The organism is Azospirillum brasilense (genome assembly GCF_007827815.1).
Classification (GTDB): domain Bacteria; phylum Pseudomonadota; class Alphaproteobacteria; order Azospirillales; family Azospirillaceae; genus Azospirillum; species Azospirillum brasilense_C.
This window is the reverse complement of sequence record NZ_VITH01000006.1, coordinates 342,522-398,112: the sequence shown is the minus strand read 5'-3', so window position 1 is coordinate 398,112 and position 55,591 is coordinate 342,522. Positions and strand designations below refer to the sequence as shown.

At 69.4% G+C, this 55,591-nt stretch carries 50 protein-coding genes (2 of these 50 only partly in view); 20 read left to right on the top strand and 30 right to left on the bottom strand.

What is annotated here, in order from left to right; all coding sequences use genetic code 11:
* Window positions 1–26 carry the start of a LysR family transcriptional regulator gene (locus FBZ83_RS14920; RefSeq protein WP_145684171.1) on the bottom strand. Its footprint begins 889 nt before the window's first position, so 26 of the gene's 915 nt are visible here — the first part of the coding sequence; its start codon is at window positions 24–26; the stop codon falls past the left edge of the window.
* 84 nt (window positions 27–110) lie between these two features.
* Between FBZ83_RS14920 and FBZ83_RS14915 the strand changes: the two genes are divergently transcribed.
* Window positions 111–713 carry a cysteine hydrolase family protein gene (locus FBZ83_RS14915; protein ID WP_145684169.1) on the top strand — a complete coding sequence of 201 codons (603 nt, stop codon included), beginning with the start codon at window positions 111–113 and terminating at the stop codon, window positions 711–713.
* Between the two features lie 210 nt (window positions 714–923).
* Here the strand turns inward: FBZ83_RS14915 and FBZ83_RS14910 are convergent, their stop codons facing one another.
* From FBZ83_RS14910 to FBZ83_RS14895, 4 genes are all read right to left on the bottom strand, one after another.
* Window positions 924–1,871: a ParB/RepB/Spo0J family partition protein gene (locus FBZ83_RS14910; protein WP_145684167.1), complete on the bottom strand. Its 948-nt coding sequence runs from the start codon at window positions 1,869–1,871 to the stop codon at window positions 924–926.
* Window positions 1,861–2,871 (bottom strand): AAA family ATPase, encoded by a 1,011-nt coding sequence (locus FBZ83_RS14905; RefSeq protein WP_145675626.1) that lies wholly within the window; start codon window positions 2,869–2,871, stop codon window positions 1,861–1,863. The genes FBZ83_RS14910 and FBZ83_RS14905 overlap by 11 nt, the downstream gene beginning before the upstream one ends.
* 142 nt (window positions 2,872–3,013) lie before the next feature.
* On the bottom strand, window positions 3,014–3,559 hold the full coding sequence (locus tag FBZ83_RS14900; protein WP_247888313.1) for a hypothetical protein: 546 nt from the start codon (window positions 3,557–3,559) through the stop codon (window positions 3,014–3,016).
* Between the two features lie 93 nt (window positions 3,560–3,652).
* On the bottom strand, window positions 3,653–4,462 hold the full coding sequence (locus FBZ83_RS14895) for a helix-turn-helix domain-containing protein (protein ID WP_145684164.1): 810 nt from the start codon (window positions 4,460–4,462) through the stop codon (window positions 3,653–3,655).
* Window positions 4,463–5,300: 838 nt separating this feature from the next.
* Here FBZ83_RS14895 and FBZ83_RS14890 point away from each other — a divergent pair.
* Entirely contained in the window at window positions 5,301–6,473 is a 1,173-nt protein-coding gene (locus tag FBZ83_RS14890) for a hypothetical protein (protein ID WP_145684162.1), read from the top strand.
* 193 nt (window positions 6,474–6,666) lie between these two features.
* Here the strand turns inward: FBZ83_RS14890 and FBZ83_RS14885 are convergent, their stop codons facing one another.
* From FBZ83_RS14885 to hypA, 3 genes are read right to left on the bottom strand one after another with little or no spacing between them, the layout of a single operon-like run.
* Window positions 6,667–7,221 (bottom strand): HupE/UreJ family protein, encoded by a 555-nt coding sequence (locus FBZ83_RS14885; RefSeq protein ID WP_145684159.1) that lies wholly within the window; start codon window positions 7,219–7,221, stop codon window positions 6,667–6,669.
* A gap of 43 nt (window positions 7,222–7,264) precedes the next feature.
* Window positions 7,265–7,546 (bottom strand): HypC/HybG/HupF family hydrogenase formation chaperone, encoded by a 282-nt coding sequence (locus FBZ83_RS14880; RefSeq protein ID WP_145684156.1) that lies wholly within the window; start codon window positions 7,544–7,546, stop codon window positions 7,265–7,267.
* Window positions 7,547–7,569: 23 nt separating this feature from the next.
* A complete protein-coding gene (gene hypA, locus FBZ83_RS14875) occupies window positions 7,570–7,911 on the bottom strand; it encodes a hydrogenase maturation nickel metallochaperone HypA (protein ID WP_145675620.1) in 342 nt (113 codons plus the stop codon).
* A 536-nt stretch (window positions 7,912–8,447) separates the two neighbouring features.
* Here hypA and fdhD point away from each other — a divergent pair.
* On the top strand, window positions 8,448–9,233 hold the full coding sequence (gene fdhD / locus FBZ83_RS14870; protein WP_247888312.1) for a formate dehydrogenase accessory sulfurtransferase FdhD: 786 nt from the start codon (window positions 8,448–8,450) through the stop codon (window positions 9,231–9,233).
* A gap of 77 nt (window positions 9,234–9,310) precedes the next feature.
* Here fdhD and FBZ83_RS14865 read toward each other — a convergent pair whose 3' ends face one another.
* From FBZ83_RS14865 to FBZ83_RS14810, 12 genes are read right to left on the bottom strand one after another with little or no spacing between them, the layout of a single operon-like run.
* Window positions 9,311–10,219, bottom strand: coding sequence for a formate/nitrite transporter family protein (locus FBZ83_RS14865; RefSeq protein WP_145684151.1), 909 nt, complete (start codon window positions 10,217–10,219; stop codon window positions 9,311–9,313).
* Window positions 10,220–10,262: 43 nt separating this feature from the next.
* Window positions 10,263–10,721: a hydrogenase maturation peptidase HycI gene (gene hycI, locus FBZ83_RS14860; protein WP_145684149.1), complete on the bottom strand. Its 459-nt coding sequence runs from the start codon at window positions 10,719–10,721 to the stop codon at window positions 10,263–10,265.
* Window positions 10,718–11,185 (bottom strand): formate hydrogenlyase maturation protein HycH, encoded by a 468-nt coding sequence (gene hycH, locus FBZ83_RS14855; RefSeq protein ID WP_145684147.1) that lies wholly within the window; start codon window positions 11,183–11,185, stop codon window positions 10,718–10,720. Before hycH ends, hycI begins: the two co-directional genes overlap by 4 nt.
* Window positions 11,182–11,985, bottom strand: a complete 804-nt coding sequence (locus FBZ83_RS14850; RefSeq protein ID WP_145684145.1) for an NADH-quinone oxidoreductase subunit B family protein — start codon at window positions 11,983–11,985, stop codon at window positions 11,182–11,184. Before FBZ83_RS14850 ends, hycH begins: the two co-directional genes overlap by 4 nt.
* Complete coding sequence (locus tag FBZ83_RS14845) at window positions 11,982–12,572, bottom strand: formate hydrogenlyase complex iron-sulfur subunit (RefSeq protein ID WP_145684143.1); 591 nt, start codon at window positions 12,570–12,572, stop codon at window positions 11,982–11,984. The genes FBZ83_RS14850 and FBZ83_RS14845 overlap by 4 nt, the downstream gene beginning before the upstream one ends.
* Before the next feature lie 12 nt (window positions 12,573–12,584).
* A complete protein-coding gene (locus FBZ83_RS14840; RefSeq protein WP_145684141.1) occupies window positions 12,585–14,300 on the bottom strand; it encodes an NADH-quinone oxidoreductase subunit C in 1,716 nt (571 codons plus the stop codon).
* Window positions 14,297–15,922, bottom strand: a complete 1,626-nt coding sequence (locus FBZ83_RS14835; RefSeq protein WP_247888311.1) for a hydrogenase 4 subunit F — start codon at window positions 15,920–15,922, stop codon at window positions 14,297–14,299. Before FBZ83_RS14835 ends, FBZ83_RS14840 begins: the two co-directional genes overlap by 4 nt.
* A 5-nt stretch (window positions 15,923–15,927) precedes the next feature.
* Window positions 15,928–16,581, bottom strand: a complete 654-nt coding sequence (hyfE, locus tag FBZ83_RS14830) for a hydrogenase 4 membrane subunit (protein WP_114857052.1) — start codon at window positions 16,579–16,581, stop codon at window positions 15,928–15,930.
* A 14-nt stretch (window positions 16,582–16,595) separates the two neighbouring features.
* The gene (locus FBZ83_RS14825; RefSeq protein ID WP_145684137.1) at window positions 16,596–18,059 is read right to left on the bottom strand and encodes a hydrogenase 4 subunit D; all 1,464 of its coding nucleotides are present in this window, start codon (window positions 18,057–18,059) and stop codon (window positions 16,596–16,598) included.
* A 19-nt stretch (window positions 18,060–18,078) separates the two neighbouring features.
* Window positions 18,079–19,017, bottom strand: a complete 939-nt coding sequence (locus tag FBZ83_RS14820) for a respiratory chain complex I subunit 1 family protein (protein ID WP_145684135.1) — start codon at window positions 19,015–19,017, stop codon at window positions 18,079–18,081.
* Between the two features lie 12 nt (window positions 19,018–19,029).
* On the bottom strand, window positions 19,030–21,057 hold the full coding sequence (gene hyfB / locus FBZ83_RS14815; protein WP_145684133.1) for a hydrogenase 4 subunit B: 2,028 nt from the start codon (window positions 21,055–21,057) through the stop codon (window positions 19,030–19,032).
* Window positions 21,054–21,647: a 4Fe-4S dicluster domain-containing protein gene (locus FBZ83_RS14810; protein ID WP_145684130.1), complete on the bottom strand. Its 594-nt coding sequence runs from the start codon at window positions 21,645–21,647 to the stop codon at window positions 21,054–21,056. The genes hyfB and FBZ83_RS14810 overlap by 4 nt, the downstream gene beginning before the upstream one ends.
* Before the next feature lie 550 nt (window positions 21,648–22,197).
* Here FBZ83_RS14810 and FBZ83_RS14805 point away from each other — a divergent pair.
* The 4 genes from FBZ83_RS14805 to FBZ83_RS14790 all read left to right on the top strand — a co-directional run bounded on the left by FBZ83_RS14805 (window position 22,198) and on the right by FBZ83_RS14790 (window position 26,395).
* Window positions 22,198–22,740 carry a 4Fe-4S dicluster domain-containing protein gene (locus FBZ83_RS14805; protein WP_145684128.1) on the top strand — a complete coding sequence of 181 codons (543 nt, stop codon included), beginning with the start codon at window positions 22,198–22,200 and terminating at the stop codon, window positions 22,738–22,740.
* 63 nt (window positions 22,741–22,803) lie between these two features.
* Window positions 22,804–24,975, top strand: a complete 2,172-nt coding sequence (gene fdhF / locus FBZ83_RS14800; protein WP_145684126.1) for a formate dehydrogenase subunit alpha — start codon at window positions 22,804–22,806, stop codon at window positions 24,973–24,975.
* A gap of 77 nt (window positions 24,976–25,052) precedes the next feature.
* Window positions 25,053–25,295 carry a hydrogenase maturation nickel metallochaperone HypA gene (locus FBZ83_RS14795; RefSeq protein ID WP_145684123.1) on the top strand — a complete coding sequence of 81 codons (243 nt, stop codon included), beginning with the start codon at window positions 25,053–25,055 and terminating at the stop codon, window positions 25,293–25,295.
* A 200-nt stretch (window positions 25,296–25,495) separates the two neighbouring features.
* Window positions 25,496–26,395 (top strand): LysR family transcriptional regulator, encoded by a 900-nt coding sequence (locus FBZ83_RS14790; RefSeq protein ID WP_145684121.1) that lies wholly within the window; start codon window positions 25,496–25,498, stop codon window positions 26,393–26,395.
* 69 nt (window positions 26,396–26,464) lie between these two features.
* On the opposite strand, the gene FBZ83_RS14785 is transcribed toward FBZ83_RS14790, so the two are convergent.
* Window positions 26,465–27,151: a hypothetical protein gene (locus FBZ83_RS14785; RefSeq protein ID WP_145684118.1), complete on the bottom strand. Its 687-nt coding sequence runs from the start codon at window positions 27,149–27,151 to the stop codon at window positions 26,465–26,467.
* The gene (locus FBZ83_RS14780; RefSeq protein ID WP_145675602.1) at window positions 27,144–27,788 is read right to left on the bottom strand and encodes a ParA family protein; all 645 of its coding nucleotides are present in this window, start codon (window positions 27,786–27,788) and stop codon (window positions 27,144–27,146) included. Before FBZ83_RS14780 ends, FBZ83_RS14785 begins: the two co-directional genes overlap by 8 nt.
* 262 nt (window positions 27,789–28,050) lie before the next feature.
* On the opposite strand from FBZ83_RS14780, the gene FBZ83_RS14775 reads away from it, so the two are divergent.
* From FBZ83_RS14775 to FBZ83_RS31450, 6 genes are all read left to right on the top strand, one after another.
* A complete protein-coding gene (locus FBZ83_RS14775; RefSeq protein WP_247888310.1) occupies window positions 28,051–31,077 on the top strand; it encodes a xanthine dehydrogenase family protein molybdopterin-binding subunit in 3,027 nt (1,008 codons plus the stop codon).
* Window positions 31,074–31,910 (top strand): FAD binding domain-containing protein, encoded by an 837-nt coding sequence (locus FBZ83_RS14770; protein WP_145684116.1) that lies wholly within the window; start codon window positions 31,074–31,076, stop codon window positions 31,908–31,910. Before FBZ83_RS14775 ends, FBZ83_RS14770 begins: the two co-directional genes overlap by 4 nt.
* Window positions 31,898–32,473 carry a (2Fe-2S)-binding protein gene (locus tag FBZ83_RS14765; RefSeq protein ID WP_145684114.1) on the top strand — a complete coding sequence of 192 codons (576 nt, stop codon included), beginning with the start codon at window positions 31,898–31,900 and terminating at the stop codon, window positions 32,471–32,473. The genes FBZ83_RS14770 and FBZ83_RS14765 overlap by 13 nt, the downstream gene beginning before the upstream one ends.
* Entirely contained in the window at window positions 32,466–34,007 is a 1,542-nt protein-coding gene (locus tag FBZ83_RS14760) for an AMP-binding protein (RefSeq protein WP_145684111.1), read from the top strand. The genes FBZ83_RS14765 and FBZ83_RS14760 overlap by 8 nt, the downstream gene beginning before the upstream one ends.
* A gap of 27 nt (window positions 34,008–34,034) precedes the next feature.
* Complete coding sequence (locus FBZ83_RS14755) at window positions 34,035–34,844, top strand: enoyl-CoA hydratase/isomerase family protein (RefSeq protein ID WP_145684109.1); 810 nt, start codon at window positions 34,035–34,037, stop codon at window positions 34,842–34,844.
* Window positions 34,845–35,004: 160 nt separating this feature from the next.
* The gene (locus FBZ83_RS31450; RefSeq protein ID WP_186466084.1) at window positions 35,005–36,156 is read left to right on the top strand and encodes a hypothetical protein; all 1,152 of its coding nucleotides are present in this window, start codon (window positions 35,005–35,007) and stop codon (window positions 36,154–36,156) included.
* Here the strand turns inward: FBZ83_RS31450 and FBZ83_RS14745 are convergent.
* The 5 genes from FBZ83_RS14745 to FBZ83_RS14725 all read right to left on the bottom strand — a co-directional run bounded on the left by FBZ83_RS14745 (window position 36,122) and on the right by FBZ83_RS14725 (window position 43,200).
* Window positions 36,122–36,982, bottom strand: coding sequence for an AraC family transcriptional regulator (locus FBZ83_RS14745; RefSeq protein ID WP_145684107.1), 861 nt, complete (start codon window positions 36,980–36,982; stop codon window positions 36,122–36,124). The two genes, FBZ83_RS31450 and FBZ83_RS14745, sit on opposite strands and share 35 nt — an antisense overlap.
* Before the next feature lie 171 nt (window positions 36,983–37,153).
* Entirely contained in the window at window positions 37,154–38,572 is a 1,419-nt protein-coding gene (locus tag FBZ83_RS14740) for a UbiD family decarboxylase (RefSeq protein ID WP_145684105.1), read from the bottom strand.
* Window positions 38,573–38,665: 93 nt separating this feature from the next.
* Window positions 38,666–40,060 carry a sodium:solute symporter family protein gene (locus FBZ83_RS14735; RefSeq protein ID WP_145684103.1) on the bottom strand — a complete coding sequence of 465 codons (1,395 nt, stop codon included), beginning with the start codon at window positions 40,058–40,060 and terminating at the stop codon, window positions 38,666–38,668.
* A 69-nt stretch (window positions 40,061–40,129) separates the two neighbouring features.
* Entirely contained in the window at window positions 40,130–41,461 is a 1,332-nt protein-coding gene (locus FBZ83_RS14730) for an alpha-hydroxy acid oxidase (protein WP_247888309.1), read from the bottom strand.
* A complete protein-coding gene (locus tag FBZ83_RS14725) occupies window positions 41,461–43,200 on the bottom strand; it encodes a thiamine pyrophosphate-requiring protein (protein ID WP_145684101.1) in 1,740 nt (579 codons plus the stop codon). Before FBZ83_RS14725 ends, FBZ83_RS14730 begins: the two co-directional genes overlap by 1 nt.
* Before the next feature lie 331 nt (window positions 43,201–43,531).
* Here FBZ83_RS14725 and FBZ83_RS14720 point away from each other — a divergent pair, with 331 nt between their 5' ends.
* The 7 genes from FBZ83_RS14720 to FBZ83_RS14690 all read left to right on the top strand — a co-directional run bounded on the left by FBZ83_RS14720 (window position 43,532) and on the right by FBZ83_RS14690 (window position 51,790).
* Complete coding sequence (locus FBZ83_RS14720) at window positions 43,532–44,245, top strand: UbiX family flavin prenyltransferase (protein WP_282186902.1); 714 nt, start codon at window positions 43,532–43,534, stop codon at window positions 44,243–44,245.
* Window positions 44,246–44,297: 52 nt separating this feature from the next.
* Window positions 44,298–45,230: a LysR family transcriptional regulator gene (locus tag FBZ83_RS14715; RefSeq protein ID WP_145684099.1), complete on the top strand. Its 933-nt coding sequence runs from the start codon at window positions 44,298–44,300 to the stop codon at window positions 45,228–45,230.
* Window positions 45,231–45,379: 149 nt separating this feature from the next.
* Window positions 45,380–46,858, top strand: a complete 1,479-nt coding sequence (locus FBZ83_RS14710; protein WP_247888307.1) for an aldehyde dehydrogenase family protein — start codon at window positions 45,380–45,382, stop codon at window positions 46,856–46,858.
* A 280-nt stretch (window positions 46,859–47,138) separates the two neighbouring features.
* Window positions 47,139–47,591, top strand: coding sequence for a c-type cytochrome (locus FBZ83_RS14705; RefSeq protein WP_014199532.1), 453 nt, complete (start codon window positions 47,139–47,141; stop codon window positions 47,589–47,591).
* 16 nt (window positions 47,592–47,607) lie between these two features.
* Window positions 47,608–48,960, top strand: coding sequence for a cbb3-type cytochrome c oxidase subunit I (locus FBZ83_RS14700; protein WP_145684097.1), 1,353 nt, complete (start codon window positions 47,608–47,610; stop codon window positions 48,958–48,960).
* A gap of 88 nt (window positions 48,961–49,048) precedes the next feature.
* A complete protein-coding gene (locus FBZ83_RS14695) occupies window positions 49,049–49,861 on the top strand; it encodes a CbbQ/NirQ/NorQ/GpvN family protein (protein ID WP_145684095.1) in 813 nt (270 codons plus the stop codon).
* Window positions 49,862–49,882: 21 nt separating this feature from the next.
* On the top strand, window positions 49,883–51,790 hold the full coding sequence (locus FBZ83_RS14690; RefSeq protein ID WP_145684093.1) for a nitric oxide reductase activation protein NorD: 1,908 nt from the start codon (window positions 49,883–49,885) through the stop codon (window positions 51,788–51,790).
* Between the two features lie 32 nt (window positions 51,791–51,822).
* On the opposite strand, the gene FBZ83_RS14685 is transcribed toward FBZ83_RS14690, so the two are convergent.
* The 3 genes in view from FBZ83_RS14685 to FBZ83_RS14675 are tightly spaced (each overlapping or abutting the next) and all read right to left on the bottom strand, a layout consistent with a single transcriptional unit that may run on beyond the window.
* Complete coding sequence (locus FBZ83_RS14685) at window positions 51,823–53,424, bottom strand: PepSY-associated TM helix domain-containing protein (protein WP_247888306.1); 1,602 nt, start codon at window positions 53,422–53,424, stop codon at window positions 51,823–51,825.
* Window positions 53,421–53,711, bottom strand: coding sequence for a hypothetical protein (locus FBZ83_RS14680; RefSeq protein WP_145684091.1), 291 nt, complete (start codon window positions 53,709–53,711; stop codon window positions 53,421–53,423). The genes FBZ83_RS14685 and FBZ83_RS14680 overlap by 4 nt, the downstream gene beginning before the upstream one ends.
* Window positions 53,708–55,591, bottom strand: partial view of a TonB-dependent siderophore receptor gene (locus tag FBZ83_RS14675; protein ID WP_247888305.1) — the 3' portion only. The gene runs 609 nt beyond the window's last position; the window shows 1,884 of its 2,493 coding nt (coding positions 610–2,493); its start codon lies beyond the right edge, outside the window — the gene reads right to left on this strand; the stop codon is at window positions 53,708–53,710. Before FBZ83_RS14675 ends, FBZ83_RS14680 begins: the two co-directional genes overlap by 4 nt.

Sequence of the window (55,591 nt, the reverse complement as noted above, 5' to 3'; positions counted from 1 at the left end):
GAGGCTGTCTGTTTATGAACAGTCATTGCGCAAACCTAGCGGATATCCGGGCAAAAGCACACGGGGCACACTGCCCCCCGACCTTTCCCCGTTCCGGAGCCCCAACCACCATGAGCGCCACCCCGAAGACCCTGCTCGCCCTCGCCGGCGCCCCCGCCACGCCGAGCCCGCTCGACTCCGCGGCGCTGCTGCTGATCGACGCCCAGCGCGAATACACCGAAGGCGCCCTTCCCCTGGTCGGGGTGGAGGCCGCGGTGGCCGAAGCCGCGCGCCTGCTGGAGCGGGCGCGCAGGGCCGGCGTTCCGGTCTTCCACATCGTCCACCACGGCAAGCCCGGCGGCGCCCTGTTCGACCCGGACGGGCCGTTGGCCGCCATCGTCGCCCCGCTGACTCCGCAGGACGGCGAGAGGGTGGTGGTGAAGCGTCTGCCCAACGCCTTCGCCGGAACGGAGCTGGACGCCCTGATCCGCGCCACCGGGCGCACGGAGCTGATCGTCGCCGGCTTCCAGACCCACATGTGTGTCAGCAGCACGGTGCGCGCCGCCCTCGACCTCGGCTGGCGGACCACCGTGGTGGACGCGGCCGGCGCCACCCGCGACCTTCCGGACGGGAACGGTGGCGTGATTCCGGCCGCGGCGCTGCACCGCGCCAATCTCGCGGCCTTGGCCGACCGCTTCGCGGTGGTCGTCAAGGACAGCCGGGCCTGGGATTGAGGGCATCGGGCGACCGCGTCCCCGTGGCAGACGCCTAAAAAGGGGTGCCGTCTTAAGGTGTGAGCGAAAAACGCGCGTGGAAATTTCCACGCCTCATCGCCAGAGTAGGAACGACGGATGGCAAGCGATGGCCGTGGCCGGTCGATCAAGCCATCCGTCGTCCTCTTGGCGGCGACAGTCGCGGCGTGGAAATTTCCACGCCGCCGGTGGTCACGCCGGATCGGCGTCCACGGCCAGGATCTTCTCGATCGCGGCCTTCATGTCACTCAGCATTTGACGATCGCTGTCCTCAAGCCGCTTCGGCTTGTCCTGGAAGGCCAGAAGGGCGTCCCGCGACCGCTGGAAGTGCCGGGCGACGCGCAAACTGAACGCGCTCAGGGTAACCGCGGAGGAATCCCGGCGGATGTCGCGCCGGCGTCCGTCGTCGGCCTCGGCCCTCTCATCCAGGGCCTGATCGTCTGCCGCAAGCGTGACAGCCTCGTCGTTGCCGATCATCGCCTGCCAAGCGGCGATCTGCTCCTCGGGGGAGGCCAGGGCGGCGATCTTCCACAGCTTGTATCGGGCAGGCTTTTCGGCCTGCTGCTCGTACTCCGCGCGGATCTCGGCCGGAAGGTTGCGGAGCAGCAACGTCCGCGAGACGTCGCTCCGGTCCATGCCGACGATGCGCCCGACGTCGACATTCGTGCAGCCGCGACGCTCCTTGAGGAGCGCCATCGCGTCGGCCTGCTCGAAGGGGTTGAGGTCCGTCCGCAGCATGTTCTCGACGACGGTGATCTCGGCATCGTCGAGTTCGGCGCCGACGAGCACGCAGGCGATGGTCCGCTGGCCCAGGGCGCGGACGCAGCGCAGCCGGCGTTCGCCGAACACCAGCCGATACCGGCCGTCGTCCTTCTGCCGGACACCGATCGGCTGCTGCAGGCCGTGCGTGGAAATGGACTGCTGCAGGGCCGCGAGGTCCGACGGGTCGAAATGGGTCCGCGTCTGGTGAGGGTTGTCGTCGACGAGGTCCACCGGCAGATGGACGATCCGGGCCGCGTTTTCAGGAGCGCCGACCAGGACGCCCACCGTCGAGGCCCGACGCTCGGGCTCTCCGGTCGCCACGGTTGCCGGCTTCGTCCCGAAAAAGGCGGGGTTGGAGCGCTGGATCTTAGGCGGCATGGGAGACCTCCGAGCCGAAGCGCTTCGCCCGCTCGGCCATCAGTGCGCTTGCGATGGTGTTGAAGGCGGGGGCGCCGGCAACCTCCGGAGCCACCTCGATGGTGGCGCGGCCGGCCGCAACGGCCTGCGCGTAGGTGGTCGAGCGCGGCACCGGCTCGAACACGCGCATGGTCTTGCCATAGCGCTCATGGATGAGGCTGAGGCTTTCGCGGTCCTGCGTGTTGCGCTGGGTGTACATGGTCGGCAGCAGGCCAAGGATGTTCAGCGTCGGGTGGCACAGCCGCTGCAATTCGTCGATCGTCTTGAGCAGGTAATCGACACCGGCGATCGCCATCAGTTCCGCTTGGCACGGGATGAGGACGAGATCGGCCGCCGTCAGCCCGTTGAGCGTCATCTGTCCCAGGTTGGGCGGGCAGTCGATGATGATGTGATCGTAGCGCTTCCGGATCTCGGCAAGACAGCCGCGCAGGGTGAAGTTCGGGGCCGGCTTCGCCGCCAGCTCGACCTCGCCCTGCGACAGCCGGATGCTGGAGGGCAACAGGTCCAGGCCGGATCGGTCCATCGTCAGGACGCAGTCCCGGATGTCCGCCTTGCCGAGCAGGGCGTCGTACAGGGTCCGGGCTTGCTCCTCCCGCTCCATGGCGTTGACACCGAGGTGCAGGGTGGCGTTCGCCTGCGCATCCGCATCGATCAGAAGGGTCTTCGAGCCGTTCTGTGCGATGATGGTCGCGACGTTCACGGCCGTCGTCGTCTTCCCGACGCCGCCCTTCTGGTTGGTCAGGACGGTGACCAGCGCCGGGCCGTGCACAGCCTCGGGCCCCAGCATCTCCTTGCGAAGCAGGCCGGCCACCGCTTCGGGAATCCGCTCGGCGCCGTTCTCCCAGCGGGAGATCTGCTGGCGGCCGTACCGGCGCCCAAGGCCCTCGTTCAGAAAGACCGCGAAATCAGGCTGGCTGAGCCCGCGGCCCTCGCGGTAACTGCGCATGTCCTCGCCACGCATGGATTTCCCCTTCCTGGCGCACATCCCTGGTCGCACTCTATGAAGGGGTGCGGCTCCGGTCAAGGTGACAGGGGGTGCGGCAACGATCCGCTCCTTCGGTGTTGTCCGAGCGGTCACACCCAGGCCTGGAACTCCAGCAAATTCAAGGCATCCGTCGAAGCCCCGGTGCCCTCATGGTCCGCAAGGCCCCCGGCACGGGCCCCGATGTTGCGGCAACATGCCCCGCCCGAACAATCGTCCGCAGCCGCCCGGCAAGCACACGCTCCTTCGCGCAGGCCTCCTCGCACAGCGCCCGGATCTCCGCGATGCTCGGCCTCCACTTCTTCGACCGTCGCCAGGAGCGCGCCGCCTGATCGATCGCCCAGGCCGGGAACTCGCCGAGATCGTCGACCCAGTCCAGGGCGACCAGCTGCTCGACATCGGGGGTCAGCCCCTTGGCCGGATAGTGCGACAGCAGCGCCAAGACGCGGCCGAGCAGCCGGTCGGGTTCCGCCGGGGCCAGGATGGAGCCCTCCAGGTCGGCCAGCACCCGCTGCGCGATGGCCGCCTGCCGGACCGTGACGGTCGCCGGCGGCGTCCAGGTTTCCTGAAGCCCCTCGAAGCCGTCCTCGTTGAAGCGCGGGCGGTGGTCCAAATGGCCGGCGGCCAGGACGTCCCGCAGCGGCTCCGGGAAGGCCGATTCGAGCAACCGGCATCGGTCCGAGGACGGCATCGTGGGATCGAACGGGAGTGGCGAACGTTCCGGCAACGGCATCACGGCGGCGGACATGGTTGGGTCTCCTCAGGAGCAGGAACGGGGGGCCGGCGGCGTGCCCTTGAGCCGAGCGGCGACGGCCAGCCACGCGTTGATGCGCTGCTCGGCGGCGCTTTCCCGCGGCCGGCTGGACGGCGGTGGCGTGATGTCGGCGGCTGCCGCAGTCTTCACGGCCGCAGTCTTCACGGCCGGTGTCTTCACGGCCGCCGCGTCCTGGGCCAGCCAGGCGCGCCAGGCAGCGGAGATGTCCCGGTAGCGGTAGCCGTGGGCTTGGCAGCGCAGGACGAACCCCTCGACATGCCGGCCGATGTCGACGGCGTCGAAGCGGCTGCGTGCCCAGGCAAGGTCGTCGGCGCTCGGAACCCAATCCGCCGACACCTCATGCGCCGGCCTGCGCCCGCATGAAGCGAGCGAGTCCGGAATCTGTTCGGAATGGAGCTGTTCCTGACTCGCCAGCGGACAGGGGACGTCCGCCTCCGAGTCATCCCTGTCGATGTCCGGAACAGGGCGCGTGGCGGCTTCGTCGGCCGTTTCCCCGTCCCGCTCGACGCGCAGCCGGTAGAGGCAGGACAGCCGGGAGCCGTCGCGACCGCGGCGGTGTTCGATGCGGACCAGACCCATGTCGTCGAGGCGCTGCAGAATGCGGTTGATCGTCGGGCGGGACCGCTTGAGTTTGGCCGCCAGCGTCGACTGCGACGGCCAGCAGACTCCCTGCTCGTCGGCGTAGGTGGCCAGCGCCGCCAGGACGGCGAATCCGTCGGCCTCGAGATCGGGGTGGTCAAGCCACCAAGCGGGAATCTTGCCCCAGCGGCTGATCGGGTCGGTCGATGTGGTCATGGTCGCTCTGGCTCCGGAGTCTCGTCCCGTTTCCCCGTCATGCTTGGGAGCCTTGCGTGTCACCGCAACCGGGACTCGGCGCCGTTCCAGGATGGGCGCGCGCTCATTGAAGGTTTGCCGCGCGCTCATGGAAGGTTCCACGCGCGGTGTTCGAGGATGTCCGCGCGGATTTCTAGGACCAAGGCGCGCTTGTTCTAGGTTTGGCGCGCGCATGCCCGAGAATCGGGCGGACTCGGACTCTCTGGGTTTCGCGCGCACATCTTCTAGGATTGGCGCGCGGCCAGCGGGCTCGGAAAATCCAGCGGCGCATCGCAGAGTGGCGGGGGTTCTAGGAACAGCGCGCGCGTGGACAGGGGGCACAGTCGCACAACCGGCCGGATTCAGCGCGCGCCATTCCTAGATACCCTCCTGCGCCAGCGCGTCTTCGACCGCGTGTTTCCTAGGAGCGGCGCGCGCTTCAGGCGCTCCGTCTGATCTGAAAACCAAGGAATCACGCGCGTTTCGGGGGCTTGCAGCCCGATATCCGGTGGGGTGAGCCTTTATGAGCGACAAGATGTTGTTGGCCCACCGCTGAAGGCCGCTGGGATGAACCGCGCGTCAAACCTAGAACCGCGACTCCCGAGTCGTGCGGAATTGCCCGATTCGGGCGGTAACCGCGCGCCAAACCTAGAAGCGGCAGGGGGGAGCGCGCCCATGCGCGCGTCATTCCTAGATGATGCGCGCGCTCATCCTAGAACAGCGCGCGCAGAACCTCGTGTTCCCATAGGGGCTGCGCCGGCGTGCGTTGCACCGGAGCCGATCCCGCCCTACGCTCGGCGTGGATGAAGGAGCGACCGGCATGGCCCAGACGTCGACGAAGCTGACCAATTCGGCCAGCACCGGACCGGATGCGGTTCAACTGCTGCTTTTCGAGACCGAGAATCTGGCGGTCCAGCAGGGCGAACCGCGCCGCACGAACGCGTTCGGGCTGTGGGACACCGCTCCGCGGTTCTTCTTCGGCGACGACATGGTGGAGACGCCGATCGACCGGCATTTCCAGGCCGGTGGCCGCTCCTACCGGCTGACCATCAACCCGGTCAGCCTGCGCCTGCGCTCCGACGGCGGTGATGACGACGGGGCCAAGGACGACAAGAGCCGCTGGAAGGTCGTGATGCCCGGCAACCGGGAACAGATCGTCGAGGAGGTGGTTCGCCTGATCGCCACCCGGCGCGCCCGCCTCAGCCTGGACAAGCACGACGAGATCGTCCTGCGTTTCTCGCTGCACGAGATCCAGAAGGAACTGGCCAAGGTCAACAAGACCCTGTCCCACTACGAGATCCGCGACGCCCTGACCATCCTGCACAAGAGCGTCGTCGAGGTGACGGTCGACGACGGCACCAAGGAGGCCGTGCTGTCGAGCTCCGCCTTCCCCACGCTGCATTTCGGCACCAAGAAGGTGAAGGGTCAGGCCGGCGTCAACGGCGGCACCATGGCTTACCTGAAGTTCAACGATCTGGTGGCAAGCGACATCCGCAACCTGCGCTACCGGATGGTCTCCTACGAGACCCTGATCTGCCTGCCGCCGGTGGGCCGGTGGATCTACAAGATGCTGTCCTGGTACTACGAGGCGGGGAGCCTGGACGAGCCGATCGTCATCAACGCGCGGTCCATCATCCGCGACAGCGGCATGACCGAGCGCTCACGCTTCCGCGACACGCTCAGCACCATCCGGGATTCGCTGGCGGCGGTCCAGGACGCTGGCATCATCGAGCCCTTCGAGCTGGAACGGCAGGTCCAGGGCCGTTCGATCGACGACGAGATCTACACGCTGACGCCATCCGCCGCCTTCCGGGCGGAAATCGAGATGGCCCGCTTGGCCAAAGCGCAGGCCGAGGATACCCTGGCGCAGATGGGGGGCACGCCGCACGGACCGTTCCAGCGCGTGGATCGGTTGGCCGGCACCCGGCTTCGCCGTGACCGGGCGTCCAGGGCGGTCGAAAAGCCGGCGCCCCTGTTGGAGCGTGACGCCTGAGGGGCAACCGCCGCGCAGCCTGAGAGGGGAGGGCCGGCCATCTCGGCGGCTCCACATTTCCACCCTGCGCGTCCGGCAGGACAGCGGCGCAAGTGATGCGCTCCCACCGCCCCTGGTAACAAAGGGGGCGGCGGGAGTTCGGCTTGAGGGATAAGCGCGGGTTTTTCCGCTTGGGTGTCGTGGTGCGCTCGCCTCACTCCGGCCGTTGCAGCGCACGGAGGGCAAGCAGCCGCCGTGGGAGATGGCGGGCCAGACCGAGCGCGATGCCGGTGCCGTGCAGCAGCGCGGTGGAAAGCACGAAGCCCAGCCCGTAGAGAAGCGGGTCCGCGGCCTGCGGCATCTCGGTGCCGTGGGCGTGACCGTGCAGAACGGCGAAGGCACCGACGAGGAGCGCGGCGGCGGTGGCCGGCACGCGCTTGTTCAGCAGCACCAGCAGGCCGAGCACCGCCACCGAGGCGGCGATTCCGGCCTCGACCGCCGGAAGCTCGATTCCGGCGATGCCGAGCGCGGCACCGGCGGACAGCATGGCGATGAATGCCATCGGCAGCAGCCAGAGCGCACGGCCGCCATTCTGCGCAGCCCAGACGCCGACCGCCACCATGGCCAGCAGATGGTCGATGCCGGTCAGCGGGTGGAGGAGCCCCTGGACGAACATCGCGTCGCCGGCATGGCCGGTGTGGGCAGCCGCGGGCAGCGCCAGCGCCACCGAAAGAACGCCGGCGAGGCCGGCGGAAATCAACCGGTTCATAGGAACGATCTCCTGTTGGGTTCGGCCGGCCGCGTCGCACTGGTCAGGCGAGCAGGGAGGCCTTCAGGTGCCCTTTCCCGGCTTCCGCCTCGTCGATTTGGCGAAGCAGGTCGAGGGTGACCCGTGCGTCGGCTTCCTCGACGCGGGAAAGGGCGAAGCCGAGATGGACCAGGACCCACCGCCCGACCTGATCGGACAGGGCTTCGCCCGGTTCGGCGATGCAGGACAGATCGACCTCCCGCCGTTCGCCCAGGATGTCGGCGACGGCGAGCATCCGCGCGGCGTCGGCGATGGCGATGATCCGGGCCGGGACTCCAAGGCACATGGCGGGACTCCTTGTCGCGGCGGTCACGCCACTTCCAGTTCCACAAGCGTCAGGTCGTCGCCGCCGCGCGGGGTCAGGCGCAGGCCGCCGCAGGCCGGGCAGGGGGCGATCCGCGTCGGAACCTCCCTCTCGTCGGCGCAGTCCTCGCACCAGACCAGCCCGGGCGGTTGCTGGATGTCGACCGTCGCGCCGCCGGCCAGCGTGTCGCGTCGGATCACGTCGAAGGCGAAGCGAAGGGCGTCCGGATCGACGCAGGCGAACTGGCCCACCGCCAGCTTGATCCGTGTGACCCGCTGGAAGGCGTGGCGCTGCGACGCCTCCTCCAGCATCTCCAGCAACCGTTCGCACAAGGAAAGCTCATGCATCGTCCTTCTCCGCTGTGAGAGCCGGTGGTCCCGATTCAGGAGAGGCGCCGGTTCCGTGCTGGTCGAGCGATGGGCCGGAAGTCGGTGGCTTCGGGTCCTGTTTGGAAATCTCCGTGGCGGATCGACCATGCCCTGGCGCATCATCGTTGGAACAATCGAGATGACGGGTCGCTGGCAGGCTGCCTGGAAAGGCGGTTTGTTCAACCGTTCTCAAGAAATACCATTGATTGATGAGTGTTGCAAACATCAAATAAGAAAGGCGTCGCGGAGTTGATTGACAAAAAGTGATCGATAATCGGTTTCTATGGTGCAATAAGTTGTTCTTATTCTAAATGGACTGTTGAATATTTGTGGTGAGCCGGAATGCCGCATGTCGCTGTGTGTCGGTTGGGTGCAGAGTTGGACAGCGGACGCCGGTCCGGCGGTGCCGCCACAGCCAGGGTTTCGGCCACATCATGGAACATGCAATCGCCTGTCCGGCCCCGCTCTCCGCGCCGTCCTCCCCGTCCCGTCCGCTTTCCCATCAGGGATTCCGGATGGTGCCGGCAACCGTCTGCACCGGGGCGGGCATCGACCGGCGGGAGGAGAAGATCGTCGACGAGGTGCCCATCGGGCTGCTGTACGCCGACGACCTCTTCGCCGTCATGCTGGCGACTCCCACCGACCTGGAGGATTTCGCCACCGGTTTCTCCCTCAGCGAGGGGATCGTCGGCAGCGCCGACGAACTGGCCGTCACCGCCGTCGACGAGGTGACGGACGGAGTGCGCATCCGCATGCAGGTGCCGGTGGAGCGGCTGGCCGCCCTGCTGCGCCGCAAGCGCAACCTGATGGGCGGTTCCGGCTGCGGCCGCTGCGGCACCGACAGTTTCGCGGACACCCTGAGGCCGCTCGACCCGCTCCGCTCCGACGCCCGCTTCGCGCCGGAGGCGATCCGCCGCGCCATGGCGGCCTTACCGTCGGGACAGAGCCTGAACCGGGAGACCGGGGCGGTCCATGCCGCCGGCTTCGCCCGGCCCGACGGCGAACTGGTGGCGGTGCGCGAGGACGTCGGCCGGCACAACGCGCTCGACAAGCTGATCGGGGCGCTGGCCCGCGCCCGCATCGACCCCACCGGCGGCTTCGTCGTGGTGTCGAGCCGCTGCTCCTTCGAGTTGGTCCACAAGACGGCCGCCGCCGGCATCCCGCTGATCGCGGCCATCTCCGCCCCGACCTCGCTGTGCCTGGGCTTCGCCGCGACGGTGGGGGTGGGGGTCGTCGCCTTCGTGCGCGAAAGCCGTCTGACGGTCTACGCCGTCCCGTCGCGGGTCGCGACGCCCGCGTGAACCGCACCTGAATCAAAAAGCACCGCAATCAAAAAGAACCGCGGGCTGGTTCATCGCCAGCCCGCGGTTTTTTACGGTCAATGGGTCGCCGCCGGTTGCCCGATCGACGGCAGCGGCTTGCGCGGCGGCAGCGGGGTCAGGCCACCGAGGCCCTTGCGGTAGATCAGCCAATAGATGCCGCCGACGAACACCGAGCCGCCGACGATGTTGCCCAGCGTGGCGAACAGCAGGTTGTGCAGGATGCCGCCCGGCGTGATCATCGAGACGTCCAGCCCGGCCGGGACATGGCCCGTCACCTTCAGCAGATAGGCCAGCGGCAGGAAATACAGGTTGGCAATGCAGTGCTCGAAGCCGGCGGCGACGAAGGCGGCGACCGGCAGGGTCAGGGCGACGATCTTATCGGTCACCGTGCGGCCGGCGTAGGCGAGCCACACCGCCAGGCAGACCAGAAGGTTGCACAGGATGCCCTTGAAGAAGATCGTCACGGCGTCCGGGGCGATCTTGCCGATGGCGAGCTTCAGGACGGCGGCGCCGACGGCACCGTTGTTCATCTCGGTGTGGTGCGACAGGTAAATCAGGGTGACGAGGCCGATGGCCCCGACGGCGTTGCCGATCCAGATCGTCGCCCAGTTGCGCAGGACCTGGGCCGTGCTGATCTGGCCGTTGGCCCGCGCCATCACGATCAGGCAGTTGCCGGTGAAAAGCTCCGCCCCGCCGACCATGACCAGCGACAGGCCGAGCGAGAAGACCAGCCCGCCGAGCAGCCGCTGGACCGCGAAGCTGAGGGCGGGGTCGGCCAGCACGATGACGAAGAACATGCCGCCCAACCCGATGCCGCCGCCGGCGACCACCGCCAGCATGAAGCTGGGCAGGAACGGCATCGTCGCCTTCTTCACCCCCAGCTTTTCGACCTTGTCCTGGATCTCAGCGGGCGCATAGGCGTCCATGCCGAGAACCGGCGTGTCTTTCGACGCAGAGTCCCCCATGGCGAAACTCCTTCAGATGTCTTGGGTTGCCCCGAACAGCGGATCAGCCCACCGTCTCGTAGGCCTCGAATCCCTCGCCGCGGACCAGCCGGTCGTGAACGGCCTCCACGGAGTTGCGGACGGTGCTGGTGACCGGCGCGAAGAAGCTGGTGTCCTCCGGCTGGATGCCCAGGAACAGGATCTCCGGCACGGTCTCGCGCAGGCTGTCGATCAGGAAGTTGAGCGGGATGGCGTGGGTGGTGACCATGAACTGCTCGGCGACGCTGTCCTGCTCGATCAGCCGGACCGCGCCCGGCGGCAGCTGCATGTCGGCGGCGTCGACGATCAGAACCCGGTGCGGCGCCAGCGAGCGGACGTGGTGGGTGTGGTTCTCCGGGACATCCTCCCCATCCACCACGGTCCAGCCGGGGGCGGGCAGATCCTCGAGCAGTTGGGCCAGCAGCGGGCCGGCGCCGTCGTCGCCGCGCAGGACGTTCCCAACCGTGAACACGACATCGGTCATGACAGCCGTCTCCCCATCAGATAGATCGCCGGTTCGCGCCGGATGGCCTCCAGCGCCGTGCCCAGCCCGTCCAGCCACGCCGCCACGTCGGGCGGGGCGGCCGGCCGCGCCGCCGCGATGGCCGCCAGCAGCGGCCGGGTGTGGGTGCCGTCCACCGTGATCTCGCCGAAGCGGAGCAGGCCGGACAGCTTGCGGTGCGCCTCCTCGTGGTCCTGCAGCGCGTCCAGGACGCGGTCGAACAGCGCGGTGGGGCAGCGGAAGGCCGGCGTGAAGCAGTCGAAGACCCCGATGTGATGCCCGATGGCCAGCGAATAATAGACCACCTGCCGGGCGTCCTCCGGGATGTCCTCCTTGCGCTCCAGCACCTTGGCGTTCAGCTGGTAGAACACCACCTCCGGCTCCCGGCCGCGGCCGCTGCGCAGGCCGGGGATGGAGCCGGGATCGGCGTGCGCGAGGGTGCTCATGGCGCCTCTCCCCGGATGGTCCGCTGCACGACCTCGGCCAGCCGGCCGATGATCTCGGCGCGGCGCGGGTCGCGTTCCGCGCCGACGGCCGCCGTCATGCGGTCGGGCAGGGTCAGGGCTCCGGGGGCGCGCGCATGCCCTTCCAGCAGGGCCATGAACTCCTCCACGATGGTGCGGCCCTGGCGGTAGCCGGCCATGCGCCGCGCCTCGCGCTCCAGCCGGACCCGCAGCGCGTAGGGGATGTCCGGGTGGGGCAGGGCGGCGGCCTCGCCCGCGGCCTCGACATGGGTTTCGGCCTTCAGCTTCTGCTCCAGCAGGCCGAGCGCCACGGCGAAGCCGTGGATGGTTGCGGCCGGCGTCGGCGGGCAGCCGGGGATGTAGACGTCCACCGGCACGATGTTGTCGGTGCCGCCCCAGACGCAGTAGAGGTCGTGGAAGATGCCGCCGGTGCAGCCGCAGGCGCCGTAGGAGACGACGATCTTCGGGTCGGGTGCCGCCTCATAGGCGCGCAGCGCCGGCATCCGCATGGAGCGGGTCACCGCCCCGGTGAACAGCAGGATGTCGGCGTGGCGGGGCGAGGCCACCACCTTGATGCCGAAGCGTTCCGCGTCGAACACCGGGGTGATGGACGAGAAAATCTCGATCTCGCAGCCGTTGCAGCCGCCGCAATCGACGCGATAGACGTAGGCGGAGCGCTGGATGTTCTTCAGCAGCGCCGTCTTCATCGTGGCGATCTGGTCGCTGGTGGAGACCGGCGACATCTCCGCCACCAGGGCGTTGGGAGCGAGTGGGGCGTTCATGGCGTGGTCTCCCGTTCCTTGACCGCGTGTTCGGATTCAGAATGCCCGGCGTCCATCTGCCGGGCGATCCCCATGCCGGCGATCTGCTGGACGTCCTGGGCGCGCTTGCAGGCCGGGCAGGTCGCGGCGGTCAGGCGCAGCCGCTCCGCCTCCTCGGCGCTGCGGGCGCTTTGGCCCAGCAGGCGGGCGACGTAGTCGACCTCCTTGGCCGGGGCGAAGGGCTTGCCGCAGCAGGCGCAGCCGGCCAGCGTGAAGACGGCCTTGCGCGTCAGGTCGGCCTTGCTGCCCACCGCCAGCTCGAAATCGGCGGACAGGCGGATGGCGCCGGTCGGGCAGGATTCCTCGCAGCGGCCGCAGAAGACGCAGCGCCCGTAGTTGATCGACCAGGTGCGGCTGCCGGCGGCGGTGTCGGTTTCCATCTGGATGGCGTTGGCCGGGCAGGCGACGGTGCAGGCAGCACACGCGATGCAGTCCTCCGCCCGGTGTTCCGGCTTGCCGCGGAAGTCCTTGCAGACCTCCATCGGGGCGAAGGGGTACTTGACCGTCGCCTCGCCCGTGCGGAGGATTTCCTTGAGTAGCTTGAGCATTGGTCGCCCCCGTCACTTCAGCGGTGAATCCGTGCGTTCGCGGCAGTAGCGCTCCATCTCCTTGTAGGCGATGGTCTTGGAGCGCTTCTTGCGGACGTCCACCACGGTCACGCGGTCGGTGCAGGAATAGCAGGGGTCGATGCTGCCCACGATCAGCGGGGCGTCCGACACCGTATTGCCGCGCAGCATGTAGCGCAGCACCGGCCAGTTGTTGTAGGTCGAGGCGCGGCAGCGCCAGCGGTAGAGCTTCTGGTTGTCGCCGGTCATCGACCAGTGGATGTCCTCGCCGCGCGGCGCCTCGGTGAAGCCCAGCGCGAACTTGTGCGGGACATAGGTGAAATCCTCGTTCAGCACCGGACCGGCCGGGGCCTTGTCCAGCAGCTGTTCGATGATCCACAGGCTGTCGAAGAACTCCGACACCCGCACCAGCGTGCGGGCCAGCACGTCGCAGCCCTGCTCCACATGGACCGGCATGTCGAGCAGCGTGTAGCCGGCGAAGGCGTGGTCGGCGCGGGTGTCGCGGCGGTGGCCGCTGCCGCGCACCACCGGCCCGACCGGGCTGTAGTCGCGGGCGATCTGCGGGTCGAGCCGGCCGACGCCCTTGACGCGGCCGCTGACGTTGGCGGTGGACAGCAGCACCTCGACCAGCCGGGTCACGTCGTCGCGCAGCTCGGCGACCAGCTCGCGGGTCTTCGCCTGCTGGTCGCCCAGGATGTCGCGGCGCACGCCGCCGATCAGGTTCAGCGCGTAGGTCTTGCGGGCACCGGTCAGCAGCTCCGCCAGGGTCATCGCCTTCTCGCGCACGCGGAAGAACTGCATGAAGCCGGTGTCGAAGCCGATGAAATGGCAGACGAGGCCGAGGTTCAGCAGATGGCTGTGCATCCGCTCGGTCTCCAGCAGGATGGCGCGGATGGCCTGCGCCCGCGGCGGCACCACGATGCCCAGCGCGTTCTCCACCGAGCTGGCGTAGGCGACGCTGTGGGCGTAGCCGCAGATGCCGCAGACGCGGTCGGCGAGGAAGGTCACGTCGTTGTAGCCCATCCGCGTCTCGGCCACCTTCTCCATGCCGCGGTGGACGTAGAACATGCGGTAGTCGGCGTCGATGATGTCCTCGCCGTCGACGAACAGGCGGAAATGGCCGGGCTCGTCGGAGGTGATGTGCAGCGGCCCCAGCGGGACGACGCGGGTCTCCTGCTTGGCCTCGTTGATGAACTGGTAGGTCTCGTCGTCGCTGGTCGGCGCCGGCCGCAGCCGGTAGTCCATCGAATCCTTGCGCAGCGGGTACAGCTCGTCCGGCCAGTCGTCGGGCAGGACGAGGCGGCGTTCGTCCGGCAGCCCGACCGGGCGCAGGCCGAACATGTCGCGCACCTCGCGCTCGCCCCACACGCAGGCGGGCACCCGCGGGGTGACGGAGGGGAATTCCAGCGTGTCGGCGGGCACCTCGCAGCGCACCACGACGTGGCACCGGTCGGCGCCCTCCATGGACAGCACGTAATAGACGGCGTAGGCGCCGTTCAGCGGCCGTTCGTCGTTGCCGACGACCACCGACAGCCAGCCGTTGTGGTCGTAGTAGAGGCTGGCGACGACGTCGGGCAGCGACGCCGGCTTGACCGTGATGGTCACCTGGGCGCCGGTCTGCCAGGACTCGTCGAGGATGGCGTGGGGCAGGCTCTCGCGCAGGGAGGCGATGATGCCGCTCCCGACCCGTTCCGGAGCGATGAGGTTCATTTTGAGATCTCCGTCTGCGAGAGGTTGCCGGTCACCAGAAGACCACCGGCGCGCACCGTGTCGTAGTGTTGCCAGGGGGTCGCGACCACCGGCCGGCTGTCGCCGTTCATCACCACCGCGGTCGCCTGCTGCACCAGATTGGACAGCGGCTGCGGCACGGCGAAGCCCAGCGTCAGCACCAGCACCGCCAGCACGCCCAGCGGGGCCAGCGCCTTCCAGCCGACGTCACCCTTGGCCATCGTCTCCGGGCTCTTGCCCAGAACGCTGTCGGCGACGATCTTCACCAGCCCGGCGATGGTGATGCACAGGAAGAGCGCGACCAGAGCCATGATCCAGGCATAGCCTTCGTTCAGCCCGGCCATGAAGACCATGAATTCGCTGACGAAGATGTTGAAGGGCGGGAAGCCGGCCAGCGCCAGGGCGCAGGCCATCATCAGCAGGCCGGTGGCCGGGGCCGCCCGCAGCACGCCCTTCACCGCCCGCAGGTCGCGGGTGCCGTACTTCATCAGCACGTTGCCGGCGGTGCAGAAGAACAGGGCCTTGGTGACGCTGTGGTTGATGGCGTGCAGCAGCGCCGCCGCGATGCCGAGCGGCCCGCCGATGCCGAGCGCCACGACGATCAGCCCGACATTCTCGATGCTGGAATAGGCCAGCTTGCGCTTCAGGTCCTGCTGCACGAAGAACAGCAGCGACGACACGCCGACCGACAGCAGGCCCAGCGTCAGCAGCAGCGTCTGCGGGAAGCCGACGCCCACCGTGCCGACGGTGATGACGTAGAAGCGGATGACGATCAGCAGGGCGCATTTCAGAAGCACGCCCGACAGCAGGCCGGACACCGGGCTCGGCGCCTCGGAATGGGCGTCGGGAAGCCAGGCGTGCATCGGGAAGATGCCGGCCTTGGTGCCGAAGCCGATCAGGGCGAAGACGAAGGCCAGCTTGACCAGCATCGGGTCCAGCTCGCCGGCGTGGCCGACCAGCGCCGTCCACAGCACCGCCTGGTGCGGGTCGGCCAGCACGTCGGCGGCGTTGGAAAAGACCAGCACCGTGCCGTAGAGGCCGAAGGCGACGCCGACCGTGCAGATGACGACGTATTTCCAGGCGGCCTCCAGCGAGGACTTCTGCCCGTACAGCCCGACCAGGAAGGCGGAGCCGAGAGTCGTCGCCTCGATGGCCGCCCACATCATGATGATGTTGTTGGCGGTCACCGCCAGCAGCATGGTGAACAGGAACAGGCTGAAGAAGCCGTAATAGACCCGGACCTTGCCGGCGTCGATGGCGCCGGACTCCAGATCGTGGCGGATGTAAGCGATGGAGTAGAGGCCGGTCAGCAGGCCGACCACGCCGATCAGCATCATGAAGACGGCGCCGAGCGCGTCGACGAACAGCCAGTCGCCGAAGGCGGCGATGGCCCCGTTCGACAGCACCTGGACCAGCGCCGCGGCGCTCAGCAGGAAGACGTAGGCGATGGAGCCGAGATGGATGCGCTCCAGCAGCGCCACGCTGTCCTGGTCGCTCGCCAGGGTCTCGGGCAGGGATTCCCGGAACCAGGGCAGGGTCAGCAGGAACACCGCCACCGCCAGCGGGCCGATCAGGAGGAGGGGGGGAAGGATCGAGGGTACCATGGCGGTCATCCCTTCAGGCTCGTGAGCTGGCGCGCGTCGAGCGTGTGCAGCGTGTCGAAGATCCGCGATCCCAGCGCCGCCATCACCACCACCGCGAAGATGGCGTCGGTGGCGATGCCGATCTCCACCAGCTCCGGCGCGTTGGGGGCCAGCAGGGCCAGGGTCAGGTGCGACCCGTTCTCCATCAGGCAATAGCCGAACACCTGCTTCAGGATGTTCCGCTGCGCCACGATGCAGCCGAGCCCGATGAAGAAGAGGGCGAGCGACACCGCCAGCGCCGGCTTGATGGCGTCGGCCGCCGGCAGCGTCACCTTGGACGCGACGCCGAAGCACAGGATGACGGCGACCGCCGCGCCGACGATGGACAGCGCCGTCGGCATCACCGCGCCCGACCCGATGGCCGGATCGCTGAGCCGGCGGAAGGTCCGATACATGATCGCCGGGACCAGGATCACCTTGGTCAGCAGCGCGGTGAAGGACCAGAGATACAGCTCGCCCGACCCGGTGGCCCCCGCCAGCGCCACGAACAGCATCACCAGGATGAAGCTCTGCAGCGCATAGAAGCGGGCGGAGTTGGCCGGGTTGCCGGCGAGCGTGACCAGAAGGGAGCTGACGATCAGCAGGCCCGACAGGCCGTTGACGATGAGAAATCCGTTCATGACCGTTCCCTCCCTCAACCGAGCCACGAGGCGGCGATGGAGCTTGAGACCACCGTCATCACCACCAGGGCGACCAGCACGAACTTCATGCCGGCCGGCAGCGGGGCCGCCGCGGCCATGGTGGCGGACGGCTTGCCGGGCACCGAATGGCCCAGCCATTTCAGGAACCAGGCGAAGGAGCCGACCGATTCCGCCAGCGCGATGACGACCAGGAGCATGAGCGCCCAGTGCTGCGCCCCGACCTCGAACCCGCCGGCGAAGATGGCGAACTTGCTGAAGAAGCCGTTGAAGGGCGGCACGCCGGTGATCGCCAGGGCGGCGCAGACGAAGGCGACGCCGAGCAGCGGCGACTTGGTGACGATGCCGCGCAGCGACGGCAGCAGGCGCGTGCCGGCGGTGTAGCTCAGCGCGCCGGCGACCAGGAAGAACAGCGTCTTGGCGAAGGCGTGGTTGAAGATGTGCGCGATGGCGCCCTTGAAGGCGAGGTCGGAGCCGAAGACCGACAGCGACAGCGCCAGGAGGATGTAGGCGAGCTGCGTGATGGTCGAATAGGCGAGCAGGCGCTTCAGGTCGACCTGTGGCAGATACATGAAGAAGCCGTAGACCAGCGTCAGCACCGCCATGGTCGAGCCGACCCAGCCGACGACCTCCGGCGCGCCGCCCGACGACATCAGCCCGCGGGCGAAGATGTAGACGCCGACCTTCACCATGGAGGCCGCGTGCAGGTAGGCGCTGACCGGGGTCGGGGCCTCCATGGCGTCGGGCAGCCACATGTGGAAGGGCAGCTGGGCCGACTTGCCCCAGGCGGCGACCAGGATCGCCAGCAGGACCACCGCCTTCATCCCCGGCGCCAGATCGGCGATGGCGGAGAGCGCGAAGGTGCCGGTCGACAGGAACAGCAGCGCCGCCGCGACGTAGAGGCCGAGCGAGGCGACGTGGGTGACCAGCAGCGCCTTGGCCGCCGAGCGCAGCGCCTTGGGCGACTCGTAGTAGCCGATCAGCGCCCAGGAGCAGGCGCCCGTCAGCTCGAAGAAGGCGAGCTGGCCGACGACGGTGGAGCTGAAGACCAGCCCGGTCATCGCGCCGATGAACACCAGCAGGAAGGCGTAGAAGCGCCGCCGGCCGATGTCGGGATGCTCGCGGTTGCCGGCGTTCAGGTAGGCGGCGGAATAGACCGCCACCAGCAGGCCGATGGCGATCACCGCCAGCGCGATCAGAACGCTGACGCTGTCCACCACCAGCCCGAGGATCGAGACCGATCCGAAGGCGATCAGCTCGTAGGTGCCGCCGATCTTGCCGTCGCCGAGCAGCGACATCGCGAGGATGGCGATCACCGCGACGGTGGCGGCGGCGAAGCCCTGGCACAGCCATTTGGCCGAGGCCCGTTTCGATGCGGCGATCACCGCCGCGCCGCCGAAGGGGACGAGGATGGCGGCCAGCGCCAACAGCCCGAGCGGTTCCGTGGGGAGTGTTATCATGATGCTGCCCCTCGCCGGCTCACAGGCCGACCAGATAGAAGACGAAGGCGAGCGAGGCGGCGCCGACCCCGATCCAGCTGTGCTGGGGAGTCAGGCGGAAGCGGACGCGCGCGACGCTGTTCTCGACCACGCCGACCGCGGCGAAGATCAGGACCAGCTTGATGGCGAAGGCGACCAGCCCGAACAGCAGCCCGAAGAAGGACATCTCGGGGGCGCTGCCGAAGGGCAGGAAGACGCCGACGAACCAGGCGACGACGACCGTCTGCTTCAGCGCCATCGCCCACTTGATCAGCGCCAGCGACGGGCCGGAATATTCGGTCAGCGGGCCTTCCTGAAGCTCCTGTTCGGCTTCCGCCATGTCGTAGGGCAGCTTGCCCAGCTCGATGTAGATGGCGTAGGCGAAGGACAGGGCGGCGATCACCGTCGCGGTGGCCGACCGCACATGGCCGTCGGCGATGGCTGTGCCGATGGCGCCGAGGTTGGTCGAGCCGGCCAGCAGCGCCGCCACGAACAGCGACAGAAGCATCACCGGCTCCACCAGCACGCCCATGGTCAGCTCGCGGCTGCCGCCGATGCCGGAGAAGGAGCTGCCGCTGTCGATGCCGGACAGCGAGAAGAAGAAGCGGGCCAGCGCGAACAGATAGATGACCGTGATCAGGTCGCCGATGGGCGCCACCGGCGTGAAGCGGGTCAGCATCGGGATGCCCATGGCGATGACCAGCACCGTCGTCAGCATCACCGCCGGCATCAATCGGAAGGCGAAGCCGCTGTTCGGCGGGGTCAGGTCCTGGCGGGTCAGCAGCTTGGCGATGTCGCGGTAGTCCTGCAGCAGGCCCGGCCCGTGGCGGGTGTGCAGCTTCGCCCGGACCATGCGCGACAGGCCGGAGACCAGTGGTGCCGCCGCGAGCAGGAGGAGCGCCTGGAACAGCCCCAGGATGAAGTGTGAGAAGGTCAGCATGGCGTCCTCCCGTCAGACGGCCAGCGCCAGCAGCGCGATCAGCGCCGCGACGATGTAGAGGCAGTAGATCCGGAAATCGCCGCCCTGGATGGCCTGCAGCCGCTTGCCGCCCGCGTCGACCACGCCGACGATCGGGGCGATGACGCTCCGGTCGGCCAGCGGTTCGGTGCGGCGCGCCAGCGTGACCACCCGCTCGAAGCCGAGCGTGATGCCGGTCCAGCGCCCCGCGATCGCGCGGCGCAGGGTGTAAAGCGGCGCGAAGAACATGCGGATCGGCTGGGCGAAGCTGCCGGCGGTGGCGGGCATGTGATGGTCCGGCAGATAGCCGGCCGCCCAGGGGGCCGCCGCCTTGCGGTCGCCGCCGCGCTTGGCCGCGAAGGCCGCCTTCAGGCCGATCGGCAGGAAAGCCATGGCGATCAGCAGGATGGCGATCAGCGGGGTGGAGAGCGTCGCCTGCTGGGCGTCGCCCGGCAGCAGGGTGGCGCCGACCGCCAGCGTGACCGGAGCCGCGCCGATGGTCGCCGCGGCGATGCGGCCCATCACCGGCGCCACCAGCGGGGCGAGCAGGCCGAGCGCCACGCAGGCGACGGCCAGCACCGCCATGCCGGCGACCATCGCGGCCGGAGCCTCGCGCGCCTCCTCCGCATGATGGCTGCGCGGCGCGCCGGCGAACATGATGCCGTAGGCCTTGACGAAGCACATCACCGCCAGCGCGCCGGTCAGCGCCAGCAGGACGGCGGCGATGGGGGCGGCGAACGCCACCAGCGGGGTGCCGTCCAGCGCCGCGGCGAACAGCGCCTGGTAGGTGTACCATTCCGACACGAAGCCGTTCAGCGGCGGGATCGCCGAGATGGCCAGCGCGCCGACCAGGAAGGACAGGGCGGTCCAGGGCATGTTGCGGGCCAGCCCGCCCATCTCCTCCATGTCCTTGCTGTGCATGCGGAAGATGACCGAGCCGGCGCCCAGGAACAGCAGGCCCTTGAACACCGCGTGGTTCAGCAGATGGTAGAGGCCGGCCATCAGGCCGAGCACCGCCAGCACCGGCTGGTGCAGCGCCATGCCGATCATGCCGGTGCCGACGCCCAGCAGGATGATCCCGATGTTCTCGACCGAGTGGTAGGCCAGCAGCTTCTTGATGTCGTGCTCGGCCAGGGCGTAGACGACGCCCAGCACCGACGACACCGCGCCGAAGGCCAGCACCAGCAGACCCCAGCCGAGCATCGCCGGCCCGGCGCTGGCGGCCAGCAGGTCGATGCCGACCTTGACGATGCCGAAGACGCCGATCTTGATCATCACGCCCGACATCAGCGCCGAGGCGTGCGAGGGTGCGGCCGGATGGGCGCGCGGCAGCCAGATGTGCAGCGGGATCATGCCGGCCTTGGCGCCGAAGCCGATGAAGGCCAGCAGGAAGGCGACGCTGTCCAGCGGGGCCGGCAGCGGATGGGCGCGGAAGGCGGCGAAATCGAAGCCGCCGGCCTGGTTCGCCATCAGGAAGAAGGCGGCCATGATCAGCACCGAGCCGCCATGGGCGACCAGGAAGTAGAGGAAGCCGGCGCCCACCGCCTCGTCGTCCTGGTCGAAGATGACCAGGAAGTAGGAGGCCAGCGACATCATCTCGAAGAAGATGAGGAACCAGAAGGCGTTGTCGGCCGCCACCACCAGCATCATCGAGGCGATGAAGGCGTTCATGAAGAAGCCCATCGCCCCAACGCCGCGCCCGGCGTATTCGCGCACATAGGCGAAGCCGTAGATCCAGGCGACCAGCGACAGCAGCGAGATGACCGCGATCATCAGGCCGGCCAGCGGGTCGAGCCGCAGGACGAAATGGGCGAAGGGGTAGGGGCCGGCGGCGTCGAGCACGGCCGGCTGGCCGGCGCCGATGGCCGTCAGCCCGGCGCCGAGCCCGGCGAGCGCCGCGGCGATGCCGACGCCGCTGCCGCCAAGACGGATGTCCCCCTCCCGACGCTTCAGGAGGAGGCAGAGGATGCCGCCGCCGCAGGACAGCAGCAGCGACATGATGAGCAGGGAGAGTGGAATCATGGGTCCAGCCCCTCCAGCGAGGCGAGCGGCGTTTCAAGACTGACCGGTGCCGCCGCCGCCAGCGTGCGCTTGACGGCGGCAGCCTGGCGGGTGGCATCGGCGTCGGCCGCGTAAAGGGCGGCGGTCGGGCACACGCGCACGCAGGCCGGCCCGTCGCCGGAAAAGGCGCAGAGATCGCATTTCACCGCCACGCTGCGGACGCCGATCTCCCAAGCCAGCAGCGGATCGAGTGCTGCCGAGTGGCGGGGCGTGGCGGTGGCGATGCCGGCAACCCCGGCGATGCCGGTGCCGCTGGGCGTGATGGCGCCGAAGGGACAGGCCAGCGCGCACATCTTGCAGCCGATGCAGGCCTGCTCATCCAGCAGGATGGCGTCGGCGCCATGGGTGATGGCGTTGACCGGACAGACGCGGGCGCAGGGCGCGTCCTCGCACTGGTGGCAGAGGACGGGCCCGGTGTCGTCTCCGGTGCGCATGACGGCCAGCCGGGGATGCGCCTGCAGCCCCTGTTTTTTATGGGACTCGGTGCAGGCCGCCATGCAGGTGTTGCACCCGATGCACTTTCTCGGTTCCGCGATAACGAAGCGATTCATGTCCAGACCTCCGGCTTCCCGGGCGGGTGCGTCGAATCGGCCAATCAGGATCTGTTTTGAAAGTCCTGATAAGAAAACCTGATCGACCAATAAGAAGACAGTATTGGCTCGCGCACGCCCCAGCAGCCGCCTGTTGTCACGGACGGTGTGGCAGAAGGAGAGCCATCTGTTGCGAATCTTTGTCAGAGCAACGGCGATTCATAATCGCCATCGTTGACTTCAATACGCTATTCCCCTGGACGGCGCGATGTCAACTAGACACACAAAAAAAGTGGGTATAAGGTGTGCGACACAAAGACGGGAAGTTCGAAGACGTTTTGATTGTCGAATGGCCTCCCGTTAATTCCGATAAACGAGAAAAGATACTCGATAGGATCGGCTTATCGGCGTCGATTACTTTTAAAGATCGGGCGATAAGCGATTTCAATCGGTCGCGAAGCCACCGGCACCGGATTCGGCCAACCGGCGCGCAACGTCAGGGACCAGTGAAGCGATGCCGGGGCGGGGCCGTTCGACGGCCCCCTTCCGGCTGCCAACAAGGACGACGGGAATGAACAGATTCGTCACTGCCAACCCGAGCAAGTGCATCGGTTGCCGCACATGCGAGGTCGCCTGTGCGCTTGCCCATTCCGATGGTGCCGGCGTCGAAGGACTGGCGCCGGACACTTTCAAGCCGCGCATCCGCATGGTGAGGACGGCCGACGTCAGCACCGCGGTGATGTGCCACCATTGCGAGGACGCGCCCTGCGTCAACGCCTGCCCGAACAACGCCATCGTCTACCGCCAGAACAGCGTGCAGGTGGAGCAGGAGCGCTGCCTGGGCTGCAAGAACTGCGTTCTGGCCTGCCCGTTCGGCGTCATGGACGTGGTGACGGTGCCAGCGGTCCGGTCGTTCGCCGGCATGACGCTGAGCCTGGGCGTCAAGGCGCAGGCGCACAAATGCGACCTGTGCGTCGGCCGCGACGCCGGCCCGGCCTGCGTGTCGGTCTGCCCGACCAGCGCCCTGACCCTGATGGACCGGGAGGCGATGGACGAGACCCTGCGCCGCCGGCGCGAGCGCGCCGCCCAGGAGGCCGCCGAAGTCGCGGCCTGATCCCCCCTCCCATCACTGCGGCCGGCGCACAGCCGGCACAATCGAGCGAACATCGAGGTCGAGATGGAAAAGCATATGGCGGTCTGCCCCTACTGCGGTACGGGCTGCAAACTGAATCTGCTGGTCGAGGGCGGGAAGGTCGTCGGTGCCGAACCCTTGAACGGCGTCACCAACGAGGGAGAACTCTGCCTCAAGGGCTATTTCGGCTACGACTTCATCAACGACACCAAGATCCTGACGCCGCGCCTGCGCAACCCGATGCTGCGCCGCAGCCGCGACGCGGCCTTCGAGGCGGTGTCGTGGGAGGAGGCGATCCAATACGCCGCGACCAAGCTCAGCGCGATCAAGGCCAAGTACGGCCCCGACTCGATCATGACCACCGGCTCGTCGCGCGGCACCGGCAACGAGACCAACTATGTGATGCAGAAATTCACCCGTGCGGTCCTCGGCACCAACAACGTCGACAACTGCGCGCGCGTCTGCCACGGCCCGTCGGTCGCCGGGCTGCAGGTGACGCTGGGCAACGGCGCCATGAGCAACTCGATCCCCGAGATCGAGCACACCAAATGCGTCCTCGTCTTCGGCTACAACGTCGCCGACAGCCACCCGGTGATCGCCAAGCGCATCATCAAGGCCAAGGAGCGCGGCGCCAAGATCATCGTCTGCGACCCGCGCAAGATCGAGACGGCGCGTCTGGCCGATCTGTGGCTGCCGCTGAACAACGGCTCCAACATGGCGCTGGTCAACGCCTTCGCCAACGTCCTGATCAACGAGGGGCTCTACAACAAGGAGTATGTCGCCAACCACACCGAGGGCTTCGACGAGTACAAGGCAATCGTCGACAAATACACCCCCGAATACGCCGAGGCGATCACCGGCCTGCCCGCCGAGGACATCCGCGAGGCGATGCGCATCTACGCCGCAGCACCCTCCGCCACCATCCTGTGGGGCATGGGCGTCACCCAGTGGGGCCAGGGCGTCGATGTGGTGAAGGGGCTGTCGGGGCTGGCTCTGCTGACCGGCAACCTCGGCCGGCCGAACGTCGGCGTCGGCCCGGTGCGCGGCCAGAACAACGTGCAGGGCAGCTGCGACATGGGCGTGCTGCCGACCGAATTCCCCGGTTACCAGAAGGTCACCGACCCGGAGGTGCGGGCGAAGTTCGCCAAGGCCTGGGGGGTCGAGTCGCTGCCCGACCAGATCGGCTGCCGCCTGACCGACGTCCCGCATCTGGCGGAGACCGGCAAGCTGAAGGCGATGTATGTGATGGGCGAGGACCCCGCCCAGACCGAGCCGGACCTGGCGCTGGTGCGCAAGGGCTTCGAGGCGATGGAGTTCGTCATCGTCCAGGACATCTTCATGACGAAGACGGCGATGTTCGCCGACCTGATCCTGCCGGCGACCTCCTGGGGCGAGCATGAGGGCGTGTTCAGCGCCGCCGACCGCAGCTTCCAGCGCTTCACCAAGGCGGTGGACGCCAAGGGCGACGTCAAGCACGACTGGGAGATCATCAGCCTGCTCGCCACGGCGATGGGCTATCCCATGCACTACAACAACACCAAGGAGATCTGGGACGAGCTGCGCGAACTCTGCCCGATCTTTTACGGTGTCACCTACGAGAAGATGGAGGGGCTGGGAGCGGTGCCGTGGCCGTGCCGCGACCTCGACTCGGCCGGTTCCAAGTATCTCTACGAGGGCAACGTCTTTCAGCGGCCGGGCGGCAAGGGCCTGCTCTTCGCCACCGAATGGCGTCCGCCGCGGGACCAGCTGACCGAGGAGTTCCCGCTGATCCTCTGCACGGTGCGCGAGGTCGGCCATTACTCCTGCCGCTCGATGACCGGCAACTGCGCCGCCCTGCAGACGCTGGCCGACGAGCCGGGCTACGTCACCATGAACCCGAAGGACGCCAAAGCCCTGGGCATCCGCGACCAGGAGCTGGTCTGGGTGTCGTCGCGCCGCGGCAAGGTGATCAGCCGGGCCAGCGTCACCGACCGCACCAACAAGGGGGCCGTCTACATGACCTACCAGTGGTGGATCGGCGCCTGCAACGAGCTGACCATCCACGCCGTCGATCCCATCGCCAAGACGCCGGAATACAAGTACGCCGCCGTCCGGGTGGAGGCCATCGCCGACCAGGTCTGGGCCGAGAACCACGTCCAGCAGGAATACGCGAAGCTGAAGGGCGGCCTCAGCAACGCGGTGAGCCGCGCCGTGAAGAAGGCCCCGGCCTACGCCTGACCGCGAGGGACCGATCGCCCCGCCTTTCCCCTCGGGGGAGGGGCGGGGTGTTCCCCCGCTTTCGCAGGAGCCAGCCCATGCATGAGATCGCCCTTTGCCAATCCCTGCTGGAGCAGGCGATGAAGGCGCGGGAGGCCACGCCGTTCGGCCGGGTGGTTCGCGTCACCCTGTCGGTCGGCCGCCAGAGCCGGGTGCAGCCCGACGCCCTGCGCCACGCCTTCGACCTGCTCAGCCGCGACACCTTCCTGGAAGGCGCCGATCTGCGGATCGATCAGCCGCCGGGAGTGGCGTTCCGGCTCGTGGACATGGAGGTGTCGTGAGGGAGGACGACCCTGGAAGACGATACGTGCGCCAACGATGCGTCCCTTTGCCGCTGCGGCAGGCGGCGCCACAACGGCAACGGCTGACTCGGATCAATGATCGTGCCCGGGTTTGTGAACGATAACGTCCCACCTGCGACGCGCCGCCACGGCGGTCACCGTTCGTGCGCGGCGCAGGACGTGGTGAGAGGAACCCCGGCATGCAGGAAAAGCTGGAATTTCTGATCGCGCTGGCCACGGAGAAGCATTTCGGCCGTGCGGCGCAGGTCTGCGGGGTGTCACAGCCCAACCTGTCCGCCGCGATCAAGCAGTTGGAAACGACCCTCGGCGTGCCTCTGGTCGATCGCGGCGCCCGCTTCATCGGCTTCACCGCCGAGGGGGAGCGGGTGCTGGAATGGGCGCGGCGCATCGTCGGCGACTACAAGGCGATGCGCGCCGATGTCGAGACGATGAAGCAGGGGCTGACCGGCACGCTGCGGCTGGTGGTGGTGCCGACGGCGCTGCCGATGGTCCAGCGGCTGACCGCCACCGTCTGGTCGATGCATCCCGGCATCAAGATCACCATCGCCTCCCACAGCTCCACCGAGATCCTCTCCAAGCTGGAGAATCTGGAGGCGGAGGCCGGGATCACCTATCTCGACAACGAGCCGCTCGGCAACGTCGACGAGGTCCCGCTCTACCACGAGCGCTACCATCTGATCACGGCGGCCGACGGCCCTTTCGGCGCGCGCGACAGCGTCACCTGGGAGGAGGCGGCGACCCTGCCGCTCTGCCTGCTGAACACCACCATGCAGAACCGGCGGATCATCGACCGCGCCTTCGCCGAAGCGGGGGTGCACGCCGAACCGATGCTCGAATCCAACTCCATCGTCGTCCTGACCAACCATCTCCGCACCGGCATGTGGTCGACGATCATGCCGCGGATCATGGCGGATTCGCTGCTGCTTCCCCCCATCATCCGCGCCATTCCCATCGTGGCGCCGGAGCTGTCGACCCTGATCGGTCTGGTGGTGGCCCGGCGCGACCCGCAGCCGCCGCTGACCGCGGCGCTGATCGCCGACGCCCGCCGCCTCGCTCCCGAAATGGCGACAGCCGCCTAAGCAGGATTTCCGAGCCCGCCCACACATGGGCGGGCTCGGAAATCCTGCAAAACTATCGAGTCCGCAGGTTTAATCGATTAAACGCGCCAGCTCGTCGTCGATCCTCGAGATTTCGAGGAGCAGCTTCGCGCGGCGCGCCTCCAGGTCCGCGCGCCGCGTGGCGGCCGAGGAGAGCGGCGTTCTCACGGACTTCCAGAACGCGCGGATTTCGGACTGCCGGACGTCCGGGCGGAGCAGGCCGCGCTCCGCCGCCTGCCGGCGTTCGGCATCGGAGAGCCGGGCCAGCATGTAGACGGTGCCATAGCCGGTCGCCGCCATTTCCAAGGGCACCACCTCGTCGCGGATCGCCCGGTAGGCGCTCATGAGCTGGGATCGGGCCGATTTCCCAAAACGCCGGTTCAGCCCCTCGGCCAGCGCGGCGCGCTCCTCCTCGCCCAGGCGGCTTTCCGCGAGCGACAGCAGCTCCCCGATGCGCAGGAACCGCTGCTGCGCGTCTTCCCACAGCTCCGCGATCCGGGTCAGGAACTCCTCCACCGTCTGGGGAACGCGTCCTTCGGGAAGGGGAGGGAAGACGTCGCCGCTCAGAGCGGGCGGGTCTTGCGGGGGCGGCTCGACCGGCGGGGCGGCCTCGGCCATCACGGTGGTGAGGTAGGCCGACATCGCCAGGGGCGGCGGCGCCTCCTTCGGCTTCCGCAGGCGCGGCTTGCGCACCACCTCGACGTCCTTTCCGGCGACCTTTCCCTCGCGCTTAGCCACGGAAGGTCTCCAGCAGGGCCAAGGCTTCCGCGCCGATCGCCTCGATGTCGTCCGCCATGGCGGAGTAGGGCGCCGGCTTCTGCGCGAAGCTGGCGTGGTTGATCGACGCCTTCTGCCCGAGGTCCGCCTTCAGCGTCGGGATCGCCAAACCTTCGAGCTGCCGGCGCGCGACCTGATCGACGCTCGCGCGGCGGTCGATCTGCGAGAGCACGGCGGCGGCCGGAATGAACGCCTTGGGGGAGAAGCGCCGGGCCTTGGTGATGGCGTTGACCACATGCTGGTACGTCCGGAACGCCTCCACCACGTCCTTGGCGTCGGCCTTGGTCGGGATCAGCACCAGCGACGAGATGTCGATCGCGTTGACCAGCGCCGTGCTGTTGGCGCCCGGCACGTCGATCAGCAGGAAGTCGTTGACGGCCGACACCTCGTTGGCCACCTGCACCAGATCGTCGGCTTGGACCACCCGGACCTCCGTCCGCCCGGTGGCGGACAGCCAGCCGCTCAGATTCTTGTTCGGGTCCGCATCGATGCAGAACACCGACGCGCCGCGGCGCCTGAGGAACTCGGCCAGCGCGTTGACGAGCGTCGTCTTTCCAACGCCGCCCTTGCTGCTGCCCACGGTGATGATCTGGCCCATTGCAACCCCTGCCGGATTCGCCGGACGGGCCGGCGGCACCTCGACCGCTCAGAAAAGGAATTCGGTGACGTCTTCGGGCGAAAGGTGCGCGATAGGGGAGGGGCCGTCAAGCTGCGGACTCGAACGACCGGCCGTTTGTCCCCGCACCATCACGCGCTGAGGTGCCCTCGCTGAAAATCAGACCCGCTGATAAATCGTGATACTCCACGGTAAAAGGTTTCGCCGTCCGGTCCCCTAGGCTTTCCGCAATGGGAGGGCCGACATGACGGTGATGCGGACTGTTTGGAATGGAGCGGCGGATCCGAAGGCCGCCGCGGGGACCGGCGCACCGGCTCTGGTCGGGCGCCCGATGCCGCGGGTCGAGGATGGGGCGCTGCTGACCGGCGTGGCGCGCTACGCCGACGACCTGCCGGCCAAGCCGGGGACGCTCCACGCGGCGATCCTGCGCTCGCCGCACGCCCACGCCGAGATCCTTGGCGTCGACACCGCCGCCGCCCTGGCGGTCCCCGGCGTGGCCGCGGTGGTCACCGGGACCGACGCCCAGCGCGTCGCCAGCCCCTTCCTGGTCGGCGTGCGCGCGCCGATGGAGCATTGGTGTCTGGCCGTCGACCGCGTCCGCCACGTCGGGGAGCCCGTCGCGGTGGTTCTGGCGGACAGCCGCTACCAGGCGGAGGACGCGCTCGACCGCATCGCGGTGCGTTACCGCCCGCTGCCGCCGGTCACCTCGATCGTCCAGGCGCTGGACCCGGCGTCGGAGCCGCTGCACCCGGCGCTCGGCAGCAACCTCGTCAACAGCCGCAGCTTCCGCTACGGCGACCCCGAGGCCGCCTTCGCCCGCGCGGACCGCAGCGTGTCGGTCGAGGTGGAGTTCCCGCGCAACTCCTGCACACCGATGGAGTGCTTCGTCGTGCTGGCCGACCACGACGCGGCCGAGGACGCCTACGAGGTCCTGTCGAACTTCTCCGGCCCCTTCGCGGTCCATCCGGTGATGGCCAGGGCGTTGAAGGTTCCGGGATCGCGGCTGCGGCTGAAGACGCCGCCCCATTCCGGCGGCAGCTTCGGCAACAAGCAGGCGGTCTTCCCCTACATCGTGCTGATGGCCGTGTGCGCCCGCGTCGCCGGCCGGCCGGTGAAGTGGGTGGAGGACCGGCTGGAGCATCTGATGGCCGCCACCTCGGCCACGGCGCGGCGGATGCGCATCGATGCGGCGGTGGAGGCGGACGGCCGGGTGCTCGCCCTGCGCATGGAGCAGACGGAGGATTGCGGCGCCTATCTGCGCGCTCCGGAGCCGGCCTCCCTCTACCGCAACCACGGCAACCTGACCGGCGCCTATGACATCCCGAACCTTGCGGTGACCAACCGCATCGTCGTCACCAACAAGACGCCGACCGGCCTGAACCGCGGCTTCGGCGGCGGGCAGCTCTACTACGGGTTGGAGCGGCTGATGAACCGCGTCGCGGTGGAGCTTGGGCTCGACCCGCTCGACGTGATCCGCCGCAACCTCGTGGCGGCCGAGGCCATGCCCTACCGCACGGCGTCGGGCGGGTCGCTGGACTCCGGCGACTATCCCGCCACGCTGGAGGAGGCGGTGCGCGACGGCGCGCTGGACGCGCTGAAGGCCCGGCGCGACGCGCGGCGCGCCGAGGGGCGGCTCTACGGCATCGGCTACGCCGCGGTGGTCGAGCCCTCCATCTCCAACATGGGCTACATCACCACCGTCCTGACCGCCGAGGAGCGGCGCAAGGCCGGGCCGAAGAACGGCGCGCAGGCGACGGCCAGCGTCGCGGTGGACCCGACCGGCGGAGTCTCGGTCCACGTCTCCTCCGCGCCGCAGGGGCAGGGGCATCGCACGGTGCTGGCCCAGGTGGTGGCCGACGTGTTCGGCCTGCGCTTCGAGGATGTCCGCGTCAACACCGACCTCGACACCGGCAAGGACGCCTGGTCGATCGCGTCGGGCAACTATTCCAGCCGCTTCGCCGGGGCGGTGGCCGGGGCGGCGCAGGTCGCCGCGACGCGGCTGCGCGACCGCATGGCGGCGCTGGTCGCCGGCTCGCTCAACAGCCGGCCGGAGGAGGTGCGCTTCGCCGGGGGCAAGGTCTTCGCGGCGGGGAACCCCGACAACGCGCTGTCCTTCTCGCGCGTTGCCGCCGCCGGCCATTGGGCGCCGGGCACGCTGCCCGACGGGCGGGAGGCGGCGCTACGCGAAACCGCCTTCTGGACGCCCGAGCCGCTGAAGGCGCCGACCGACGCCGACTACATCAACAGCTCGGCCTGCTACGGCTTTATCTTCGACTTCTGCGGGGTGGAGATCGACCGCGACACCGGGGCGGTGCGGATCGACCGCTACGTCACCATGCACGACGCCGGCCGGCTGCTGAATCCGCTGCTGGTCGAGGGGCAGATCCTCGGCGGCTTCGCCCACGCGGTGGGGGCGGCGCTCTACGAGGAATACGCCTACGGCGACGACGGGCGCTTCCTGTCGGGCACCTTCGCCGATTATCTGGTGCCGACCGCCTGCGAGGTGCCGGTGCCGGTCATCCTCCACCGCGAGAGCCCGTCGCCGGTCACGCCGCTCGGCGCCAAGGGCGTGGGGGAGGGCAATTGCATGAGCACGCCCGCCTGCCTCGCCAACGCCGTGGCCGACGCGCTCGGCGGGCCGGTGCCGTCATTGCCGTTGACCCCGGCCAAGATCGCCGCGCTGATCCATCCGCCGGAGCCGCCGCGCCCGGCTGGGCCGGCAGGCGCGGTGGCCGCACCGGCGCCGTCGGCGTCCGGCGGGCGCGGCCTGTCCGGGGAGGGCAGCCGCGAGGTTCCGGCGCCGCCGGAACAGGTCTGGGCGATCCTGCTCGACCCCAAGGAGCTGGCCGCCCTGCTGCCGGGCTGCGAGGCGCTGGACCGCGCCGGTCCCGACGCCTACCGGGCGGAGGTGGTGGTCGGCATCGGGCCGGTGCGCGGCCGCTACACGGCGGAGGTCGCTCTGTCCGACCTCGACCCGCCGCGATCGCTGACCTTGTCCGGCAGCGGGTCGAGCGCGCTCGGCACCGGGCGGGGCACCGGCCACGTCACGCTGGAGCGCACGGCCGGTGGCACCCGCGTCACCTACCGCTACTCCGCCGAGGTCGGCGGCAAGGTCGCGGCGGTCGGCGGGCGCATGCTCGACAGCGCCTCGCGCCTGCTGATCGGCCAGTTCTTCGAGAAGCTGGTCGCCCGCGCCGGGGGCGCTCCGGCGCCGGCCGAACGGCCCGGCCTTCTCGCCCGCCTGCTGCGCTTTCTGGGGCTGAACCGATGAAACCCGCCTCCTTCGATTACCTGCGGCCGGCCACGGTCGCCGACGCCCTGGCGGCGCTGGCCGCGGGGGGCGACGACGCCCGCGTGATCGCTGGCGGCCAGTCGCTGATGCCGATGCTGAACATGCGACTGGTGCAGCCGCGCCTGCTGATCGACCTCAGCCGACTGGAAGAGCTGCGCACGCTCAAGGCCGACTCCGGCTGGCTGAGCGTGGGGGCGGCGGTGACCCAGGCGGAGCTTCTGTCCCGCCCGACCCTGCGGGACGAGGTGCCGCTGCTCGCTGCCGCCCTTCCCTGGGTCGGTCATTTTCAGACCCGCAACCGCGGCACCGTCTGCGGTTCCGTCGCCCATGCCGACCCCAGCGCCGAAATGCCGCTCTGCCTCGTCGCCACCGGCGGCGCGGTGGTGCTGCGCAACGCCAAGCGCCGCCGCACCGTGGCGGCCGCCGACTTCTTCGTCGGTCCGCTGACCACGGTGAAGGCGGCGGACGAGATTGTCGAGAGCGTGCGCTTCCCGCTCGCCGCCGCCGGCAGCGGCCACGCCTTCCGCGAGGTCTCCATGCGGCACGGCGACTTCGCCATCACCGCCTGCGCCGCGACGGTCGACGGGACACAGGCGAGCCTCGCCGTCGGCGGGGTGGCCGACCGGCCGACGCTGCGCTCCTGGCCGCTCGTCGGTGGGGCGCTGCTGTCGGACCTCGACGCGGCGCTGAACGCCTTCGCCTGGGATCTCGGGGGCGATGACGACCAGCACGCCACCGCCCGCTACCGCCGCGACCTCGTGCGCCGCATCGGCCGCACCGTCCTTGAGGAGGCCCTGTCATGCCGCCGCTGAAGAGCGCCGCCACTCCGGTCGCCAGCGTCTTGGCCGCCGACGCGCGCCACACCGTCACCGTCGTCCTGAACGGCACGCCCCGCACCGGCCAAGCCCACCCGCGCCTGCTGCTGAGTGACTTCCTGCGCCACGAGCTGGGCGCCCACGGCACCCGCGTCGGCTGCGAGCACGGGGTGTGCGGCGCCTGCACGGTGCGCATCGACGGGGTGGCGCAGCGCGCCTGCCTGACCCTGGCCGTGCAGGCCGACGGGCGGCGCATCGACACGGTCGAGGGGCTGTCCCAATCCAACCAGGGGCCCACCGAGGGGCGCATGACGGCGCTACAGGAGGCCTTCCGCCGGCACCACGCCCTGCAATGCGGCTTCTGCACGGCCGGCATCCTGATGTCGCTGTCCGATTACCTGGGCCGCAACCCGAAACCCACCGAGGAGGAGCTACGCGACATGTTGAGCGGCCATCTTTGCCGCTGCACCGGCTACGCCGGGATTGTCCGCGCCGTGATGGACGTGACCGGACAGGCAGCGGCTTGCGACACCAGGAGCGGGGAGGCGGCGCATGTTTGACCTCGGCCGCAGCATCCTGGCCAGCGCGGAGCGCAGCCCCGGCGCGCTGGCCATCGTCGACGGCGAGCTGCGCCTGACCTACGCGGAGTGGCTGGACCGCATCCGCCGGCTGGTCGGCGCCTTCGACCGCTTCGGTCTGCGCCCCGGCGACCGCATCGCCACCGCCCTGCAGAACAGCTGGGAGATGGCGACCATCCATTGGGCCTGCCAGCTGGCCGGCATCGCCGCGGTGCCGCTGAACTGGCGGGTGAAGGCGGACGAGCTGGATTATTGCCTGCCCAACGCCGAGGTGCGCGCCCTGTTCTTCCAGGACGTCTCGGCGGAGGCCACGGCCAGATCCCCCGTCGCTCAGGCCCTGCCGCGGGTCGCCGTCGGCTCCGGCGCGTCCGGCGGCACCCACCGCTTCGCAGCCCTTCTCGACGCCGCGCCGGCCCCGGCGGTGCCGCGCGCCACCGACGATCATGTGTCGCTGTTCCTCTACACCTCCGGCACCACCGGCAAGCCGAAGGGCGTGCCGCGCCGCCACCGGGCGGAGCGCGCCGCCGCCGTGGCCCATGTCGCCCAGAACTGCTACCGCCGCGGCGAGCGCACGCTGGGGGTCATGCCGCTCTACCACACCATGGGCGTGCGCTCCCTGCTGGCGATGGCGCTGGTCGACGGCACCTTCGTCTGCCTGCCGCGCTTCGACACCGCGCGCGCGCTGGAGCTGATCGCGGCGGAGCGCCTGACCTGCCTCTACCTCGTGCCGACGCTCTACCACGACCTGCTGGCCGACCCGCGCTTCCCCGCCACCGATGTGTCGTCGGTGCGCAAGCTGGGCTTCGCCGGCGCGTCGATGACCGACGGGCTGCTGAAGCGGCTGGACGCCGCCTTCCGGCCGGAGCTGTTCGTCAACCATTACGGCTCGTCGGAAATCTACACCTTCACGCTCGACCAGAACGCGCCGGCCAAGCCCGGTTCCGCCGGCAAGGCGGCGCTGAACCAGCGCATCCGCGTCGTGAGGCTCGGCTCCTACGACGCCGGCGACGTTGCCGCGGCGGGCGAGGAGGGGCAGATCATCGCCGATCTGGCGGGCGACGAGGCCTTTGAAGGCTACTGGAAGCGCCCCGACGCCGACGCGAAGGCGCTGCACGCCGGCTGGTACTTCACCGGCGACATCGGCTTCTTCGACGCCGACGGCGACCTGTTCGTCACCGGGCGGGTGGACGACATGATCATCACCGGCGGCGAGAACGTCTCGCCCGTGGAGATCGAGAGCGTCCTGTCCCTGCACGACGGCGTGCTGGAGGTCGCCATCGCCGGCTTGCCTGACGAGCGCTGGGGCCAGCGCGTGGTCGCCTTCATCAAGCGGGCGCCCAATGTGGAGGCCGCCGACCTCGACGCGCACTGCCGCACCTCCGGCCTCGCCAACTTCAAGCGCCCGCGCGAGTACGTCTTCCTGGACGAGATCCCCAAGTCGCCGGTCGGCAAGATCCTGCGGCGCAAGCTCCAGGCCGGCGAATACCAGCTCGAACACAGCCCCACCGCGCACTGAACAACCCGACTTTTCTGGAGAGACCCCGTGAAGCCTTATTCGTTCGACAGCAGCAACCGCCTCCTCGCCGATCTCGACGGCTTCCGCGTCGAGATCGACGAAGCCAAGGAGCGCGCCGACATCGTCCTGCACCGCCCGCCCTTCAACATCATCAGCATGCTCCAGCGCGACCAGTTCGGCGCGGCCTTCGCCGCGCTCGACCGCGATCCGAAGGTGCGTGTGATCGTCCTGCGGGCCGAGGGCGAGAACTTCTCCTCCGGCGGCAAGATCGCCGGCTTCCTGGAGCAGACCGCGGAGCATGTGTCCGAGCTGGCGATCAACGTCGCCGCGCCGGAACGCTGCCGCAAGCCGGTGATCGCCCAGGTCCGCGGCTATTGCTTCGGCGTCGGCTTCGAGCTGTCGCTGGCCTGCGACTTCCGCATCGCCTCGGAGACCGCGCAGTTCGCCCTGCCGGAGATGCGCATCGGCATGATTCCCGGCTCGGGCGGCTCGGCCCGCCTGCTGCACATGATCGGCATCGGCCGGACCAAGGACATGGTGATGCGCGCCAAGCGCATTCCGGGCCGTCAGGCCGCCGACTGGGGCTTCGTCACCGAATGCGTCGCCGACGCCGAGCTGGAGGCGACCGTCGCCGCGCTGGTGGATGAGCTGCGCGGCTTCTCCCCGCTGGCCCAGCGCACCATCAAGGGCGTGCTGAACAGTGGCAACAACGTGTCGGTCAACGGCGCCATCGAGATCGAGGGCCAAGCCTACGGCCGCCTGCGCGGCTCCGAGGACTTCGCGGAGGGCGTTGCCTCCTTCCACGAGAAGCGCAAGCCGGTCTTCAAGGGCCTCTGAACGTTGGTACGGATGCGCCCCCTCGGCAACGGACGGGCGCATCCCCGTTGCAGGCCATTCGCTACGGCAAGGGGGTGCGCCTGAATTCCGTCTTGTACCGGTGGCCGGCTGATGGCATCCACAAGGCATGAAACGACAGGCTGCGGAAGTTCGGGGTCCGATGCCGGACGAGGCCATGGCGGAACCATCGAGGGCGCGCCGGGTGCGGACGGCGCGCGTGCTCATGATGGCTGGGTCGCTGTTCGCCGTGACTGCGGCCTTCGTGCTGCTGGCCGATAACGCAGACGAACGGAGCGACGAGGCCGTTCGCGCCGATCTGGTCGCGATGATCAGGGAGAACGCTCCGCGCGAGCGGCTGGAGGCGGAGATCGCCGCAGCGCTCGATCGTGACGCCCCGGAACAAGCGGAAGAATATTTCGAGGTGGGCGACCTCGTCGGCGTCCCGCTCGATCCCAGCCTTCGTTCCCGCTGGGCCGAAGAGACCTCTGGATGGCGGGCGATGTCGCGAACGGCGCGGCGTGCGGCTGCCGGCGTCGCGACCGGCGAGGGGGAGGATGCCGTCGGCATCGCCGCCGCACTCGCCTCCGACCTGACCGTCGTCGGCGATGTCCGGGACCTTGCCGTCCAGGCGTCGCGGATGATCCGGGGGGAGGCGGTGGACGAACTGACGCTTGGCCTCTCGATGGCGGGAGTGGCCTTGACCGCCGGGACCGTGGCCACGGCCGGCGGGGCTCTGCCGGCCAAGACAGGCGTCTCCCTGGCGAAGCTGGCGCGGAAGACCGGACGATTGAGCGTGGCCTTCCAGGCGGAGCTTGGGCGCGTCGTCGCCAGGTCGATGGACCTGCCTGCGTTCCGGCACTCCGTCCGCGACATTCCCTGGTACCGCTTGGACGATCTGGTGGCCGTGGCGCGGCGTCACGCCACGCGTGTGGATGTGAGTGAGACGCGGGCATTGCTCGCGTCGTTCGGTGCGATCAGCCAAGCGACATCACCCACCCGGACCCTTGCGGTTCTGCGGTATATGGATGACGCAAAGGACGTCCAGAAGGCTGAACGCGCCGCCAAGCTGCTCGGCAAGCCGGTAAGCGGTGCCTTCCGGTTGACCGGGAAGAAGGTTCTCGCGACGGTCGGCCGCGTCGGTGCGCTGTCCGGGATGGCGCTGGGCGCCCTGCTTACCCTGGCGGGCGGTGTCCTGTCCTTCATGGTCGGGGCGCTGATGGCGCTTGCAACTCTGTGGCGCTTGGGCAAGGTGGCGCGCTGGACCGTCCGAAACGCCTTCAGGCCCCTGCGGTGGCCGGCCCGTGGTGCATGACGACGCGGCGGTACTCGGTCGGCGTCACGCCCTGGTGGTTGCGGAAGAAACGGCTGAAATGGCTGGGGGCGGCGAAGCCGAGCCGGCCGGAGATCGCCGTGGCGCTTTCCCGCCCGGCGGCCATGGCGCCGATGGCGGCCTCCATCCGCAGCACGTTGAAATACAGCGCCGGCGTGATCGACAGCGCTCGCTGGAACAGCCGGAACATGTGCGCCCGCGACAGGCCGGCGGCGGCGGCGACGCGCGCGGCGTCGAACTCCTCTCCCAGATTGCCGCTCATGAAGCGGATGGCCTGCCGGATGCGGAAGTCCACGGGCGACGTGACGGAGGACAGGGCGCTGCCGCGCAGGCTTCGCCAGTCGGAGAAGCGGTCGACGATGGCGAGCATCAGCTCGACCAGCGCCTGCTCCATCCGCTCGGCCGAGGGATCGCCGTACAGCAGCTCCGCGGTCATGCGGTCGGCGAGGCGCCGGATGTGCGGCGTCAGTTCGCCGCAGGGGTGGGCGAAGAAGCCGGGGGTGGCGCTGGCGGTGAACTCCCGCTGCATGGCGCCGAGCCAGCCGGGCTCGATGTAGAGCGCCAGGATCACCGTGCCCGGCGCCCCCGGCTGGTGGGCGTAGGAATGCGCCTCCCAGCTGTTCACCAGCACGGCGGTGTCGTCGCGCAAGGGGTGGCACCGCTCGCGCACCGCGAACTGGGTGTCGGCGCCCGATGCCTTGATCAGCACATGGCAATGGGGGTGCGCGTGGTGGATCAGCGCGTGGTCCATGTCCAGCAGCGCGACGCGGCCGAACGCGCCCTGGTGAATCCGCATGGCCTTCGACATGATGCGCGGTCCTCGTTCTGCTCGTCCCCCATGGCGCGGGGCCATGGCGCGGGGACGTCTGCCGATGGAAACAGGGTGACGGGTGTAAACCCGGCAAAAAAAGCGGCCGATCCGGCCTTTTATCTCCGGATCGGCACGAGTGGGGACGTGACTCGGTGCGGCCGGCCGGAGCTAGCCGATCGCGGTGCGCCAGGAGGCGCCGGGATCGACCAGCCGGTCCAGATCCACGCTGTCTTCGCCGGGCACGCGGATGCGCTTGAACTTCATCTCGGGCGCGTCGATCGGGATGGTCGCGTCGATGCCCCATTTGGCGCCCAGCCCGTCGGCGGTGGACGGGTCGAGCTTGGAGCACTGGCTGTCGCCGACGACCACGAGGTCGCGGTCGGCCTGGAAGCGCGTGGCGACGGCCCACTCGACCTCGCGCGCGTTGTGGATGTCCACGTCGGTGTCGACGACGACGGCGTGCTTGATGTCGTAATGGGCGGCGAAGGCGCCGAGCAGGACGTTCTTGGCCTCGCCGTGCTGCGTCTTCCGCAGCTTCACCACCAGATGGTAGCGCCCGACGCCGCCCAGCGACAGGTGGACGTCCTGCACGCCGGGGAAGTTGCGCTGTAGGGAGGCGAGGATGGTCGCCTCGCGCGGGATGGCGCCCAGCAGGAGATGCTCCAGCCCGCCGCCGACGATGGTGTGGAAGATCGGTTGGAGCCGGTGGGTCACCGCGTCCACCTGGATGACGTGGCGGTCGGCTCGCTCCCCGTAATATTGCGGGAACTCGCCGAACGGCCCCTCGGCCTCGCGGACGCGGGGGAGCAGGCGGCCCTCGATCACGATCTCTGCCCGGGCCGGGACGCGAACCCCGTTGGTCAGGCAGCGCACGACCTCCAGCGGCTCGCCGCGCAGCGCGCCGGCGATCTCCAGCTCGTCCTGGCCGACCGGTACGATCGCCTGGGAGGCCAGCAGCGTGGCCGGGTCGACGCCGATGACCAGCGCGATCTCCAGCGCCTCGCCCTTCGCTTCGGCCTTCCGGTAGAAATGGTCGGTGTGGCGCGGCAGCAGAAGGATGCCGATGCGGTCCGGCCCGTTGATCTGGCAGCGGTGGATCGAGACGTTCTGGACGCCGGTTTCCGGATCGCGCGCGATGGTCAGTCCGGCGGAGATGTAGGGGCCGCTGTCGTGCTCGTTGTGGGTCGGGATGGGCAGCAGCCGGGTCAGGTCGATGGGGCCGCGGTGCACGACCTCCTGCGCCGGGGCGTTGGTGATCTCGCGCCAGGGGAGCGGCTCCTCGGCGGCCTTGCGGACATGGGCGATCAGCGCGTCGCCGGAGACGCCCAGCGCTTCGGCCATCCAGGCGCGGTCCGACACGAGGCCGGACACGACCGTTCCCGGATGCCCGTCCGGGCGGGGGAACAGGGTGGCGGTGGTGCCGTCCAGGCGTTTGGCGGCGGCGGCCAGCTCATGGACCAGCCCGACACCGGGGCGCATCACCGTCAGGCGGTTGGTCGCCGCCAGCCGGTCGAGCCAGCCGCGCAGGCCGAAGGCCTTGCCGCGCGGCTCCTGGGAATGGATGCGTTCGATGATGTGCGCGCTCATGGCGTTTGTGCCCTGATGGAGGAGTTTCGAGGACGCGGGAGGGGCCGCCTCAAACGGGGCCGGGGGGCCGTGACGCCACCCCGGCCCGCGCCGTCAGGCGGTGTCCCGCATGGCCCGGCCCGCGGTGGTCAGGCGCGGCAGGTGGCTGATGCTCATCACGATCAGCGGGATGACCAGCGCGACGTAGGCGTTGTCGATGCCGTAGGGATCGCCGGCCATGTACCAGCCGATGGTCAGGAACAGCGACAGCACGATGCTGGTCACCGCCCCCCTGGGGGTGCCGAAGGACGGGGCGTAGAAGATGAACAGGACCAGCACCGCCAGGGTCAGGCGCAGCGACTTGGCCAGGAAGGTCACCTTCAGCACGTCCGGCGCGAAGATGGCCAGCGGGATCGGCAGCAGGCCGACGACGATGGCGGCGACCCGAACGAAGACCAGGGACTGGCTGTCGCCCGTGGCCTTGCCGGTGATCGGCAGGTAGAAGTCCTTGTAGAGCAGCGTCGCCGTGCCGATGCTGATGGCGGAGATCGTGCCGAACAGCGAGGCGGCGAGGCCGGCGACGACGACCGCCGCCATCATGCTGTCCATCTGCGCCACGATCATCGGGAAGGCTTGCAGCGAGTTGATCTTCGGGAACAGCACGGCCGCGCACATGCCGCAGATGGCCGCGGCGATGCCGAAGGGGATCAGCAGGACCGAGGTGTAGAAGCTGGCCTTCTGGGCCTTGCCGGCATCGCCGACCGTGCTGATCGCCTGGAGCACGTACTGGGTGGAGAAGACGGCGCCCGTCCCGGCCAGGATCCAGGCGAGGATCTGCGGCCAGCCGGCGTTGTCGATGGTGAACATGGCCGGCGGAAGCTGCGCTTGAAGCTCCGACCAGCCGCCGACCTGGCTCAGCGCGAAGGCGGTGGCGACGATGATGCCGATGTACTTCACGACGGCGTGCATCACGTTCGTGTAGATGACCGAGCGCATCCCGCCCATGCCGACGTAGAGCGCGGCGAACAGGCCGGTGAAGACGATGGCCAGCGACCGGTCGATCTTCAGCAGCCCGGCGAGCACCGCGCCGCCGCTGGCGTAGACAGACACGGCGACGATCTGCAGCGCGAAGATCATGATGACGCTGGTGGCGACCTTGGTCGGCGTGCCGTAGGTCCGCGCCAGGGCGCCGGAGATGGTGTTCTCGCCCAGGTCCTTGAACTTCCGGGCGAACAGGAAGGCGTACAGCATGAAGCCGATGCCCAGCGCCACGAGGTTCCACGCCGCCGAGATGCCCCATTTGTAGCTGGCCTGGGCGGTGCCGACGCTGGCGGTCGTCCCGATGAATTCCGACATCAGCAGGAAGCCCACCAGGATGGCGGGGTAGGTGGTGCCGCCGGACGTGAAGTTGTGGGCGGTGTTGGAGAAGCGGCGCGCGGCGTAGCTGACCACGCCCATCGCCAGGATGTAGACGACAGCCAGGGACATGGCCGTCCAATTGGCTTCCATGCGGATACCCTCCCGGAGTTTGATGACGCCAGGCCCGTGGGTGAGGCTCTTGTTCGGGGCGCCGGTTGGTTATGGATGATGGTGGGGGCCGGTGGGCCCCCCGGCGCCGCCCGGAGCGGCGCCCAGGGTGACACCCAGTGCGGCGGCGCCGCTCTGGGCGAGCGCCACCCGCAATTCTTCGGTGAAGAGGCGCACGACATGGTCGACGCCGTCCTCGCCGGCCGCGGCGTAGGCCATCAGGAAGGCGCGTCCCGCGAAGGCGGAGACGGCGCCGCGGCCGAGGACGCGCAGCAGGTCGAGGCCCGAGGAGATGGAACCGTCGACGAGGACCGTGGCCCGTCCGCCGACCCGCTCGACAATCGCGGGCAGGGCGCTGGCGGTGGCCGGGGCGGCGTCGAACTGGCGTCCGCCATGGTTCGACACCAGGATTCCGTCGGCGCCCAGCGCGACCGCCGTCTCGGCGTCGTCGGGATGCAGGATGCCCTTGACGATCAGCGGGCCGGTCCAGGCGTCGCGGAAGCGGGCCACCGACTCCCAGGTCAGCGGGCCGGTCATCTTCTGGAAGACGAAGCTCGCCAGATCGGCGGTGCTCGCGTCCGGCCCCAGATAGGCTTCGAAGTTGCGGAAGCGCGGCTGGCCCTTCCGCAGCATCGCCAGCGCCCAGCCGGGCGCCCGCGCCACGTCCCACGCGGTGCGCAGAGTGGGGCGGAAGGGCACGACCAAGCCGTTGCGCACGTCGCGCACCCGCTTGGAGCGCACCGGCACGTCCATGGTCAGGACCAGCGCGTGGGCGCCCGCGGCCTGGGCGCGCCGGATCAGGTCCAGCGAGACCGCGTGGTCGTTCTCCGGCACGTTGTAGAGCTGGTACCAGAAGACGTCCGGCGCGATCGCCGCGATGCGCTCGATGGAGGTGTTGGCGACCGTGGACATCACGTAGGGGATGCGCGCCCGCTGCGCCGCCCGCGCGATGGACTCGTCGGCGTCCGGCCAGAGCAGGCCGGCCAGCCCCATGGGGGCCACCCCGACCGGCAGCGCGTAGCCGCGGCCGAACAGGGTCGTTTCCGTCGTCACCGAGCGGACGTCCAGCCCATAGCGCGGCACGATCTCGATGGCGTCGAGCGCCCGGCGGTTGCGCGCCAGCCCGAGGTCGTCGTTCACCCCGCCGGCCACGAAGTCATAGGCGAAGCGCGGCGTTCGCCGCCGGGCCTGCGCCGCGAGGTCGGCGACCGCCGGGAAGCGGCGGCGCAGGCGCGCCGCTTCCGTGGACAGGCCGCCGGTCCCCCAGCCGCCCGCCGGCTTCGCGGCGCCTGCCGGGGTTGCGGGGCTTGCCGGGCTTGTGGCGCTAGCCGGGGTGGCGGCCCCGGTCCCGGCCCCCGTCATGGTCTGGTCGCGGGCCGACATCAGTAGTCGCACAGCACGTTGACCAGCGCCTGCCGGCGCTCGCCGGTCACCACCGCCACCGCCCGGCGCAGCGTCTCGCGCAGGTCCTCCGGCCGTTCGACGCGGAAGCCGGCGCCGCCGCTCGCCTCCACCAGCTTCTCGTAGGCGGGGGCCGGGCTGAGGTCGGCCAGCATGCGGCCGCCGTCGCGCGCGGCGACGCCGGTCTTGTACATCGCCATGGTGGCGTTGCGCACCGCGCCGTAGAGCTGGTTGTTGAAGATGATGGTCAGGACCGGCAGATCGTGCGCCTCCGCCACCCAGTGGGAGGCGGTGGGGTTGGCGAACATGTAGGCGCCGTCGCCGAGCGTCGCGACGACCAGCCGGTCCGGGTTCGCGAGCTTGGCCCCCAGCGCCGCCCCCAGGCCCCAGCCAAGGCCGCCGGCCGCGCTCAGCCCGAAATAGCGGCCGCTCGTCGTCTGCGGGCAATGCTCCAGCCGCAGCGGGTATTCGTTGACGATCAGCGCGTCGGGACCGACCGCCTCGGCGATGCAGGCGCTCAGCCACTCCGGGCCGATGGCGTCGCCCGGCGGCGGGGCGTCCGGCGTGAGGCGCTTGGCGGCCAGGGCGCGCGATTGGGTGCGCAGGACGGCGCCGCGGGCGGCGATCCGCCCCTCGTCGAGGGCGTCGTGGCCGGTCAGGCGCCGTTCGACCGCGTCGAGGACCGTGGCCGTGTCGCCGGTGATGCTGAGATCCGTCGGGAAGCTGCGCATCGGGTAGCGGGTGAAGGAGGGGTCCTCGCCGATCTGAACGACGCGGCAGCCCTCGGGCGGCGATTCGAGGTTCGGGATCCAGGGGACGTCGGCCTCCAGCGCGATGACGAGGTCGGCCCGGGCGAGCAGCTCGCCCGGCTGGAAGCCCAGATTCATCGGGTGGTCGGCCGCGATGTTCAGGAAGCGCGGGTGGAAGGACACCACCGGGATCGCGAAGCGCTCGGCCAGCCGGGCCAGCGCGTCGAAGCCCGCCCGGGTGCGCCCGGCGCCCTGGGTGATGATCAGCGGCCGTTCCGCCGTGGCGATCCAGTCGGCGAGGCGGCGGATGTCGTCGGGCTGCGGGTAGGGCACCGCCGGTGCCGGCCGGCGGCCGCTGTCGGGACGGGACACGCGGATGGGATCGGCCAGCACGTCGCGCGGCAGAGTGGCGTAGACGGGGCCGCGCGGCGAGGTCATCGCCACCTGATAGGCCCGCGCCACCAGGTCGGCGGCCTGCTCCGGCAGGTGAAGCTCGTAATCCCACTTCACCGCTTCGCGCAGCATGCCGCCCTGGTCGAACATTTCCTGCGCCCAGTGGATGTAGCGGGTGCGCGTGCCATGCCGGCCGGTCTCGCTGTAGGGGGAGCGTCCGGCGAACAGCAGGACCGGCGTCTCGTCGCGGCTGGCGTTGAGCACCGCATTGACCGTGTTGGCCGTCCCGACATTCACATGCACCATCACCGCTTGCGGCCGGCCGGTCGTCATGTAGACGCCGTGGGCCATCGACACGGCGACGTTCTCGTGCGGAATCACCATGGGGCGGGGAACCGCCGTGCCGCGCTCCGCCGCCCGGGCGAAGGCCTCGGCGATTGGAGGAAAGTCGGTCCCGCCATTCGCGAAAAAGTAGTCGACCCCGCAAGCGGACAGTTGACGCAGGAATTGGTCCGAAGCGGACTCGTCATGCTGCTCCAGTGCTTCGGTCGTCTGCTTCTGTTCGATCAACGTTGTCACTCCCTCGACTGCCGCGGTTCATCGACCGGTCCGGCTTAGTTCGTCCATAAGACGCTTTGTGACGCCAATTAATCAAATAACTTCGAGTCATCGAAGCGATCATGAAAACTGATGGAGAAGCCGTGCCATGCCACAGTCCGCCTCATGGCCGGCCGGCCGATATGACGGCGGTTCATGACGGTGGTGCCAGCCATCAAGGATCGTGATTGCGGGCATTAGCAATCACTATTAGTGATCGTCCGGCGACCTCTTCATAATGGGTTTCGGGCCGGTGGACAGGGCGGCGCGGCCGCCGCCAAAGACAAGGGTCCAGTCGCGAAGGAAGTGCCTGATGAACATGGTTCCAAACACCTCCGCCTGGAGGGATGCCGGGGACGGGGGACGCGAACGGCCGGCCGCCGCGCCGCCGCGTCTGATCGTCGGGATTTCCGGCGCGTCCGGGGTGATCTACGGCATACGGATGCTCCAGACCCTGCGGCTGCTCGGGGTGGAGACGCACCTCGTGATGTCGCGCTCGGCGGAGATCACCGCGGCGATGGAGACGGGCTGGAAGATCGCCGACATCCGCGCGCTGGCCTCCGTCGCACACCCGATCGACGACATCGCGGCGTCGATCTCGTCGGGGTCCTTCCGCACCCTGGGCATGGTGGTGGCCCCCTGTTCCATGCGCAGCATGTCGGAGATCGCCTGCGGCACCACGACAAGCCTGCTGAGCCGGGCCGCCGACGTCGTGTTGAAGGAGCGGCGGCGGCTGGTCCTGATGGTGCGCGAGACGCCGCTGCATCTCGGGCATCTGCGCACCATGACCGCGCTGTCCGAGATGGGGGCGATCCTGGCCCCGCCGGTCCCGGCCTTCTACGCCAAGCCGGCGGATCTGGACGACATGATCGACCACACCGTCGGCCGGGTCCTGGACCTCTTCGACCTGGACAGCGGAAAGGTCCGCCGCTGGGGCGAAACGGCCCGGCGCTCCGGCCGTTCGCCCGCTCATCGGGATCCGGAACGGGCCGCCGAGCCGGCCGGTGATTCCGTGTTGGACACCTGAGGGAACCACGGTGCGGCGCCGTCCTGGCGCCCTTCGACCCTGCGAGATCGTCATGGACCTGCGGCAACTCCAGTATTTCGTCTGCCTGTTCGAGGAGGGCAACGTGACGCGGGCCGCCCGGCGCCTGAACGTGGTGCAGCCGGCGCTCAGCATGCAGATCGCCAAGCTGGAGGCGGAGCTGAACGAGAAGCTGTTCGAGCGCAGCTCCCAGGGCATGATCCCGACCGCCGCGGGGCGGACCATGTACCGGCTGTTCCTGCCGATCCTCCGCGACATCGCCGCGGCGAAGCAGGAGATCAGCAACCTGTCGGGCCGGATTTCCGGCCACGTCGCCATCGGGCTGATCGCGTCCGTCACCCAGTCGGCGCTGTCGCAGACGGTCGAGCGGTTCTCGAGCCAGTATCCCAGCGTCGAGCTGGACGTCACCGAGGGCTACACCGCCAATTTCGTGGAGCAGGTGACCACGGGGCAGCTCGACATCGCGCTGATCAACCGCTCCCGCAAGAAGCTGGCGCTCACCACCGAGGACATCCTGCAGGAGGAGATGGTCCTGGTCAGCGGCACGGCCCAGGGCCCGGCGATCGTCGAACCGGTGCGGCTGGCCGACCTGTCCCGCTACCGTCTGGTGATCCCGTCCAAGCGCCACGGCCTGCGCGCGGTGCTCGAGCAGGAGATGGAGGCCCAGGGCATCGACCTGAAGCCGAAGCTGGAGATCGACTCGCTGATCTCCATCGCCGAGCTGGTGGCCCGGACGGACTGGGTGACGGTGCTGCCCAGCATCGGCGTCCATCGCGGCCTGGCCGACGGCACGCTGCGGGCGCACCGGATCGTCGACCCGGCCATCGCCCGCACGCTCGCCTGGATCCACAACCCGCGACGCCCGCTCAGCCTCGCCGCCGTCCGCTTCATGGAGATCATGAACGAGCGGCTTCTGGAGGCGGCGCGCTCGACCTCGTCGGTGACAGCGGACCATCACGCAAAGTGATTTCCTTGATTGAAATAGCTTATTTGCCCGCCTGACCGCCGCCGGGATTAGCTGGCGCCTGCCCGGTGCCGCGGCCCGCCGCCGCGCGGCCTCGCGCCGGCCCGTTCCCGACGCGCCACGGCCGTCCAAAGACAATGGAGGAAACAGACATGACCATGACCGACAGCCATCGAACGACCGGCCGCCTTTCGACCGGACAATGGATCGGCGGCGCGTGGATTCCCGGCCGGACCACGGCGGACAGCCTCAACCCCATGGACGGCACGGTCGTCGGAGCCTTCGCCGATGGCGGACGGGACGAGGCGGACGCCGCCATCGCGGCGGCCAGCGCCGCCTTCGAGCGGACGGAATGGGCGCAGAGCCCGCGCCTGCGCCAGACCGTCCTGCTGGACTGGGCGCGCAACCTGGAGGCGCAGGCCGAGGATCTCGCCCGCCTGCTGACCCTGGAGAACGGCAAGGTCCTGGCCCAGTCGCGCGGCGAGATCGCCGGGGCCATCTCGGAGATCCGCTATTACGGCGGCCTCGCCCGGCACATCCCCGGCCATGTGCTGGAGGTCGAGCCCGGCGTCGTCTCCACCATGCTGCGCGAACCCGCCGGCGTGGCCGCGCTGATCATTCCCTGGAACGCGCCGGCCGTCCTGCTCGCCCGCGCCATCGGGCCGGCGCTCGCCTGCGGCTGCACCGTCGTGGTCAAGCCGGCGGCGCAGACCACGCTGCTGACCGCCGCCTTCCTGCGCGCCCTGTCCGAGGTGCCGGGGCTGCCGCCCGGCGTCTGCAACATGGTCAGCGAAACCGGGCACGCCGCGTCGGCCCGGCTGGTCGAGTCTCCCCTGGTGGACGTGCTGAGCTTCACCGGGTCGACCGCAACCGGCAAGCGGATCATGGCCACCGCCGCCGAGACCATGAAGAAGCTGTCGCTGGAGCTGGGCGGCAAGAGCTGCTGCGTGGTCTTTCCCGACGCCGACATCGCCGCCACAGCGGCCCGCATCGCCGCCGCCGCCACCATCATCTCCGGGCAGCAATGCACCGCCGCCCGCCGGGTGCTGGTCCATGGCTCCGTTTACGACGCGATGAAGGAGCAGCTTCGCGCGGCGCTGGCGTCCATCGCCGTCGGCGACGGCATGAATCCGGCCATGGGCATGGGGCCGCTGATCGACACGGCGGCGCGCGCCCAGGTCCAGGGTCAGGCGGAGCGCGCCTTCGACCTGTGCGACGAGGTGGTCCTGCGCGGCGGCGTGCCGGACGGACTGCCGGCGGCCGGCGCCTTCCTCACCCCGTCGCTGGTCGCGCACGGCGACACCGCCGCCTTCTTCTGCCAGGAGGAAATCTTCGGTCCCTTCCTGGTGCTGGAGCGCTTCGAGGACGAGGCCGAAGCGGTGGCGAAGGCCAACCACACGGTGTTCGGGCTGTCGGCCAGCGTCTGGACGACGGACGGCGCGCGCGCCCTGCGCATCGCCCGCGCCCTGCGCAACGGCACCGTCTGGATCAACGACCACAACCGCCTCTTCGCCGAGGCCGAGACCGGCGGCTACCGCCAGAGCGGGCTCGGCCGGCTGCACGGCTACGACGCCTTCGCCGACTTCACCGAACTCAAGCACATCTGCCAGAGCGTCGGCCGGGTTTCGTAACTCCGGGACGCCGGACGACCGGCCCGCCTCCGCCGGTTCCGGCGGGCCGGTTGTCCCACCACGACGCTCCGGGCCAGGACACTCTGGGACCGAGCGTTCGGCCATGGGATGGCCGCGGTTTCCTTCGCGTTCGTGACGCGACCGTCCGCTTGACCGCCGTCAAGGATAGTCGCACCAAATCAGTCAACTTTCTCCGGCATGGCGCACGGCCAACGCCGCTCAAGGCCCCTCCGTTCCACGAAGGTTTGCCTCGGGGGCCTGACCCAGGAGAAACGAACGCATGACGGAACGCTTCACCAAAGCGGCCGCCCGAAACATCTTTTACGGCGGATCGCTCTTCTTCTTCGCCGCCTTCGTCTCGCTGACGGCGGCAAGCCACATCTACGTCGTCAACACCGGAACCGACAGCAAGGGGCTGACCGACAGCGTCGCCCGCGGCAAGCATGTGTGGGAGAAGAACTCCTGCATCAACTGCCACACGCTGCTGGGCGAGGGCGCCTACTTCGCGCCGGAGCTGGGCAATGTCTGGATCCGCTACGGCGGCGACAAGGACCCCGAGGGGGCGCGCGCCGCCCTGGCCGGCTGGATGGCCGCCCAGCCCAGCGGCATCGAGGGCCGCCGCCAGATGCCGCAGTTCCACCTGACGGAGCAGGAGGTCAACGACCTCGCCGCCTTCCTGGAGTGGACCAGCCGCATCAACACCCAGAACTGGCCGCCCAAGATTTCCGGCTGACGAAGGACGAAAGGCCATGAAATACGAATCCCAAAAGGTCGCGCTGCCCTACTTCTACGGCGCGCTGGCCCTGTTCGGCGTTCAGCTCCTGGTCGGCCTGCTGGCCGGCACGGTCTATGTGCTGCCCAACGTCCTGTCGGAACTGCTGCCCTTCAACATCCTGCGGATGATCCACACGAACGCGCTGATCGTCTGGCTTCTGATGGGCTTCTTCGGCGCCGCCTACTATCTGATCCCGGAAGAGGCGGAGCGCGAGCTGCACAGCCCGAAGCTGGCCTACATCCAGTTCGGCCTGTTCATGTTCGGCGCGCTGGCCGCCGTCGTCGGCTACGTCTTCCGCATCCATGAGGGGCGGGAGTTCCTGGAACAGCCGACGTGGATCAAGGTCGCCATCGTCGTCGTCGCGCTGATGTTCCTCTACAACATCTCCATGACGGTGCTGAAGGGCCGGCGGACGGTCATCACCAACATCCTGGTGATGGGGCTGTGGGGCATCGCGATCTTCTTCCTGTTCTCCTTCTACAACCCGACCAACCTCGCGCTGGACAAGATGTACTGGTGGTACGTCGTCCATCTCTGGGTCGAGGGCGTGTGGGAGCTGGTGATGGCCTCGATCCTCGCCTTCCTGATGATCAAGATGACCGGCGTCGACCGCGAGATCGTCGAGAAGTGGCTCTACGCCATCGTCGGGCTGGCCCTCTTCTCCGGTCTGCTGGGCACCGGGCACCATTACTACTGGATCGGCACGCCGGGCTACTGGCAGTGGATCGGCTCGCTGTTCTCGACGCTGGAGGTCGCCCCCTTCTTCTTCATGGTCGTCTTCGCGGTGAAGATGGTGCTGAAGGGCGGGCGCGATCACCCGAACAAGGCCGCCCTGCTGTGGTCGGTCGGCTGCGCGGTGACGGCCTTCTTCGGGGCCGGCGTCTGGGGCTTCCTGCACACACTGTCCTGGGTCAACTACTACACCCACGGCACGCAGGTGACGGCGGCGCACGGGCATCTCGCCTTCTTCGGCGCCTATGTGATGATCAACCTCGCCATCTTCAGCTACGCCATGCCGCATCTGCGCGGCGTCGCGCCCTACCACCAGACCCTCAACAAGGCCAGCTTCTGGCTGATGACCGGCGGCATGACGGTGATGACCTTCGCCCTGACCTTCGCCGGGGTCGTGCAGGTCCACCTGCAGCGCGTGATGGGCATGGACTACATGACCGTCCAGGCGGAGATCGCCCCCTTCTACTGGGTGCGTCTGGCCGCCGGTGCGGCGGTGTTCATCGGCGCCGCCCTCTATCTCTACGCTCTGCTCGGGCCGGTGCCCGCGTCTCGCAAGACCACCGGGATCGGCGCGGCCGTCCAGCCCGCCGAGTGATCAGGGCCTTCCCCTCCTCCGCACGCCGGGGGAGGGGGCCTCTCTTTTCCGCCTTCCGTTTTCGCCTTTCGCTTTCGAGGAGACCCCCATGACCCGCAGCGCCCTGAAGGCCGTCGCGGACGACCTCGACATTCCCTACTACAAGGCCGTCGGCGACGAGTGCGAGCTGTTCGAGCACGCCTTCCGCCACCGCCTGCCGCTGTTGCTGAAGGGGCCGACCGGCTGCGGCAAGACGCGCTTCGTCTCGCACATGGCCGCCCGGCTGGGGCGCCCCCTCTACACCGTGTCCTGCCACGACGACCTGACCGCCGCCGACCTGACCGGGCGTTACTTGCTGAAGGGCGGCGACACGGTATGGGCGGACGGCCCGCTGACCCGCGCCGTGCGCGAGGGCGCCGTCTGCTACCTCGACGAGGTGGTGGAGGCCCGCAAGGATGTGACCGTCGTGCTCCACCCGCTGACCGACGACCGCCGCCTGCTGCCGCTCGACCGCACGGGGGAACTGCTGGAGGCGCCGGACGATTTCATGCTGGTCGTCTCCTACAACCCCGGCTACCAGAACGTCCTGAAGGCGCTGAAGCCCAGCACGCGCCAGCGTTTCCTCGCCATCGAATTCGACTTCCCGGCTCCGGAGGACGAGGCCGCCATCGTCGCCCGTGAAAGCGGCCTGCCGGAGGGGCGCGTCGCCCCGCTGGTCCGTTTGGCCGGCGCGCTGCGCGCCCTGAAGGGCCAGGACCTGGAGGAAGGCGTCTCCACCCGCCTACTCGTCTATTGCGCCACGCTGATCCGCTCCGGCGTCAAGCCCGAGCGGGCCATCCGCACCGCGCTGATCGAACCGCTGACCGACGACGCCGACGTGCGGCAGGCGCTGCTGCGCGTCGCCGACATCGCCCTCGGGTAAGCGAAACAAGGAAATCGGACCATGCTGTCGCTGCTCGAGCCCGAGGAGTTCATCGGCCGCCACTGGCACCGTCTGGTCGGCGGCCGGTCGAGCCTGCCGCACCATCCGGACGCCGCGGTGACGCTGGAGGCGATCCGGCCCCGGCTGGCGGTGTTCTTCCGCGGGCTGGGCGGTGACCGGGGCGTGCGGCTGGCCGCCGCCGCGCGGGCGTCCTCGGGCCATCGGCTGTCGCTGCTGGAGCGCATCGGCCTCGGCACCGAGCGTCTGGAACGGCCGGCGCTGGACGGCGACGTGCTGCAGTTGCCGGCCCTGCTCGACGTGTTTCCCGACGCGGCGTTGAACGAGCGGCTCTACGAATGGCTGGCCGCCTATTTCGCCCACGCCGAGGCCGACGGCGAGGCCCCCGCTGACCCGCTGCGGGCTGATGTGCGGGCGTTGCGGCAGGCCCATGCGACCACCGTGCGGGTCCTCGCGCGCTGGCCGGGGCTGGCCCGCCTGCACGGTGAGCTGTGCGCGGCGCTGATCGCCGTGCGGCCCCGGCGCTCCCTGCCGAAGGACGAGGCGATGGTGGAGGCGGCGGTGCTGGCTTTGCTGGGGGCCGGCGACGGCGGTGAGGTGCTGGACGCTGCGGTTCCCCTGGACCGCTTCACCGCTCCGGCCGGCTACCGGCCGTTCCTGCCGGTGCCGCTGTGGGGCGAGGTGTCGGGGCCCGCGCGCTCCGGCGCGCGCCCCGCTTCCGATGCCACCGCCGAGGACGGGGCGGCCCCCGCCGCCGAAGGCGACGGCCAGCGCCGCAAGGCGACGCGGCGCGACAGCGATCAGGTGCAGCGCGAGGACCCGCTGATCCTGAACCGCTTCGAGAAGATCTTCGGTCTGGCGGAGATGATGAACATCCCCCGCCCGGTCGATGACGACGACGAGGACGCCGCCCGGCAGGCCGCCGACGACATGGAGGAGATCGCGCTGGCCCAGCATCAGCGCAAGCCCTCGACCCGCCTCAAGCTCGATCTCGATCTGGCGCCCGCCGCCGTGGACGCGGCGCCGCTGACGGCGGTGCTGACCTACCCGGAATGGGACCACCGCCGCCGCGCCTATCACCCGGCCCATTGCCGCGTCGTCGCCGAACCGGCGCCGGAGGACGGCGAGGACTGGGCGCCCGACGAGGCGGCGCAGCGCCGCATCCGGCAGGTGCGCCGCCAGTTCGAGGCCTTGCGCCCCAAGCGCATGGTCTTCACCGGCCAGCCGGACGGCGACGATCTCGACCTCACCGCCCTGGTGCGCCGCTGCGCCGACCAGCAGGCGGGCGGGGCGGGCAGCGACCGCGTCTATCAGGCGGCGCGCAACGCGGCGCGCGATCTGGCGGTGGCGGTCCTGGTCGACACCTCGTTGTCGACCGACGGCTGGGTCGACGGGCACCGCGTGCTGGACGTCGAGAAAGAGGCCCTGCTGGCCTTGTCCAACGGGCTGAACGCCTGCGGCGACCCGCACGCCATCTTCGCCTTCACATCGAAGAAGCGCGACTGGGTGCGGGTGCAGACGGTCAAGGAATTCGACGAGCCCCTGAACGCCCGCGTGCAGCGCCGGATCCAGGCGCTGAAGCCCGGCCATTACACGCGCATGGGGGCGGCGCTGCGCCACACCGCCGCCCGTCTGGCGGAGCGGCCCAACCGCCACCGCCTGCTGATCCTGCTGTCGGACGGCAAGCCCAACGACGTGGATCATTACGAGGGGCGCTACGGCATCGAGGACACCCGTGTGGCGATCCAGGAGGCCCGCCGCCAGGGCATCGCCCTGTTCGGCATCACCGTCGACGCCGAGGCCCGCGATTATTTCCCCTACCTGTTCGGCCGGGGCGGGCACGCGATCTTCCCGCAGGTGACGCATCTGACCAAGGCGCTGCCGGCGCTCTACCGGCAGGTGGTGGGGTAAGGCCCCCTGGCACCGGCCGACCGCCGCGTGCGTCACCGTGAGGGCAGGCGCCGGTGCAGCCGGGATTGGGACGCGTCGTCAGGCCGTTCCGCATTCCGCAAGGCCGGAGCCGGTTTCTGGGCGGTCGACCGGGTGGAGGTGCCGCGCACGCGGCGCCACGCCAGCAGCGCGAACAGGGCGCCCGTCGCCAGGGCGGTCAGGTCGATGCCGGCTATTCCCCACAGCCCGCGCGCCAGCGTCACCCCGAGATGGGCCTCGCTGGTCAGGGCGTTGAGCAACGGCAGGGCGGTCCACAGCAGCGCCGCCGCCGCCAGCTGCTCACCCCAGGCCCGCTGAACGCCGCGCAGCGCCGGGTGCAGGGCCGCCAGAAACCACGCTGCGAAGAAGACGAGGGCTTCTGTCGTCTCCCGCCCGGCCAGCCCGGCGGGCAGCAGCCGGTTGGCCCAGAAATACGCGGCGATGGCGATGGGCAGCCCGACCATCACCGCCAGATTGGCGCCGTCGGCCAGCCGCAGGCCGAAGGAGGGGACCGTCTCGCGCTTGCGCCGCTTGATGATCCAATAGACCTGCCCGGTGCCGATCATCGCGGTGCCGGCCAGCCCGCACAGGATCATCGCCAGCCGCAGCGGCGTGTCGGCGAAGCGCATCATGTGCAGGCCATAGGCGCCGGCCCGCGTCGCCGCCGCTCCGCCCGTCCCGTCCCAGACCGTGCGCACCGCGCCGGTCGTGCCGTCGAACAGGATGGCTTCCGGCGTGATCACCACCCGGTCGGAATCGGTGCGCTTGAGAAGGATGGTGGCGGCGGCGTCGCCCGGGTTGTCGATGACGATCCACCCCGGCCGCCCGCCGTCCCAGCGCCGCGCCGCCTCGGCCAGCAGCGGTTCGATGGCGGTGAGCGGGGCGGCCCGTCCCGCGGCCGGCGGCGGCGGTGGTTCGGCATAGACCGCCGTGTTGAAGGCCGCGGGCCGGTCGCCGAAGGCCGCCTGAAGACCCCAGGGCATGTAGAGCAGCATCAGCGGCACCAGCCCGGTCACCGTGATCAGCGCGTGGTAGGGCAGCACGATGATGCCCAGGGCGTTGTGGACGTCCATCCACAGCCGCGTGCGCGACCGTCCGGGGCGGACGGTGAAGAAGTCCCAGAAGACCCGCCGGTGGATGACGAAGCCGGTGATCAGCGCCACCAGCAGGGCCACCCCGGCGGCGCCGATCAGATAGCGCCCCACCAGGCCGGGAACGCGCAGGTCGAAGTGGAAGTAGTAGAGGAAGTCGCCGCCGAAGGTCGCCCGCGCCTGCACCGGGCGGCCGTCGTCCGGCTCCAGCCACAGCTTGCGGAAGGCGGGCTGTATCCCCGGCGGGTTGTAGACGTAGACCTGGGTCGCGGTCCGCCGCTCGTCGGGCATGGTGATCAGCCAGCGGCGCGCCTGCGGCGCCTCGCGCCACAGACTGGCGATCGCCGCCGCCGCCGCGTCGGGGCTGTCGGTCGCCTCGACCCGCTCGGGCTGCATCCAGCGGGTGATCTCGAAGCGGGCGTAGGCGGTGGTTCCGGTCAGGAAGACGCAGAACAGCAGCCAACCCACCACCAGCCCGCCCCAATTGTGCAGCCACGTCATCGACAGGCGGAAACTGCCGTTCATACCCCGGCTCCCGTCATGCTTTTCAACAGTGAGACCGCCGCCCAGACCGCGGCCGTCAGGCCGGCGGTCCAGGCCAGGGCGCGCCGGGCGCTGGCCGCGGCGAACACCATCACCACGGTCAGGACGCAGGGCAGCAGCGCCGCCATGGTGGCGGTCAGCACCGCCTCCGCCCGGTCCTGCACCGCCGGCAGCGCCAGGGACAGCGCCGCCGCCGTTCCCGCCGCCAGGGCGTAGCCGCCGCCGACGGCGGTCACGACCCGCAGCGCGATCTCGGTCTTTCGCGTCACCAGGAATACTTCAGCGAGCCGATCACGGTGCGGCGCAGGCCGTAGTAGCAGTTGGTCGCCCGCGAGCAGGCCGCGACATACTCCTTGTCGAAGAGGTTGTTGGCGTTGATCGCCGCCTGCACGCCCTGAAGCTGCGGGCTCAGGTAGGACAGGTCGTAGCGCAGCGCGGCGTCGACCAGCGTGTGGGACGGCACCTTGAAGCTGTTGGCCGGATCGCCGTAGGTGAAGCCGACGTAGCGCAGGCCGAGCCCGCCGCCCAGGCCGGCCAACGGGCCGTCCTGCACCGTGTAGTCGCCCCAGGCGGCCGCCGAATGGGTCGGCACGGCGACCGGCCGCTTGCCGCGGTCGGCGCCGTTGCTCTTGGTCACCTCGGCGTCGAGGAAGGTGTAGCTGGCCACCGCGTTCAGTCCGGCGCCAAGGCTGACGCGCGCCTCCGCCTCGAAGCCGCGCGAGCGGACCTCGCCGGTCTGGATGTTGTAGTTGGTGTGCAGCGGGTCGGCGGTGGTGACGTTCTGCTGGGTGATGGTGAAGGCCGACAGGGTGAACAGGCTGCCGGAGCCCGGCGGCTCGTATTTCAGCCCGGCCTCGTACTGCTGGCCGGTGGTCGGCTCGAACGGGTTGCCGAAGAAATCACTGCCGGAGGTCGGCTCGAAGGATTCCGAATAGCTGGCGTAGGGCGCCAGACCGTTGTCGAACAGGTAGAGCGCCCCGACGCGGCCGGTGAAGGCGTCGTCCTGCTGCGACGTCCGCCCCTGGTTCAGCCGGTTGCGCTGCTGCGTCTCGGCCCAGTCCTTGCGCCCGCCCAGCAGGACGGCGAGGCCACCCCATTTGATCTGGTCCTGGGCGTAGACGCCGGTCTGGGTGATGCGGGTGGCGGTGCTCTGGTAGATCGGCGGGGTGGCGATCGGCAGCCCGTAGACCGGGTTGAACAGGTCGAGGTTCGGCGCCACCGCCTGCCCGCGCAGCGTGTCGCTCCGCAGCCGCTGGTGATCGACGCCGGCCAGCACGGTGTGGCGCAGCGGGCCGGTGTCGACCTTCACCTGGACCTGGTTGTCGACGGTCAGGTCGTAGGCGCGCTCGCGGGCCGAGAAGCTGGTGCGCCGCGTGGTGCGCTGGTCGGGCAGCAGGCCGGACGCGTAGACCTGCTTGAGGTCGAGGTCGTTGTGCAGGTAGCGGGCGTTCTGGCGCACCGTCCAGCGCTCGTCGAACCGGTGTTCGAAGCGATAGCCGACGCTCATGGTCTTGCGGTCCCAGTCGTTGAAGTTGGGATCGCCCGTGAAGAGCTTGGTCGGCAACTTGCCGTTGGGGTTGGGCAGCACGGTGCCCTGGGCCGGCAGGTAGTTCAGCGGCGAATCGTCGTAATTGTCACGCTGGTAGAGGCCGATCAGGGTCAGGCTGGTGTCGTCGGTCGGCCGGATGGTCACGGTCGGGGCGGCGGCCAGCCGGCGGCGCTCGGCGATGTCGGTCTGGGTGTCGCTGTCCAGCGCGACGCCGGCGAAGCGGTAGGAGAGCCGACCGTCGCCGGTCACGTCGCCGCCGATGTCCAGCGCGGCCTGCTTGCGGCCCTGGTTGCCGGTTTGCAGCAGGATCTCATGCCGGGCGTCGGGGGAGGGCTGCTTGGTCACCATGTTGACCAGACCGCCGGGGCTGGTCTGCCCGAACAGCACCGAGGCCGGGCCCTTCAGCACCTCGACCCGCTCGAACAGGTAGGGGTCGATGCCGGAGGTCAGGAAGCCGCTGCCCTTCAGCCGCAGCCCGTCGAGATACTCGTTGAAGGACACGCCGGTGGTGCCGTTGCCGCCGAAGCCGCGCACCGAGATGCCGTCGCCGCCGAAGGAGGAGGAACCGCCGTTGCGGGCGGTGGTGACGCCGGAGGTGTA

What these genes read in the sequence shown, in the direction of transcription:
- FBZ83_RS14705 (WP_014199532.1), top strand. Translation starts at nt 47,139, where the DNA reads ATGACGGAACGCTTCACCAAAGCGGCCGCCCGAAACATCTTTTACGGC.
- FBZ83_RS31450 (WP_186466084.1), top strand. Translation starts at nt 35,005, where the DNA reads ATGCCGGACGAGGCCATGGCGGAACCATCGAGGGCGCGCCGGGTGCGG.
- FBZ83_RS14695 (WP_145684095.1), top strand. Translation starts at nt 49,049, where the DNA reads ATGACCCGCAGCGCCCTGAAGGCCGTCGCGGACGACCTCGACATTCCC.
- FBZ83_RS14885 (WP_145684159.1), bottom strand. Translation starts at nt 7,221, where the DNA reads ATGAACCGGTTGATTTCCGCCGGCCTCGCCGGCGTTCTTTCGGTGGCG.
- FBZ83_RS14685 (WP_247888306.1), bottom strand. Translation starts at nt 53,424, where the DNA reads ATGAACGGCAGTTTCCGCCTGTCGATGACGTGGCTGCACAATTGGGGC.
- FBZ83_RS14790 (WP_145684121.1), top strand. Translation starts at nt 25,496, where the DNA reads ATGCAGGAAAAGCTGGAATTTCTGATCGCGCTGGCCACGGAGAAGCAT.
- FBZ83_RS14795 (WP_145684123.1), top strand. Translation starts at nt 25,053, where the DNA reads ATGCATGAGATCGCCCTTTGCCAATCCCTGCTGGAGCAGGCGATGAAG.
- FBZ83_RS14810 (WP_145684130.1), bottom strand. Translation starts at nt 21,647, where the DNA reads ATGAATCGCTTCGTTATCGCGGAACCGAGAAAGTGCATCGGGTGCAAC.
- hycH (WP_145684147.1), bottom strand. Translation starts at nt 11,185, where the DNA reads ATGAGCACCCTCGCGCACGCCGATCCCGGCTCCATCCCCGGCCTGCGC.
- FBZ83_RS14805 (WP_145684128.1), top strand. Translation starts at nt 22,198, where the DNA reads ATGAACAGATTCGTCACTGCCAACCCGAGCAAGTGCATCGGTTGCCGC.
- FBZ83_RS14825 (WP_145684137.1), bottom strand. Translation starts at nt 18,059, where the DNA reads ATGATAACACTCCCCACGGAACCGCTCGGGCTGTTGGCGCTGGCCGCC.
- fdhF (WP_145684126.1), top strand. Translation starts at nt 22,804, where the DNA reads ATGGAAAAGCATATGGCGGTCTGCCCCTACTGCGGTACGGGCTGCAAA.
- FBZ83_RS14775 (WP_247888310.1), top strand. Translation starts at nt 28,051, where the DNA reads ATGACGGTGATGCGGACTGTTTGGAATGGAGCGGCGGATCCGAAGGCC.
- FBZ83_RS14760 (WP_145684111.1), top strand. Translation starts at nt 32,466, where the DNA reads ATGTTTGACCTCGGCCGCAGCATCCTGGCCAGCGCGGAGCGCAGCCCC.
- FBZ83_RS14840 (WP_145684141.1), bottom strand. Translation starts at nt 14,300, where the DNA reads ATGAACCTCATCGCTCCGGAACGGGTCGGGAGCGGCATCATCGCCTCC.
- FBZ83_RS14745 (WP_145684107.1), bottom strand. Translation starts at nt 36,982, where the DNA reads ATGTCGAAGGCCATGCGGATTCACCAGGGCGCGTTCGGCCGCGTCGCG.
- FBZ83_RS14905 (WP_145675626.1), bottom strand. Translation starts at nt 2,871, where the DNA reads ATGCGTGGCGAGGACATGCGCAGTTACCGCGAGGGCCGCGGGCTCAGC.
- FBZ83_RS14865 (WP_145684151.1), bottom strand. Translation starts at nt 10,219, where the DNA reads ATGGGGGACTCTGCGTCGAAAGACACGCCGGTTCTCGGCATGGACGCC.
- FBZ83_RS14735 (WP_145684103.1), bottom strand. Translation starts at nt 40,060, where the DNA reads ATGGAAGCCAATTGGACGGCCATGTCCCTGGCTGTCGTCTACATCCTG.
- FBZ83_RS14700 (WP_145684097.1), top strand. Translation starts at nt 47,608, where the DNA reads ATGAAATACGAATCCCAAAAGGTCGCGCTGCCCTACTTCTACGGCGCG.
- FBZ83_RS14765 (WP_145684114.1), top strand. Translation starts at nt 31,898, where the DNA reads ATGCCGCCGCTGAAGAGCGCCGCCACTCCGGTCGCCAGCGTCTTGGCC.
- FBZ83_RS14915 (WP_145684169.1), top strand. Translation starts at nt 111, where the DNA reads ATGAGCGCCACCCCGAAGACCCTGCTCGCCCTCGCCGGCGCCCCCGCC.
- FBZ83_RS14690 (WP_145684093.1), top strand. Translation starts at nt 49,883, where the DNA reads ATGCTGTCGCTGCTCGAGCCCGAGGAGTTCATCGGCCGCCACTGGCAC.
- FBZ83_RS14890 (WP_145684162.1), top strand. Translation starts at nt 5,301, where the DNA reads ATGGCCCAGACGTCGACGAAGCTGACCAATTCGGCCAGCACCGGACCG.
- FBZ83_RS14850 (WP_145684145.1), bottom strand. Translation starts at nt 11,985, where the DNA reads ATGAACGCCCCACTCGCTCCCAACGCCCTGGTGGCGGAGATGTCGCCG.
- FBZ83_RS14740 (WP_145684105.1), bottom strand. Translation starts at nt 38,572, where the DNA reads ATGAGCGCGCACATCATCGAACGCATCCATTCCCAGGAGCCGCGCGGC.
- FBZ83_RS14710 (WP_247888307.1), top strand. Translation starts at nt 45,380, where the DNA reads ATGACCATGACCGACAGCCATCGAACGACCGGCCGCCTTTCGACCGGA.
- fdhD (WP_247888312.1), top strand. Translation starts at nt 8,448, where the DNA reads ATGGTGCCGGCAACCGTCTGCACCGGGGCGGGCATCGACCGGCGGGAG.
- FBZ83_RS14835 (WP_247888311.1), bottom strand. Translation starts at nt 15,922, where the DNA reads ATGGTACCCTCGATCCTTCCCCCCCTCCTCCTGATCGGCCCGCTGGCG.
- FBZ83_RS14820 (WP_145684135.1), bottom strand. Translation starts at nt 19,017, where the DNA reads ATGCTGACCTTCTCACACTTCATCCTGGGGCTGTTCCAGGCGCTCCTC.
- FBZ83_RS14720 (WP_282186902.1), top strand. Translation starts at nt 43,532, where the DNA reads ATGAACATGGTTCCAAACACCTCCGCCTGGAGGGATGCCGGGGACGGG.
- FBZ83_RS14880 (WP_145684156.1), bottom strand. Translation starts at nt 7,546, where the DNA reads ATGTGCCTTGGAGTCCCGGCCCGGATCATCGCCATCGCCGACGCCGCG.
- FBZ83_RS14780 (WP_145675602.1), bottom strand. Translation starts at nt 27,788, where the DNA reads ATGGGCCAGATCATCACCGTGGGCAGCAGCAAGGGCGGCGTTGGAAAG.
- hycI (WP_145684149.1), bottom strand. Translation starts at nt 10,721, where the DNA reads ATGACCGATGTCGTGTTCACGGTTGGGAACGTCCTGCGCGGCGACGAC.
- hyfB (WP_145684133.1), bottom strand. Translation starts at nt 21,057, where the DNA reads ATGATTCCACTCTCCCTGCTCATCATGTCGCTGCTGCTGTCCTGCGGC.
- FBZ83_RS14715 (WP_145684099.1), top strand. Translation starts at nt 44,298, where the DNA reads ATGGACCTGCGGCAACTCCAGTATTTCGTCTGCCTGTTCGAGGAGGGC.
- hypA (WP_145675620.1), bottom strand. Translation starts at nt 7,911, where the DNA reads ATGCATGAGCTTTCCTTGTGCGAACGGTTGCTGGAGATGCTGGAGGAG.
- FBZ83_RS14910 (WP_145684167.1), bottom strand. Translation starts at nt 1,871, where the DNA reads ATGCCGCCTAAGATCCAGCGCTCCAACCCCGCCTTTTTCGGGACGAAG.
- FBZ83_RS14770 (WP_145684116.1), top strand. Translation starts at nt 31,074, where the DNA reads ATGAAACCCGCCTCCTTCGATTACCTGCGGCCGGCCACGGTCGCCGAC.
- FBZ83_RS14895 (WP_145684164.1), bottom strand. Translation starts at nt 4,462, where the DNA reads ATGACCACATCGACCGACCCGATCAGCCGCTGGGGCAAGATTCCCGCT.
- hyfE (WP_114857052.1), bottom strand. Translation starts at nt 16,581, where the DNA reads ATGAACGGATTTCTCATCGTCAACGGCCTGTCGGGCCTGCTGATCGTC.
- FBZ83_RS14730 (WP_247888309.1), bottom strand. Translation starts at nt 41,461, where the DNA reads ATGTCGGCCCGCGACCAGACCATGACGGGGGCCGGGACCGGGGCCGCC.
- FBZ83_RS14845 (WP_145684143.1), bottom strand. Translation starts at nt 12,572, where the DNA reads ATGCTCAAGCTACTCAAGGAAATCCTCCGCACGGGCGAGGCGACGGTC.